This window comes from Methyloversatilis sp. (assembly GCF_051861465.1).
Classification (GTDB): domain Bacteria; phylum Pseudomonadota; class Gammaproteobacteria; order Burkholderiales; family Rhodocyclaceae; genus Methyloversatilis.
Map to the genome: position 1 here is coordinate 456,593 of NZ_JBHYCQ010000001.1, position 53,521 is coordinate 510,113.

Sequence of the window (53,521 nt, forward strand, 5' to 3'; positions counted from 1 at the left end):
CCCCCGACACGACCTTCGTCGAACGCCTGCTGCAGGACATCTGGGGTGAATTCCGTCAGCTGGTGCGGATCGAGCGGCTGGATCGCCCGGATCCGGTGCTGCTGGCGCCCTCGCACAGCTTTTTCCTGCGCGAGAACCTGAAACTTCGCCTGGTCAATGCGCGCATCGCGCTGCTGCAGCGCAATGGTGCGATCTGGCGGGAAGACATCCGGCTGGCCGGCGAGTGGGTGGAGCGCTACTTCGACACCCGCGCGCGCGCCACCGAAAACGCATTGACCACATTGCGCCAGCTCGGCATGGTGGATCCCGGCGAAGCGCTGCCCGACCTGAACGAATCGATGAGTGCGCTGGCGCAGCTGAAAGCCAGTCGCCAGCGCCTGCCGGTCGTGCGCGAGGGGGCGAACTGATGGTGCGCCTGCTGCTCTGGCTGCTCGGCCTGTGCGTGCTGGCGGTCGGCCTGGTGATCGCGGCGCGCGAGAACGACGGCTTCGTGCTGCTGCAGTGGTCGCCCTGGCGCATCGAACTGTCGCTGAATTTCTTCATCGTCGTGCTGTTGCTGGGCGTGGCCGCGCTGTACAGCCTGTTCCATTTCGTCGATGGCCTGCTGCGCATGCCGGCGCGCGCGCGCCGCTACCGCCTGCGTCAGCGCCGTCAGCGCGCGGTCACCGCGCTGCGCGATTCGGCGCGGCTGTACTTCGAAGGCCGGTACGGTCAGGCGCAGCGCAGTGCCCGGGTGGCGGTCGAAGGCGGCGAGTCACCCGGACTGGCGGCCTTGATCGGTGCTCGCGCGGCGCATGAAATGCGCGAGTCAGACCAGGTCGACGACTGGCTGGCCCAGGCGGCGCAGGATGACGATCTGCGCACCGCGCGCCTGATGACCGAAGCAGGCATCCTGACCGACCGACGCGATTTCGCCGATGCCCTCACCCGGATCGACGCGCTGCAGTCCGGCGGGCAGCGCCATGTGGCGGCGCTGCGACTGGCGATGCGCGCGCGCCGCGGGCTGGGCGACTGGGTCGGCCTGCTGCGGGTGGTACGCCTGCTGCAGAAGCATCGTGCGCTGACGCCGGAGCAGGCCGCACCGGTGCGCCGACAGGCGCACATGGGTGCGCTGCGTGACGCCGATCCGTCCGATCTTGACGCCTACTGGCGCGATTTGCCGGCGCTCGAGCGGGAAGATGCACAGGTGGTACGTGCCATGTGCGAAGCACTGATCGCCGATGGTCAGCAAACGCAGGCGCGCAAGCTGATCGAGGCGCAGCTCGACCGCGAATGGGATTCCGCGCTGGTCGTGCTGTACGCCGAAACGGATGGCAGCGATGTACAGGCCCGAATCGGTCGCGCCGAAGCCTGGTTGCGCGTGCATCCGGGGGACGCCGGCCTGTTGCTGGCGCTGGGCCGCCTTTGCCGCACGCAGCAGCTGTGGGGCAAGGCACAGAGCTATCTCGAAGCGGCCCTGGCCGTGCAGCCGACGCGTGGCGTGCATGTCGAACTGGCGCTGCTGCACGAACACCTCGACCGCGGCGAGGATGCACGCAGTCATTTCCGCTCGGCCGCGCTGATGGGTTGAACCGTCATGCCATCTGGCATGATTCGGTCATTCCGCTTCTTGCCCATCCATCATGAACAACCCGTTCGAACACGCCCCGGCCGATGCGGCCGGCGGCAATCCCTTCATCGCGGACGCGCCGGCGCTGCAGCGCGAGCCGATCACGTTTTCCGGACGCGGAAGCGAATACTTCGGCATCTGGATCGTCAATCTGGTGCTGACGCTGCTCACGCTCGGCATCTATTCGGCCTGGGCCAAGGTCAGGCGGCTGCAGTATTTCTACCGCCACACGACACTCGGCGGTGCGGCCTTCGATTACCACGGCGATCCGCGCGCCATCCTCAAGGGCCGCGTCATTGGCTTCATGCTGCTGCTGGCCTACAACGTGTCGTTCCAGTTTTCCCTCATCGCCGGCATCGCGGTGGCGGTTGCGCTGGCGGCGGTCATGCCGGTGCTGCTGATGCGTTCGCTGCGCTTCCGGGCGCACTACTCCAGCTGGCGCGGCCTCCGTTTCGGGTTCGACGGCAGCACCGGCGGCGCCTATTCGGTATTCCTGAAGTGGCCCATCTTCAGCGTGCTGACGCTGTATCTGCTGGGACCGATGTGGCACCAGCGCATGAAGGCCTACCAGTTCAATCACGCGCGCTTCGGCAGTGCACGCTTCGCCATCGATGCGCCGGTCGGCGCCTATTACCGCATCTATGGCGCGGCGATCGCGGTGGTGCTCCTCGGCATGGCGGCCATCGGTGCGCTGCTCGGATCGCTGGCGGATGGCAATCCGGCGGTGTTCGCGCTGGCGCCGCTGCTGTTCATCCTGCTTTTGCTGTTCGTCCAGCCTTATCTGTCGGCACGCCTGCAGAATCTGGTCTGGAACCACATGAAACTTGACGGTCACCGTTTCGAATCGACGGTCAGTGCGCGCCGGCTGTACGTGATCATGCTGACCAACCTGATCGGCGTGGTGTGCACGCTGGGCCTTTTCCTGCCGTTCGCGGCTATCCGCCTGGCGCGCTACCGGCTGCAGAGCGTCACGATGCTGTGCGCCGGCCCGCTCGATGACTTCATCGCCGGCCAGGCGCAGGACGCCGCCGCGACCGGCGAGGAGGCGGCAGACCTGTTCGATGTCGACATCGCCCTCTGATCCGGTGACCGGCGTCGCCGCGCGGTATTTCGACGGCCGCAGCGCGCGGGCGCATGCCGTCACGCTGAGCGTGAGTGATGGCGTACTGCATGTTGCAGGCGGCGAGGTCGCGCGCAGCGAGCCCCTGGCTGCGCTGCGCGTGTCCGAGCCGATGGGCGATGCCGCACGCCTGATCAGCTTTGCCGACGGTGCCCACCTGGAAGTGCGCGACCATGCCGCACTGGCGCGTGTGCTCGCGGCCTCCGGCCATCGTGATGCGGCGGTCGTGCGCTGGGCGTTCGAGCCGCGCATGGTGGTGATCATGCTGTCGGCCTTGCTGCTGTCGGTCTGGCTCATCATGCAGTACGGATTGCCCTGGGCGGCCCGTGCCACCGCGCCGCTGGTGCCCGACCGTGCGATGGCCGCGCTGTCGGAACGCACACTTGAATGGCTGGACCAGGCGCTGACTCGCCCGACGACCTTGCCATCGGCACGCCAGCAGGCGCTGCGCGAGGCGCTCTCGTCGGTGGCGTCGATCGATGGTCAGCCCATCCCGCACACGTTGCTGTTCCGCAGCGGGGGGCAACTGGGCGCGAACGCCTTTGCGTTGCCCGACGGTACGCTCATCGTTACCGACGAACTGGTTGCGCTGGCCGGGGCTGACGCACCGGTGCTGGCTGTGCTGACGCACGAGTTGGGGCATGTGCATCAGCGCCACGGCGTACGCATGTTATTGCAGGGCTCGGCGACCGCACTGTTCATGGCCTGGTATCTGGGCGACATCAGCAGTCTGCTGGCCACCGCTCCGACGGCGCTGGTACAGGCGGGCTATTCGCGCGACATGGAACGCGAGGCCGACGACTTTGCCGTGAAGCTGCTGCGTACCCGCGGACAGTCCCCCGAACTGCTGGCCGGCATGCTGGAGAAGCTGGCCGCCGCGCATGGCGAGGGCCCGGCGAGACGTTCCGGGCCGATGGGCTGGTTGTCCAGCCATCCGGATACCGCCGAACGCATCGCGCGGCTGCGCAGCGAGGACTTCATCATCCATTGACCCTGATCAAAGTAGGGTTTCCGGCTTCGCGGATACTGCATCCAACACATGCAGTTTCAATTCCCCGGAGCAGAAAATGAAGGCAATCAAGTGGATGGGCGTGGCAGCACTGGCAGCAGTGGCAGGTGTCGCACAGGCGGCTGAAGAGGGCGATTGGATGGTGCGCGTGCGTGCGCTGCACATGAACGTCGACAACGGCAATTCCGGCGGTCTCGGCCTGCCGATCGACGTCGAAGCGGAAAACAAGACCTTTCCGGAAGTCGACATCACCTATTTCTTCACGCCGAACATCGCGGCCGAACTGATTCTGACGTATCCGCAGAAGCACGACGTCGAACTCGGCGGCACCGGCATCGGTTCGGTCAAGCATCTGCCGCCGACGCTGACGCTGCAATATCACTTCAACCCGACTGGAACCCTCCGTCCTTACGTCGGCCTGGGCGCGAACTACACGCGCTTCTCCAGCGTTGATCTGGATGCAGGCACGGTACTCGGCGGCAGCGTGCCGCTGCGTATCGACCGCAGCAGCTTCGGCTTCGCGGCGCAGATCGGCGTGGATTACCAGATCGCGCCGAAGTGGTTCCTGAATCTCGACGTGAAGTACGTGACCATCGATACCGACATCTTCGTCAAGGCGAACGGTGCCAAGGTAACCAAGCTGGACATCGACCCCATCCTGGTCGGCGTCGGTGTCGGTTACCGGTTCTGAGCAGCAAGGCCTGACCGCCTGCCCGGGGCCACAAGCTCCGGGCCGGGCGGGCGGGTCCAGGGTCAACAGACCCTGAAGAGTTCTTCCTGTGGTCCCGGTTCGGGCGCCTTTGAGGTGCCCGTTTTTTTTGCGTGTTGGACGCGAAGGGCCGGGGAGGCAGACCTGTGGGGAGCGTTGAAAGCCGCGAACGGGCGCATGATCCGCTTTCACAGCGATCGCGTCGCGCATCCGCCGGAAGCGGCGCTTGCCGAATTTGCTTGTTAAACGGAGGCTGGCTTTGAACAGCCAGCCCGTTCGGCAGGCGCAGCGCATGCGCTGCGAAACCCCTGCCTCACCCCGGCTACACCCATTCCCTGGGGGGCAGGAAGTCGGTGTAGAGCTTTGCTTCCGGCGAGCCCGGTTCCGGGTGCCAGTCGTAGCGCCACTTCACGATCGGCGGCATCGACATCAGGATGGATTCGGTGCGGCCGCCCGACTGCAGTCCGAACAGCGTGCCGCGGTCGAATACGAGGTTGAATTCGACATAGCGGCCGCGCCGGTAGGCCTGGAAGTCGCGTTCGCGTTCGCCGTAGGGCACATCGCGGCGGCGCTCGACGATGGGCAGATAGGCGGCGAGGAAGGCGTCGCCGACCGCTTGCGTCACACCCCAGCCGTGGTCGAAGCTGACTTCGCCTTCGGCACCGAGGTCATCGAAGAATACGCCGCCGATGCCGCGCGCTTCCTTGCGGTGCTTCAGAAGGAAGTACTCATCGCACCATTTCTTGTAGCGCGCGTGGGTGTCGGCGCCGAACGGGGCCAGTGCGTCGCGGCAGGTGCGGTGGAAGTGCGTGGCGTCTTCTTCGAAACCATAGTAGGGCGTGAGGTCCATGCCGCCGCCGAACCACGACACCGCATCGCCGGATGGCGGCTGCGCAGTGAAGAAGCGCACGTTCAGGTGCACCGTCGGAATGTAGGGGTTGCGCGGGTGCAACACCAGCGACACGCCCATCGCCTCGAACGAGGCGCCGGCCAGTTCCGGCCGGTTGGCCGAGGCCGACGGCGGCAGGTTGGGCCCGCGCACATGCGAAAAATTGCAGCCGCCGCGCTCGAATACATTGCCTTCTTCGACCAGTCGCGTGCGACCGTCGCCCTGCAGACGCTCTTCCGGGCCACGGATCCAGCCGTCGGTGATGAAGGGCTTGCCGTCCGCCGCCTGCAGACCGTCGATGATGCGGTCCTGCAGACCGAGCAGCCAGCTGCGTACCATCTCTGCGCGCGCGCTCATCGCCGTGCCGCCCGGTAGCCGATGTCGCGGCGGAACTGCATGCCGGCGAACTGCACCTTGTCGCACAGCAGGTAGGCGGCACGCTGCGCCTGCTTTACCGTGTCGCCCAGCGCGGTCACGCACAGCACACGCCCGCCGGCGGTCACGACCTGACCGTCCTGCGCCGACGTGCCTGCGTGGAAGACATGGCTTTCCGTCGTGTCCGGCGGCAATCCGCTGATGGCGTCACCCTTGCGCGGCGCATCCGGGTAGCCGGCGGAGGCCATGACCACGCCGAGGGCGACCCGGCGGTCCCAGTCCGTATGCGCTTCGGACAGGCGGTTTTCCAGCGCCGCTTCCATCAGGTCGACCAGATCGGTCTTCAGTCGCATCATGATGGGCTGGGTTTCCGGGTCGCCCATGCGACAGTTGAATTCAAGCACCTTGACGTCTCCATCCGGTGAAATCATCAGGCCGGCATACAGGAAGCCGGTGAAAGGCAGTCCATCGAGCGCCATGCCGGTCAATACCGGCTGGATCACCTCGCGCATCACGCGGGCATGGATTTCCGGCGTGACCACCGGTGCCGGCGAATAGGCACCCATGCCGCCGGTGTTCGGGCCGGCATCGCCGTCGAGCAGACGCTTGTGGTCCTGGCTGGTGGCCAGCGGCAGCGCGGTCACGCCATCGCACATGGCGATGAAGCTCGCTTCTTCGCCCTGCAGGAATTCCTCGATCACGACGCGCGACCGGCCGCTCTCGTTGTCGGCGAGCATCATGCCGATGGCGCCGTGCGCCTCGGTCAGCGTCATGGCCACCACCACGCCCTTGCCGGCGGCAAGCCCGTCGGCCTTGATGACGATGGGTGCGCCCATTGCATCGACATAGGCGTGCGCAGCGGCTGCATCGGTGAAGGTTTCGTAGCGCGCCGTGGGAATGTCGGCGCGGACCATGAACTGCTTGGCGAAGTCTTTCGAGCTTTCAAGCTGTGCCGCCTTGCGGGTCGGACCGAAGATCTTCAGGCCGCGTACCCGGAAACAATCGACCACACCGGCGGCCAGCGCCGCTTCCGGGCCGACCACAGTGAAGGCGATGTTTTCACCTTCGACGAAGTTGATCAGTTCGGTGAAATCGGTGATCGGCAGATTTTCCAGACCGGGTTCGAGCGCCGTGCCGGCGTTGCCGGGCGCGACATAGACCTTCTGAACACGCGGACTTTGCGACAGCTTCCAGGCTATCGCGTGTTCGCGTCCGCCTGAACCGATGACCAGCAGCTTCATGATGAATCCTTGAAAAACCGTTCATGCCGGCTGTCAGCCGTGCGGGCTTGTGGCCCGGTCCGGCTGCCGTCCGGAAAATCAGTGCCTGAAGTGTCGCGTGCCGGTGAATACCATGGCCAGGCCGTGTTCGTTCGCCGCCGCGATCACCTCTTCGTCGCGCATGCTGCCGCCGGGCTGGATGATGGCCTTTGCACCGGCTTCGGCCAGTACGTCCACGCCGTCGCGGAACGGGAAGAAGGCGTCAGATGCCACCACCGAACCGGCGATCGTCAGGCCGGCATTCTCCGCCTTGATGCGGGCGATGCGTGTCGAATCAACGCGGCTCATCTGTCCGGCGCCGACACCGACGGTCGCCCCGTCGCGGCAATACACGATGGCATTGGACTTCACGTACATCGCCACGCGCCACGCGAAGGTGAGGTCGGCCATTTCGGTGCCGGTCGGCGCACGCTGCGTGACCACCTTCAGCCGGCCTTCGAGTGATTCCGGTTCGTCGGCGGTCTGGATCAACAGACCGGAGCCCACGCGCTTCGCGTCGTGAGAATTGCGGCCGCGCGCCCAGGCGCTTGCGCCCTTCGGATCAACGCCGTCGAGTGCAATCTCGAGCACGCGCACATTGGCCTTGGCCGCCAGCACCGCCAGCGCGGCCGGTTCGAATGCGGGGGCCATCAGCACTTCGACGAACTGGCCGCTGACCGCTTCGGCGGTCGCCGCATCGACCGGACGGTTGAACGCGATGATGCCGCCGAAAGCCGACGTCGGATCGGTGGCGAGCGCCTTGCGGTAGGCCTCCAGCGTGCGGGTGCCCAGTGCCACACCACAGGGGTTGGCATGCTTGACGATGACGCAGGCGCCGGTTTCGAAGCTCTTGACGCATTCCCATGCCGCATCGCTGTCGGCGATGTTGTTGTACGACAGTTCCTTGCCCTGCAGCTGCTTCGCACTGACCAGCGAGCCGGGCGCCGGGTACAGGTCGCGGTAGAAGGCCGCGCGCTGGTGCGGGTTTTCGCCGTAGCGCAGGTCCTGCACCTTGACGAAGCGGCCATTGGACTGCGCCGGAAACTCGGCGCGCGTGCCGTCGGCGTTCAGCGAAGACAGGTAGTCGCTGATCGCCGCGTCGTAATTCGAAATGCGGTTGAACGCCGCCACCGACAGGGCGAACAGCGTGGCTTCGGACAGCGTGCCCGAGGTGCGCAGCTCTTCGAGCACGCAGGGGTACTGTCCGGCATCGGTCAGCACGCCGACACCGCGCCAGTTCTTGGCAGCCGAACGCACCATGGCCGGGCCGCCGATGTCGATGTTCTCGATCGCGTCCTCGAGCGTGCAGCCGGGCTTGGCGACCGTCGCCTCGAACGGGTAGAGATTCACCACCAGCAGGTCGATGACCGGAATGTCGTGTTCGGCCAGCGCCTGCATGTGCGCGTCGACCTCGCGTCGCGCCAGCAGGCCGCCGTGGATGCGCGGATGCAGCGTCTTGACGCGACCGTCGAGCATTTCCGGAAAGCCGGTGTGCTCGGCCACTTCGGTCACCTTCAGACCGGCTTTCGCCAGCAGCGCGGCTGTGCCGCCGGTGGACAGCAACTCGACGCCGAGCCCGGTCAGGGCGGTGGCGAATTCAACGATGCCGGTCTTGTCGGACACGCTGATCAATGCACGCTGTATCTTCATGCGCTTTTCCAGGGGAGGGTTGGAGGGCGGTGCGGGATGGGACGGAGAGGAATGGACGGGCTAGATCATGCCGTGATCGTTCAGCTTGCGCCGCAGGGTGTTGCGGTTCATGCCCAGCATGTCGGCAGCGCGCGTCTGGTTGCCTTCGGCTTCGCGCATCACCACCTCGAGCATCGGTCGCTCCATCTGTCTGAGCACCATGTCATAGATACCGCTTGCGGCCTCGCCATCCAGATCCTGGAAGTAGCGTTCCAGCGAATGGCGGATGCACTCGGCAATATCACTCCGTCCGCTCATGGCGGCATCTCCCTGATGGTCCGGCCTGCTCCGTCGCCCTGCTAAGCGATCAGGCGGCCAGTTCCTGCGCGTGTTCGTCCAGTGCACCCGGCTCGTAGGCCAGACGATGGTTGTCGGCCGCCATGCGGCCGAAGAATTCGTCGATTGCCGCCAGTTGCCGGTCGGTGCCTTCGAGCTGGTTCATCGCGTGGCGGAAGGCGGCTGACCCGATGAGCCCCTTGGTGTACCAGGAGATGTGCTTGCGGGCGATGCGCACGCCCGACTCGATGCCATAGAAATCGTAGAGATCTTCGATGTGCTCGCGGCACACGCGATGGATTTCCGACACTTCGGGCGGCGCCAGCAGCTCGCCGGTGGCCAGGAAGTGTTCGATCTCGCGGAAGATCCATGGCCGACCCTGCGCGGCGCGGCCGACCATCACGCCGTCGGCGCCGCTGATGGAGAGCACGTCGCGCGCCTTCTGCGGCGTCGTGATGTCGCCATTGGCGATCACCGGAATCTTCACCGCGGCCTTGACCGCGCGGATGGTGTCGTACTCGGCCTGGCCGGTGTATTGGTCGGCACGCGTGCGGCCATGGATGGCCAGCGCGCGGATGCCGCACTGTTCGGCCACGCGCGCCAGCATCGGGGCGTTCCTGTTGTCGCGGTTCCAGCCGGTGCGCATTTTCAGCGTGACCGGGGTGTCCGGCACTGCCCGCACGACGGCTTCGAGAATGCGCTCGACCAGCGGCTCGTCCTGCATGAGCGCCGAGCCGGCCATCACGTTGCAGATCTTCTTGGCCGGGCAGCCCATGTTGATGTCGATGATCTGGGCACCGCGATCGACGTTGTGGCGCGCGGCGTCAGCCATCATTTTCGGGTCGGCGCCGGCGATCTGCACCGAAATCGGCGCCACTTCGCCGTCGTGGTTCGCGCGGCGCTGCGTCTTCGCGCTGCCGTACAGCAGCGAATTCGACGTGACCATTTCGGACACGGCCAGCCCTGCGCCCAGCTTTTTGCACAGCTGGCGGAAAGGGCGGTCGGTCACGCCGGCCATGGGCGCGACGAACAGGTTGTTTCGCAGGTTGAAGCCAACGAAGTGCATGGGGTGCGGGGGCATTGCAGACGAACAGGGGCGCGATTCTAACCCGATGCGCGGCCAGGGCGAAGCGTGTCCGTCACGCAAATGCGGTCGAAATTTCTGTCGGCCGTGGCTACCAGCCGCGTGCGCCGAACATCATGCGCCGGCCGATGAACTGACGGGCCGGCGGACAGGCATCCAGCAGTGCGAGCGCGGCGCCGCGCGCATGGCCGGCGAGCGCGCCCAGCCCGGGATGCGTGCTCCCGAAACCGAAGATGCGCACCAGTCCGTCGGTGAACCGTCCGGTGGCCATCCGGTCGGCGCGGCGCTGCCGGGCGTACGCCTGCAGCGCCACGGCTGGGTCGCCTGCATGGCGCGCCAGCGCAGGCAGCAGGCAGGCGGACAGCTGGGCGACATCGCGCAGCCCGAGGTTGAGGCCCTGGCCGGCCACCGGGTGCAGGGTCTGCGCCGCATTGCCCAGCCAGACCTGGCGTCCGCTGACGATGTCGCGGCGCATGCGCAGGGTCAGTGGCCACGCGCTGCGCGGGCCGACGGCCGAAACCTCGACGCGTCCGCCCAGTGCCTCGCTCACGCGCGCGGCGAAGGCGGCGTCGGATTCGGTGATCAGCGCCTGGGCGTCGCCACTGGCGCAGGTGTACACAAGGGCGTACTCACGCCCGCAGGGCAAAAGCGCCACCGGGCCCTGCGGCGTGAAGCGCTCATAGGCCACGTTGTCGTGCGGCCGGGCCGGCGTGACCAGCGCAATCACGGCGTGCTGGTCGTAGTCGCGCTGTTGCGACAGCGCTTCGTCGTCAGTGATGCGCCCTTCGCACCAGAGCAGTGCGCGCGCCATCAGGTCGCCGCCCGCCGTGCGGACGTGCACCGTTTCGTTGCCTTCGTGCGCACCGAGCACCGCGCAGTCGTGCTGCACGGTCAGGCCCAGCTGCCCGGCGCGTTCGCGCAGCGCGCGCACCAGCGTGCCTGCGCGTGCCACATGGCCGAGCGCCTCGAGGCGGAAGTCTTCGGCGCGCAGTTCGGTGCGGCCCAGGTGGCCGCGCTGCGAAATATGGATGCGCCGGATCGGCGTCGTGTCGGTAACCGGCCAGGCTTGCAGGCCGCGCAGGATGTCGCGCGAGCCGGCCGACAGCGCGATCACACGCGTGTCATCGAGCGCGCGTCCGGCGGGCCCGGCGTCGAGCACCTTCACGGCCAGCCCTGCCGCGCGCAGCGCGCAGCCGGCGGCCAGCCCGACCGGGCCGGCGCCGACGATGAGTGCATCGCACACCGTCGCGGTCGCGGCGTCAGTCATCCACGCGCCTCGCGCATGACGGCTTCGACCTCGGCGATCGTCTTCGGCGTGGCCGAGGTGTAGATATCGCAGCCGTCGGCGGTCACCACCACGTCGTCTTCGATGCGGATGCCGATGTTCCAGAACGCTTCCGGTACGTCGTCGGCCGGTCGCACGTAGCAGCCGGGTTCCACGGTGAGCACCATGCCGGCTTCGAGCGTGCGCCAGTCCTGCTCGCCGGCGCCGGCGCTGCCCGGTCGGGGTCGGTACTCGCCGGCGTCATGCACGTCCATGCCCAGCCAGTGGCCGGTGCGGTGCATGTAGAAGCGCTTGTAGGTGCCCTGTTCGATCACGCTGTCGGCGCTGCCTTCGAGCATGTTCAGGTCGACGAAGCCCTGGGCGAGCACGCGCACGGCAGCGTCGTGATAGTCGATGAATCGTGCGCCCGGTCGCACCGCGGCAAATGCGGCGTCCTGGGCGGCCAGCACGAGCTGGTAAAGGTCGCGTTGTGCCGGGCTGTAGCGCCCATTCACCGGCCAGGCGCGGGTGACGTCGGACGCATAGCCGCCGAGTTCGCAGCCGGCGTCGATCAGCAGCAGATCGCCGTCGCGCAGGGGGGCATTGTTCGATACGTAATGCAGCACGCAGGCGTTGGCGCCACCCGCCACGATCGAGCCATAGGCGGGGGCTTCCGAGCCGGAGCGACGGAATTCGTACAGCAATTCGGCTTCGATCTCGTACTCGAACGCGCCCGGTCGTGTGGCCTGCATGGCGCGCCGGTGTGCGCGGGCAGAAATCTCGGCCGCACGGCGCATGAGGGTCAGTTCGTGCGCGTCCTTGATCAGCCGCATGTCGTCGAGCGGCTGGCGGATGTCCAGCAGTTCCGACGGGGCGAACTTGCCGGCGCGGCTCTGCGCGCGCACCGCATTGAGCGCCGCCATCATGCGGTTGTCCCACGCGGCGTCTTCGCCGATGACGTAGTGCAGTCGAGGCTGGTTGGCGATCAGCTCGGCCAGCTTCGCGTCCAGTTCGGCATAGCAATGCGCCTCGTCGAAGCCGAACTGCTCGCGTGCCGCGTCGGGTCCGTGACGCCAGCCATCCCAGATTTCGCGTTCTTCGTTCTTTTCGCGGCAGAACAGGATGGAGCGGGGTGCATCGCCTGCGATCAGCACCAGAACCGCCTCCGGTTCGCTGAATCCGGTCAGGTAATAGAAGTAGCTGTCGTGGCGGTAGCCGTAGTGGGTGTCACGGTTGCGCAGGTGTTCGGGGGCCGTGGCGATCACGGCAACGCCGCTGCCCATGCGTTCGATCAGGCGGGCGCGGCGTTCGGAATAGGGGTGCATGACGGGTTCCGGCATTCGATCAGGACAGGAGTTTAATGCCAACAGACCCGGGACCCCGGAATGCGTTCCGGTTCTTCGTGCGCAGTCGGCCCTGAAATGTCCTGTTTCATGTCGCGCTGGATTTGCTTAAGTCTCCATTAATGTTCGCCCGCAAACATGCCTTCGATCCCAATGGAGGCATGCGATGAACCAGGCCGCAACACTGAGTACCCTTGCAGGAAAGTCCGCTGTGCATTCCGCCGGTGTCCGTTCGTGCGTGCTGGGTCGCGGCATGGCGCCCGCGCTGTCCGACCCGGCGCTCGAAGTCGTTGGCCGCCTGCACCCGGAACGCGCCGCGCTCGAACGTTTCATCGCCGGCTGCTTTTTCCGCGGCTACGGTGCGGTGATCACGCACTTTGCGGACACGCTGCTGGGTGTGCGCAACAGCGATGGCCAATGGGCGGCCGGACTGGGCTACAGCCTGCCGGGCGTGCGTCCGGTTTTCATCGAACAGTATCTCGATGTACCGCTCGAAAGCGCGCTGGGCGGCGTGCTGGGCGAGCGGGTCGCCCGCGCCGCAGTGGCCGAAGTGGGCAATATGGCATCGACGTCCGCCGGACTGGGGCGCCTGCTGATTGCACTCGCCACGCAGCATTTCTACGCGCAGGGCCTGGATTACGTGGTGTTCACGGCCACGCGCGCGCTGGCCAATTCGTTCGTGCGCCTGGGCATTCCGATCTTTCCGGTGGCGATCGCCGACCCGGCGCGGCTGCGCGACGGTGTCGGCAACTGGGGCAATTACTACCGCAACAGCCCGACCGTCATGGTCGGCCGCATTGCCAGCGGCCTGCACACCGTGGTCGAGGACGCGGCGTGAGCCGTCAGGCTGTCCTGATCGATGCCCACGGTGCCGCCGATGACGCGATCGTCATCGGCCGCGTCGACGCGCTGACCGAACGGCTGGCCGGGTGCCCGGGGCAAGTCGTCGCCCTGCTGGCCGACAACGGCATCGATTGGCTGGCGGCCGATCGGGCCATCCGCCAGGCCGACCGGGTCGCCCTGCCTTTGCCGACCTTCTTCACCGACGCGCAGTGCCGGCACGCGCTCGATGCCGCCGGTGCGCCGGTGCTGCTGACGGATGACCCGTCACGCGCCGCGCGACTCGGGTTGAGCGCCGGCACAAGTTCGTCGCAAGGTCTGTCGGTGTGGACACGGCGCAATGAATCGGCGGTGGTCGTCCCGCCGATGACCACCAAGATCACCTTCACGTCGGGTACGACCGGCCAGCCCAAGGGGGTCTGCCTGACGGCGGCGCAACTGTCGGCGGTCACCGGTTCGCTGGTGCAGGTTGCACGCGAACTGGGCATCCGGCGCCACCTGTGCATGCTGCCGCTGGCCGTGCTGCTCGAAAATGTGGCGGGCGCCGATGTGGCCCTCGCGCTCGATGGCGAATGCGTGGTGCCGCCGCTGGCCGACGTCGGGCTGCACGGTTCGAGCAGTTTCGACGTGCGGGCAGCACTGGCTGCGCTGCATCGCTGGCAGCCGGACAGCGTCATCCTGCTGCCGCAGATGCTGACTGCGCTGGTGGCCGCCGCCGAGGCTGGCGCACCGGTACCGCGTGGTCTGAAACTGGTCGCGGTCGGCGGCGCGCGGGTGTCGCCCGACCTGATCACGCGTGCGCGGGCGCTCGGTTTTCCGGCCTGCGAAGGGTATGGACTGTCCGAAGCGGGTTCGGTCGTGGCGCTGAACCGGCCGGACGATGCACCCGGGGCGGTCGGCCGCGTGCTGCCCCACCTGCGGGCAGAGATCGCCCCGGATGGCGAAATCCTGCTGCATGGCAGCCGGCTGGCCGGCTGTCTGGGCGCTGCCGCGCCGGCCGACGGACCGCTGCACACCGGCGACATCGGCCATGTCGATGCGCGCGGCTGTTTGCACGTCACCGGCCGCATCAAGCATCAGATCATCACCGGCTTCGGTCGCAACGTGGCGCCCGAATGGCCTGAAGCGGAACTGCTGGCCGCGCCGTCCGTGGCGCAGGCGGTCGTGTTCGGCGAAGGTCGGCCGGGGCTGTGCGCCGTCATCGTTCCGCGCGGCGAGGTGACCGACGAAGCGCTCGCCGCAGTGGTGCGCGCGGCCAACGACCGCCTGCCCGATTACGCCGGGATCACTCACTGGCTGCGTGCCGACGCGCCTTTTTCTGCGCTCAACGGACAGGCGACAGACAACGGCCGCGTGCGCAGGGATCCCATCTTCCGGGCCTATGGCGAACGGCTCGCCGTGCTGTACGAGGCTCCTACCGAAGCACACCTTCCCTTCACCGCGGAGACCTTTCACGATGTCGTTTCATGAACGCCTGCAGCGCGAAACCGCTGCCGAACGCGCCCACCTTCTGAGCGCCCCCATCCTGCAGGACGCTGCGTACGGTCGCGTGACGCTGACGCAGTACCGTGACTTCCTCGGCCAGGCCTTCCATCACGTCCGGCACACCGTGCCGCTGCTGATGGCCTGCGGCGCGCGCCTGCCGGCGCGGCACGAAGCGCTGCGGCACGCCATTGCCGAGTACATCGACGAGGAGATCGGCCACGAGGAATGGATACTCGACGACATCGCGGCCTGCGGCGGGCAGCGCGAAGCCGCCCGCAACGCCGAGCCCCGGCTCGAGGCCGAATTGATGGTGGCCTATGCGCACGACTGGATTGCGCGCAAGAATCCGGTCGGATTCTTCGGCATGGTGCATGTGCTCGAAGGCACCAGCGTGTCGATTGCGACCACTGCGGCCGAGCGCATCGCGCACAGCCTGCATCTGCCGCCAGCCGCCTTCACCTACCTCAATTCGCACGGCTCGCTGGACCAGGAACACGTGCGCTTCTTCGCCACCCTGATGGACGGCCTGGACGACGAGGATGACCGGCTGGCGGTCATCCATGTGGCACGTGTGATGTACCGGCTGTACGGCGACCTGTTCCGCTCGCTGACGCCCCGGCATGAGGCGGTCGCGGCATGAAGGCGGATCTTCGCGTGGTGCTGACCGGCGCGACGGGCGGCATCGGCGCGGCGATCGCGAAGGCGCTCGCCCCGCGCTGCGCGGCGCTGCTGCTGGTCGGTCGCGACGTGGTGAAGCTCGCGGCACTGCAGGCCGAGCTGACCTTCGCGTTTCCCGCACTGGACGTGCGCATCGTCCGCGCGGATCTGACCGCTGCATCCGGCCGGGGCGCCGTGCTGGCGGCCGCCGAAGCACTGCCGGGCGGCGCAGACCTGCTGATCAACAACGCCGGTGTCGGCCAGCTCGCATGGTTCGAGGACCAGTCACCGGAACAGATCGAACACATCCTGCACACCAACGCGCTGGCGCCGATGCTGCTGGTACACGCGCTGCTGCCGCTGCTGCACCGGCAGAAGAAGGCGCGCGTCGTGAACATCGGCTCCATCCTGGGCGACATCGGTCACCCGGGCAGCGTCGCCTACTGCGCGAGCAAGTTCGCGCTGCGCGGCTTCAGCGAAGCGTTGCGACGCGAATTGGCCGGCAGCCGCATCGAGCTGCAGTACCTCGCTCCGCGCGCCACACAGACCGCCCTGAACAGCCCGGCCCAGGTCGCGCTGAACCGCGAGCTGGGCGTCGCCAGCGATACGCCTGAAACCGTCGCGCAGGCGCTGCTTGCGCTGCTCGACAACCGGCGTCCGGAGGGCCATCTCGGCTGGCCGGAGCGCTTTTTCGTCCGGATCAACCGTATGCTGCCGTCGCTGGTCGATTCCAGCCTCGCAAAACAGCTGCCAGTCATTCGTCGTCACGCACAAACAGTCAGCAAATGAGAGGAATCAACAAATGAAGATGTCCATCAGATCCTTTCTGTCCATCACCGCCCTGTTCCTGATCACGCCGGCCTGGGCGGGTCTGGACGAGTCGGTCACCCGACTGCAGTCGGAGTGGGAACAGATCAAGTACAAGCAGCCGGCCGACAAGCAGGAAAAGGCCTACGAGGCGCTGACCAAGGACGCCGCCGCCGTGCGCGCAGAGCATCCGGACCGCTCCGAAGCCGATATCTGGTACGCCATCGCACTGGCCAGCCAGGCGGGTGCGAAGGGCGGGCTCGGTGCGCTGTCGCTGGCCAAGGAAGCGCGCACCGTGCTGGAACAGTCGCTGGCGCGCAATCCGGAGGCGCTGAACGGCTCGGCCTACGTGACGCTGTCGTCGCTGTACTGCCAGGTGCCCGGCTGGCCGATCGGCTTCGGTGACAAGGACAAGGCGCGCGAACTGCTGAACAAGGCGCTCGCGCTCAACCCGAACGGCATCGATCCGCACTACTTCATGGGCGATTGCCTGTATCGGGCCGGCGAGTACGAAAAGGCGCGTGCGTCGCTCGAGACGGCGCTCAAGGCGCCGGCACGGCCGAACCGCCCGCTGGCTGACGAAGGGCGCCGCAAGGAGATCGAAGCCCTGATGGTCAAGGTGAAGGAAAAGCTGAAATAGGCCACCTGTCATCGGCTGACCGGCCGCAACGCGTTTTGGAGCGACAATGACGCACTTCCGATATGGCGCGATCCGACCGATGAGGGTTCTGCTGGTTGAAGACGACGAGCTGCTGGGCAGCGGCATCTGCGACGCGCTCGAGCGCACGCGCTACACCGTCGAGTGGGTACGCGATGGTGCGCAGGCGCTCGAGGCGCTGCGCGGCTCGGGCGTCGATCTTGCCGTGCTCGATCTCGGCCTGCCCCGGATGGACGGCATGGAGGTGTTGCGCCGTGCGCGCGAAGCCGGCGTGACCACACCGGTGCTGGTGCTGAGCGCGCGCGACACCACGCTGCAGCGCATCGGCGGCCTGGACGCCGGCGCCGATGACTATCTGACCAAGCCGTTCGATCTTGACGAACTGATGGCGCGCATCCGCGTGCTGGAGCGACGCACCCGCGGTGCGGTCGTCAATGTGATCCGGCACGGCACCATCGAGGTCGACACCTCGGCGATGACGGTCAGCGTGGACGGCCGCAACGTCGATCTGCAGCGCCGCGAATACATGGTGCTGCGCAAACTGCTGGAGAACATCGGCCACGTGCTGAGCCGGCAGCAGCTGGTGGACAACATCTACGGCTGGGACAGTGAGCTGGAAAGCAATGCACTCGATGTGCACATCCACAATCTGCGGCGCAAGCTGCACCCCGGTCTGATCCGCACGGTGCGCGGGGTCGGCTATGTGATCGATCCGCTGCCGGCGGCTGCGCGGTCCGACCGCTGACGTGGCGCAGCCGGGACGCGTGTCGATACGCCTGCTGCTGCTGGCCGGCAGCGCGGTCATCCTGCTCGGTGTGCTGGGCAGCACCGTGTGGCTGGCCGTCGCCGCCGGCCGCGACGAGGCGGATGAACTGTTCGATGCCCGCCTGGCCACGTCGGCCCGCGTGCTCGACAGCCTGATGGTGCGCCAGATCGAGCACGCCACGCTCAATGCGCCGCTGGTCATGGATCTGCCGGCACCGATCCGTGCCGGGGCCCGGGCGCACGACCGGGCGCTCGATGCCGACGCGAAGATGCCTTTGTCGTGGCGCCTGCAGGACTGGCTGTTCGGGCATCACGATGTCGAGTCCTCGCTCGGTCACGAATACGAAACCCATATTGCGTACCAGATCTGGAGCGAAGCGGCGGATGAGGGCGCTGCCACGCTGCTGGCGCGGTCATCGTCCGCACCGGCCGCACCCTTCGCACCGCTGCGCAAGGGCTTCAGCGACCATACGCTGGAGGACGGCGTGTGGCGTGTGTTCGTGCTGCACTCCGGCGACGTGTGGATACAGGTTGCCGAACGCGCCGACGCACGCGAGGAACTGTCGGCCAAGCTGGGCTGGGCCACCGGTGCGCCGCTGCTGATCGGCCTGCTGATCGTGCTGCTGCTGACCGGTCTGTTGATCGGCTATGGTCTGGCGCCGCTGTCCGAGCTGGCCGAGCGCATTTCCGCCCGTCGGCCGCAGGACGACGAGCCGCTGTCGCTGACCCGGGTGCCGAGCGAGATCGAACCGGTGCTGAGCGCGCTGAACGGCCTGTTCGGGCGCGTGCGCAGCACGCTGGAACGGGAGCGTCGCTTCATCGATTCGGCTGCGCATGAGCTGCGGACACCGCTGGCCGCGTTGAAGATACATGCCCAGAACGCCCGCCGTGCGGAAGATGCCGCACAGCGTGACGCCTCGCTCGATCACCTGCTGGCCGGCGTGTCGCGATCGGTGCATCTGGCCGAACAGATGCTGGCGCACAGTCGCGCCGGGCGACAGACGGACTGTGTGCCGGTCTCGCTGCGCGACGTGACCCGCGATGTGGTGGCGCAGCGCCGGCCCGGCTGCGACGCCAGCGGCCACCCGCTGGAACTCGATCTGTGCGACGCCCCGTGCATGCTGCTGGCGGACGCCAACGGCCTGTCGAGCATGGTCGGCAACCTCATCGACAACGCACAGCGCTATGCCCCGTCAGGCAGCGCAATCCAGGTCGCGCTGCACGCCCGCGACGGACAGGCCGTGCTGTCGGTCAGCGACGCCGGTCCGGGCATTCCGGCCGAACTGCGCGAACGGGTGTTCGAGCCCTACTACCGCATACCCGGTTCGGCCGGCAGCGGCAGCGGCCTCGGGCTGGCCATCGTGCGCGAAGTGGTCGAACGTCTCGGCGGTCAGATTGCGCTGCTCGATGGCGACGGCGGCCACGGCATGCGCGTGGAACTGACGATTCCCCTGCTCAGCGAGCGCTGACCGCGCGCGCCAGCGCGTCGACCTCGGCCAGTCGCTGCCGTGTGCCGACGTCGAACCAGTGCCCGGTGTGCAGCGCGCCGGTCACCTGCCGCGCGCGCATCGCTGCGCGCAGCAGCGGCGCCAGTTTCGCCGGCGCATCCGGGTCGAGTGCGCCGAACAGTGACGGGTGATAGGCGGCGACGCCGGAAAACGTCAGCTTCGGTCCGCCGGTCTCGCCCACGTGTCCGTCGACCAGCGTGAAGTCCCCGTCGGGGTGATGCGGCGGATTCGGCACCAGCAGCAGATGGGCCAGCGTGGCGCCCGCCTGCAGCGTGCCGGCGGCGCGTTGCAGCGCGGCGACCGCGACGTCGCACCAGATGTCGCCATTGAGCACGATGAACGGCTGTACCCCGAGCAAAGGCAGCGCATGCGCGATGCCGCCAGCGGTTTCCAGCGCGCCCGGCGGCTCGGCCGACCAGCGGATCGACGCGCCGAAGGCCGCGCCGTCGCCCAGCGCCTCGACCAGCCTGTCGCCGAGGTGGGCATGATTGATCACCAGCTCCGTCACGCCGGCCGCCACCAGCCGCTCGATGTGCCAGACGATCAGCGGCTTGCCGCCGACTTCCAGCAGTGGCTTGGGCAGGTGGTCGGTCAGTGGCCGCATGCGTTCGCCGCGTCCGGCGGCCAGGATCATGGCCTTCATCGCACGCGCCTCAGAAGGTGTAGCCGGTCTGTGGCGTGATGCCTTCCAGGCGCTGCAGCAGCCGGGCGAGCGGTGCCAGGTCGCGGTAGCGCTGGCTGGTCTGCAGCAGGTACTTCATGACCCGCGGCAGGTCCTTCAGGTAGCCGTCCTTGCCGTCGCGGTGATACAGGCGGGCAAAGATGCCCAGCACTTTCAGGTGGCGCTGCACGCCCATGAATTCGTAATCGCGGTGGAAGTCGGCGAAATCCGCACGCACCGGCAGGCCGGCGCTGCGCGCGCCCTGCCAGTAGCGGATCAGCCAGTCGAGCACCTGATCTTCTTCCCAGTCGATGTAGGCATCCTTGAACAGGCTGACCAGGTCGTAGCTGATCGGTCCGAAGACCGCGTCCTGGAAGTCGATCACGCCCGGGTTGGGCCGCGTGACCATCAGGTTGCGGCTGTGAAAGTCGCGGTGTACGAAGACCTGCGGCTCGGCCAGATTGACCGCGAGCACGCGATCGAACACCTCGTACAGGGCGTTCGCTTCCTTTTCATCGAGCTCCGCCTTCAAATGGCGGCCGACATACCAGACCGGAAACAGCTCCATCTCGGCCAGCAGCCGGTCGTGGTCGTAGGCCGGCAGCACGTCCGGGCGGCTGGCTTTCTGGATGTCGATCAGAGCACTGGTCGCATCGTGGTATAGCGCGGCGGCGTTGTCGGCATCGAGCACGTCGAGATAGGTGGTGTTGCCGAGGTCGGACAGCAGCAGGAAGCCGCGCTCGACATCCTGCGCGCGCACCGCCGGCACGTGGGCGCCGGCCGCTTCGAACAGCGCCTGCACCGCGAGAAAGGGACGGCAGTCTTCCTGCGGCGGCGGGGCGTCCATCGCGACATGGCGGGTGCCGTCGTCCAGCGTCACGCGGAAGTAACGGCGGAAGCTGGCGTCGGCCGAAGCCGGGCGGATGTCGAGCGGACGACCGGGAAACTGCTGTTGCAGCCATCCGGTCAGTGCGTCAAGGCGAAGGTCTTGTGTCATGGGGCGGGTGTCGTGGGCGAACTGAGGACGAGCCGTCGGCGTCCGGACGGGCGGATGGCGGCAAATTGTTGCCAATGCGGACCGGGAAGCGGGTGGCGTTTGATAAGATGCGCGATTCTATAACGCGGCTGCAGACAGTCCGGCAGATGCACGCCGTGACGCTGTCGCCGTCATCCAACCGCGATCTGCCCGCTTCCAGTTTCCTCATTCGTGCTCAGGCGTTCCGTCACTTTCTATCTGGTCTGGATGTCCTGCGCCGCGCAGGCGGCCGACGCGCTGCCGCAGTTGAAGGTCGATCCTTCGCTGGTACCGCAGTCGCGTCGACCGGCGGCGACGGTGAAAGGCACGACGCCGCCGAAGCCGGGCAGCACGACCGCCACCACGCCAAGTGCGCCCGTCCAGCCTGCCACGGTCGAAACCGTGCCGGTGCCGGCGCAGGGTGAGGTTGTCGCGACGCCGGTGGCGCCCGCGCAGGCGGCCCCGGTTGCCGCAAGTCCGGGTCGTCCCGTTGTCCCGCCTGCCCCTGCGGCTGCACCGGTCGCCGGGGCGGCCGTCAAAGCTCCGACGCCTGCCGCCACGGCGGCAGAACGCGCCGTGCCGGCTGCACCGGCTGACGGCGCAGCCGCGCCGGGCCTGCGCAACCTGCCGGCGCTCAAGGTCGACCGCGCACTGTTGCGGCAGCCGTCCTCGATCGCACGCCGCGCGGCACCCGGCGTGCAGTCGCCCGGCGTGCAGTCGCCAGACGACATTCCGGTGCGCGGCAACGTGAGCACCGCGCGCAACATGCCGCCGCTGAAGGTCGATCGCGCACTGATGGGCGCGCCGCCCGTTGCGCGCCGCGTCAAACCTGCGCCGGCGGAGGGCATCGCCGCCGCAGGCGCGGTGCCCGGCACGGCGGCCGTCGCCGAAGCAGGCATGCCAGGCGCCGCCACACTGCCGTCCATCGTGCCCGAGGACGATGCGTCACAGATGATGTACGGCACGATGACGCTGTCGGAATTCGTCGCGCGCAACCCGGATTCCCGCGTCACGCTGCTGTCGGCCGAATCGGTCAGCGGCACCACCGACGAAGTCATGCGCGCCGAGGGCAATGCCGAGTTGCGTCGCCCCGGCACCACGCTGACCGCCGACCGCATCAATTACGAACCGCCGACCGAAGAGCTGCAGGCCGACGGCAACGTGCGGCTGGTGCGCGGCGAAGACCGGATCGAGGGGCCGTCGCTGCGCTACCGGCTCGACCGCAGCGAAGGGGTGTTCGAAAAGCCGCAGTACTCGCTGCGCCGCAATCTGCAGACCGGCGAAAACCTCAGGACGACGACCGGTACCGGCCAGGCCGACCGGATGGAGTTTCTGGGCGAGAACCGGGTGCGCATGACGAACGCCACCTACTCGACCTGCGGGCCTGACAATCCCGACTGGTATGCCAAGGCGGAAACGCTGGATCTGAATTTCGAATCCGATGATGGCGAAGGCCGCAACGGCACGATCTACTTCAAGGATGTGCCGGTGCTGTACTCGCCCTGGCTCGATTTTTCGCTCAACAACCGTCGCAAGTCCGGTTTCCTGTCGCCGACCTTCGGCACGACCAACCGGACCGGTATCGACTTCCTGCTGCCGTACTACTGGAACATCGCGCCCAACATGGACGCGACGATTGCACCGCGTTTGCTGGGTACGCGCGGCCTGATGATGAGCAACGAGTTCCGCTACCTGAACCACAATTACAGCGGCATCGCGCGGCTCGACTACCTGTTCAGCGACCGCATCTTGGATCGCGACCGCCATGCGCTGAGCCTGCAGCACACGCACCAGATCACCGACCGGCTGAGCGGCCGCATCAACTACAGTGAAGTGTCGGACCGCAATTACTACACCGATCTCGGCACGCGCCTCGCCATCACGTCGATCAGCTACCTGCCGCAAGATGCTTCGCTGACCTACGCCGGTGACTGGTGGAACGCCACTGCGCGCGTCACCGAGTACCAGTCGCTGGCCAATCTGGCACCGCTGTATTCGCAGATGCCTGCCGTGACCCTGAACGCGTTCCGCGCGGATATGCCTTTCGGATCCGTGTTCCAGCTGAGGAGCAGCTACACCGACTTCCGCATCAGCGACACGGCACGCGACGAAGGGCGCCGCATCGTCGTCTATCCGCAATTGTCGCTGCCGATGCAGACCTCCTATCTGTCGGTCACGCCGAAGATCGGCGTGCACTACAGCAGTTACGATGTCACGCGAGGCACCAACAATGCCGGGCTGGACACCTCGCTTTCGCGCGCCATTCCGATCTTCAGTCTCGACGCCGGCACTGTGTTTGAGCGCGATTCCGACCTGTTCGGGCAGGGGTATGTGCAGACGCTGGAGCCCCGTCTGTACTACGTGCTGTCGTCGTACAAGGACCAGTCGGACTTTCCGGTGTTCGACACCGCACAGGCCGACTTCAACTTTGCGCAGATCTTCTCCGAAAACGTGTTCGTCGGTCAGGACCGTATCGCCGACAGCAACCAGGTCACCGCGGCGACCACCTCGCGTTTCATCGATCCGGAGAATGGACGCGAGCGCGCCCGGGTTGCCCTGGGCCAGCGCTTCTACCTGAGCGACCAGCTGGTCACCCTGCCGGGCGGCACGCCGCGCACCGAGCGCATTGCGAGCACGCTGGCCGCGGTGTCGGGCGAATTGCTGAAAGATACATATCTGGACGCTGCGATCCAGTACAACACCGACCTGTCGCAGACCGAACGCTACAGCGTGTCGGCCCGCTACAACCCGCGTCCGGCGCATGTGTTCAACGCGGCGTACCGCTTCCGCCGCTCCAACAACCCGGCCGTCAACGACGTGCGCGACGTCGACTTTTCGGTTCAATGGCCGCTGACCAACCGCTGGTATGCGGTGGCGCGACACAACTACTCGATCGCCGACCGCCGGCTGGTCGAAGGTCTGGGCGGCCTCGAATACAACGGCGGCTGCTGGGTCGGTCGCATCGTGTTCCAGCGGATTGCCATCGGTGCCCGACTGGCCGGACAGACGACGACCGAACTGCGCACCCGCACTGCACTTTTCTTCCAGCTCGAACTCAATGATTTTTCACAGATCGGCTCCAACCCGCTGGATGCGCTCAAGCGCAGCATTCCGGGCTATGGCCAGATCAACCAGAGCACCGCCGATCCGATCTTCGGCGGGGATTACTGATGGACCATCGAACATGCTGAATAAAATCCTCTCCTTCCTGCTGCTGGCAGCGCTGGGTGTCGCCCTGTCGGGCACCGCGCTGGCGCAGCCCGCCGAGCGGCCGGACATCGTCGAAATCGATCGCATCGTCGCCGTGGTGAACGACGAAGTGATCACGCTGCACGAACTGCGGGCGCGCATTTCCGAAACCTTTGCCCAGATGCGCAGCCGCAATGTCACGCCGCCACCGGCCGAAGAATTCGAGCGGCAGCAGCTCGAACGCATGATTCTCGAGAAGGTGCAGCTGCAGCACGCCGCCGAGACGCAGTTGCGTGTCGATGACCGGCTGCTCGATGCCAGTCTTTCGCGCATCGCCGAAAGCAACCGCATGGACGTGACGCAGTTGCGTACTGCCATCGAGCAGGACGGCATGGTGTGGTCGCGCTTCCGGGAAGACATCCGCAAGCAGATCGTCATGAGCCGCCTGCGCGACCGCGAAGTCGAAAGCCGCGTCGTCGTGACCGAAGGCGAAATCGCCAACTTCATCGCCAATCCGGAGCGCAAGCCCGACCAGAGCGAGGAGTACAACGTGTCGCACATCCTGCTGCGGGTGCCGGAAGGCGCGAGCCCCGAGCAGCTGATCCGGCTCAAGGCGCGCGCCGATGCCGCGCTCGAACAGATCCGCAAGGGCGAGGACTTTTCGCGCATTGCCGCCTCGTATTCCGACGCGCAGGACGCGGTCAATGGCGGCAGCCTTGGATGGCGGTCGCCCGATCGCCTGCCGGCGCTGTTCGCCGATGCCGTGCCCAAGCTCAAGCCGGGTGAGGTGAGCGACGTGATGCGCAGTCCAGCTGGTTTCCATATTCTGAAGCTGGTCGAAAAGCGCGGCGGCAGCGGCAGCGGAGACGAGTCGCGCGTCACGCAGACCCATGCGCGCCACATCCTGATCAAGACGTCCGAGGTGCTCAACGATGCCGAGGCGCGTCGCCGGCTGACCGGGCTGAAGGAGCGGCTGGACAACGGCGGCGATTTCGCCGAGCTGGCGCGTACCAATTCGCAGGATCTGTCGTCGTCCAAGGGCGGCGATCTGGGCTGGCTGTATCCGGGTGACACAGTGCCGGAATTTCAGCGCGTGATGGACAACCTCAAGGTGGGCGAAGTCAGCGAGCCGGTGCAGTCGCCGTTCGGCTGGCACCTGATCCAGGTGGTCGAACGTCGTGTCGACGAAGTGTCGCTCGAGCGCCAGCGTGCAGCGGCCCGCATGACGCTGCGCGATCGCAAGGCCGAAGAGGTGTATCAGGACTGGGTGCGCCAGCTGCGCGACAACGCCTACGTCGAAATCCGGCTGGCCGAGGAACGGTGACCCCGGCGCGCCCCTGCATCGCCCTCACCAGCGGCGAGCCGGCGGGCATCGGGCCGGAACTGTGCGCGGCACTGCACGCGCGCGCAGCACACGCCCGCCTCGTGGTACTCGGTGACGCGACGCTGCTCGCCGCACGCGCGCCGCAGGGTGCCGCCGCGATGCGGCCCTACGCGGCGTCCGGCGAAGCACCGGCCGGCGCGATCGAAGTGCTGCACATTCCGTTGCGCGCACCGGCGGTCGCGGGTCGGCTCGACACCGCCAACGCTCCCTATGTGCTCGAACTGCTCGACCGCGCCCGCGATGGCTGCCTGCGCGGCGAATTCGACGCCATGGTCACGGCGCCGGTGCACAAGGGCGTCATCAACGATGCCGGCATCCCGTTTTCCGGCCACACCGAATATCTGGCCGACACCACCGCGACGCCGCGCGTCGTGATGATGCTGGCCGGGCGCACCGCAGAAGACGACGCAGCGCCCTGGTTGCGCGTCGCGCTGGCCACCACCCATCTGGCGCTGGCCGATGTGCCGGCCGCCATCACCCGGGAATCGCTCACCACCACGCTGCGCATCCTGCACGACGCGCTGCGCCGGCAGTTCGGCATCGCGCATCCGCGCATCCTGGTGGCGGGGCTGAACCCGCACGCGGGCGAGGGCGGTCATCTGGGTCGGGAAGAGATCGATGTCATCACGCCGGTGCTGAACGCCCTGCGCGCGGAAGGCCTGCAGCTCGACGGCCCGCTGCCGGCCGACACGCTGTTCGTGCCGCGCCTGCTGGCGGGCGCCGACGCTGTGCTCGCGATGTATCACGACCAGGGCCTGCCGGTGCTCAAGTACGCCACCTTCGGCCGCGGCATCAACATCACGCTCGGCCTGCCCATCGTGCGCACGTCGGTCGATCACGGCACCGCGCTCGACCTCGCCGGCACCGGCCGTGCCGACGCCGGCAGCCTGATCGAGGCGGTCGATGCCGCCATCGCGATGGCGGCGGCCGGCGCTGCCGCCAGGGCGGGCCGCTGATCATGGAAGAACACCGCGCCCGCAAGCGCTTCGGCCAGAATTTCCTGGTCGACGGCAACATCATCCGCAACATCGTCGCCGCCATCGATCCGAAGCCGGCCCAGGCCATGGTTGAGATCGGCCCCGGCCTGGGCGCGATGACGCGCCCGCTGGCCGCACGGCTCGACCGCCTGCACGTGATCGAAATCGACCGCGATCTGGCGGCGCGGCTGCGCGAGGGAGACCTGGCGGAGAGGCTGGTGATCCATGAGCAGGACGCGCTCAAGTTCGACTTCGGCGCCCTGAGCACCGAGCTCGGGTCGGCGCTGCGCGTGGTAGGCAACCTGCCGTACAACATTTCGAGCCCGCTGCTGTTCCACCTCGCCGATCACGCCACCTGCGTGACTGACCTCACCTTCATGCTGCAGAAGGAGGTGGTGGACCGCATCGTGGCCGCGCCCGACACGGAAGCGTTCGGCCGCCTGTCGGTCATGCTGCAGTACCGCTTCGAATGCGCGCACGTGTTCGACGTGCCGCCCGGCGCGTTCCGGCCCATGCCCAAGGTGATGTCGGCCATCGTGCAGCTGCGGCCGCGCCCGGTCGAGCAACTCACCGCACGCGATCCGCAGCTGATGTCGGACATCGTCAAGGCCGCCTTCGGCCAGCGCCGCAAGACGCTGCGCAACACGCTGCGCGAGTGGCTGACCCAGGCCGACTGGGACGCCCTGGGCATCGACGCCTCACGGCGCGGCGAAACCCTCGGTGTCGCCGACTACGTGCGCATCGCGAATCACATCAACGATCACGTCGCTGCTGACGGCGCAGGCGCACCCGCCCGCGCCTGAACCTCTCAGGCCGACTTCTTCATGCTGCAGGTGTTGATGCCGAGCAGCGGGTAGAGCGGGCAGAAATTGAACAGCCCCGTGAGCACCGGCACGATGCCGATATAGCCCCACACCCCGACGGTGCCGGTTGCTGCCAGCGCGATCAGTGCCAGGCCGATGACGATGCGTGCGATCTTGTCGATGCCGCCGACGTTGGATTTCATGATGAAGCTCCCTGTGGGTTGAAAAGGTGACTTCATGTTGCGCCGCGGGCAGGGTGCGGTCTGTGACTGCGGTTACACGACGGCTGGGCGGCATCGGCCCAGATCGCGCGCCCGCCGGACCAAGCGGCAGAGGTTTTTTGACTCCGGAAAATTATTATGTAATATGACATAAGGATTTTCCGGAGTACTTTCGATGCACGTCTTTTGTCGACTCTGTCCGGTCGTGTTGCTGGTCGGACTGCCGCTCGGGCTCGCCGCATCGCCGGAACCGACTGACCGGTTGATCGACGAAAGGCGCGCATCGGAGCGCGATGCACGCTGGCAGCGCGCTCCGATGCGGGTGCCGGAGCAGGCGCAGCCCGCGTTGCACAGCCATCCGGCCGACGTCGACGAAGCCGGCGCAACAACCCGCTTCCGCACTGTCCGCGTAGACGCAGCCGGGCTGCTGCCCGATGCGGCGGTCAACACCGTTCTGGCGCCGTTTGTCGACCTGCCGCTCGGCCGCCTGCGACTCGAACTGCTGCTGCGCCAACTCGATGCGGAACTGGTCGAGGCCGGCTGGATCACCAGTCGTGCGCGGCTGCTGTCGCTGGACGCGCAGGCAGGCGAACTGGTCATCGAGCTGCTGCCCGGGCGTATCGAATCGCTGCGCGCACCGGGCTTCGATGCCGCCGCTCTGGCGCGGGCCTTCCCGTTCGCCGTCGGCGAGGCGTTGTCTCTGCCAGCGCTGGAACAGGGTGTGCAGCAGATCAACCGGCTGCGCATGTATCAGGCCCAGGTCCGCGTTTTACCGGGCAACACGGCCGGCACGAGCCTGCTCGATGTCGTGCTCAATGAAGGTCGCGCGTGGTCAATGACCGTGGGCTTCGACAATCAGGGTGCTTCGGGCACCGGCGATGAGCGTCTGCGGGTCACGGCGCGTGTCGGCAATGCATTGGGCTGGCTGGACGACCTGCAGTTCGCACTGCTGCACAGCACCGGCAGTGATGCACTGCTGGCGTCGCTGTCCGTCCCCGATGGCTACAACCTTTGGTCGGTGACCGTTTCCGGGTCTCGCGCGTCGTTCGACATCGCGGGGCTGGAGGTCACCAGCCGGTCGGCCAACGCGGTACTGGGCTGGAGTCGTGTCCTGTCGTCGTCAGCCGGCGGGCGCCATGTCATCGATGTGTCGCTGATCCGCTCACGGCTGGCGCGCGAGGTTGAATCGATCGCGCTGCAGACCGACCACAGCACCGTCGGCCGTGCCGCCTGGATGCACATCCGGCGCGGCGAGCGCTGGCAACTGTTCATCGAGCCATCGCTGTCGGCCGGGCTGTCACTGTTGGGTGCAACGCGTGACCGGCCAGATCTGTCGCGCGGCGACACGCATCGCCAGTTCCTCAAGTGGGCGTTCGCCGCGGGCGCCGTCGTCCGCAGTGCGTCGGATGAGGTCGAATACGCGGTGCAGCTGACGGCGCAGCGCGCCGGCGAAAGCCTGATCGGCGCCGAACAGATTCATCTCGGGGGCTTTGCCAGTGTCCGGGGTTTCCGCGAGGTGTCGGTGTCGGGCGATACCGGCCACGTGCTGCGCTCCGAACTTCGGCTGCCGCATGCATTCAGGCCCGCGGGCCATCCGGTCGTGCCCTTCCTGCATGTCGATCATGGCGCGGCGCGCCTGTCCGAGGGGCGACGCAAGACGCTGGCCAGTGCGGGTCTTGGTGCCCGCGGCGCAGGCAGAGGTGTGCTGTGGGAAGGCGTCGTCAGTGTGCCCATCGCGCACGAAGCCGATCGGCCGTCGCACGGCTGGCGTGCGCATCTGTCGGTGTCGTTCGAGATATGAAGGCCCTGCTGCGGCTCTGCCTGGCGGCATTGCTGGTCAGCCCGGTTACGCAGGCTGCCTCGGCCGACGGAGCGGTTGCGCAGGTCAATGGTGTGGATATCCCGCGCGCGGCATTCGATGGCGAAGTCGCCCGCTTGCAGTCGACCGGCACCGCGGTCGATGCGACAACTGCGAATGCCGTCCGCCATCGCCTCATCGCACGCGAACTGCTGTGGCAGAAGGTGCGCGCCAGTGGGGCGTGTGGTGCGCCCGCAGTGTGCGATGACGCCTCGCGCGACGCGCTGATCGAGGCCTACGTGAATCGCCGTGTGCCGGTGGTCGAGGTCACGGAACAGGCGGTTCGGGCGCGTTACGACGACATCGTGTCCCGCCTCGGACAGCGCGAGTTCCGCTTCAGCCTGATCGGGATGGATGACGCCGCCGCGCTGCGTGCGTTGGCGGACCGTGTCGCCGCGGGCGCCGATTTCGCGCACGAGGCGCGCACGCATTCGCACTTTGCATCGGCGGCGAACGGTGGCGAACTGGGCTGGCACAGCTTTCCCGAACCGGTGACCGATGGCCGCACGAACGGCGTGCCCGCCGGCATCGCGCAGGCATTGGCCGGCATGCAGCCCGGGCAGGTCAGCCCACCGCTGAGGGCGGACGAAGGCTGGGCTCTCGTCCGGCTCGAAGCGGTGCGCCCGACGCTGACGCCGGACTACGCGGACATGCGCGAAACCTTGCGCAGTCTGCTGGCCGCTCAGGCGCGCGAGGCGCAGTTGCGCGAACTGATCGTCGACCTGTTGCGGCACGCCCGCATCACGGTCAGCGACTGAGGGCGGAGTCGGATGCGCGCCGCGCTCAGGGCGCTGCTGCAGCCGTCAGCCAGGCCGCTGAGGGGGTGCGTTGCGGCCGCCGTGCTCACGGTGATGCTCGCCCATGCATCGCCCGTCCGTGCCGATGCCGTCGTCGACCTGGCGGCCCCGGCGAGTCAGCAGGCTGTCTTGAGCCGGGTGGGCGATGTACCGGTGGTCGGCATCACCGCGCCCGACGCGGCGGGCATTTCGCACAATCGCTGGACGACCTTCGATGTGTCGCGACACGGCCTCGTGTTCAACAATTCGACCAGCCCGGCGAGCAGTTTGCTGGCCGGGCCGCTGCCGGCGAACGCCGCGCTGAACGGATCGGCGGCACGCGTCATCCTGAACGAAGTCAGCGGCAGCCAGCCCAGCCTGCTGCTGGGCAGCATGGAAATCGCCGGGCAGGCGGCACGGCTGGTCATCGCCAACCCGAACGGCATCACGTGTGATGGATGCGACTTCATCAACACGCCGCACGTCCAGCTCAGCACCGGCCGCATCGAGCGACTGAACGACGCCCTGAGCTTCGACGTGACAGGCGGGCGGATCGACATCGGTGCCGGCGGACTTTCAGCTCTGGCGACCCGCCTCGATCTGATCGCACACGCCCTGCGCAGCACCGGCCCAATCGCGACCGGCTCGACGTTCAACGTGATTGCCGGGCGCATCCGGGTGGACGCCAGAACGATGGCCCTCGGCAATGCTGATGCACAGCTTCCGGAGGATTTCGAGACGTTTTCGATCGACATCGGCCAGAGCGTCAGCGCCGCAAGCATCCAGCTGGTCGCGGTCGGTGGCGAACTGGGGGTGCGCAGCACCGCGCCGCTGACCGCACTGGACGATGTGGTGATCGCCACGCGCGGGCACGTCGAGTTGAGCGGCAACGTCACCGCCGGGCGCGACATCGCGCTGTACAACATCGGTGCATTCGAATCGATGCTGCAGGGCGCGCTCGTGGCCGGGCGCGACGTCACGCTGCTCGCGACCGGCCTCACGCTCGCGCACTCCGGGCGCATTGCCGCGGGCCGCGACATCGGCCTCGGATTTGTCGGCGACAACGCCGACCACTGGAGCGCCTTCAACAATGACGGCCTGATCGACGCAGGCGTGTCACTGACCTTTGCAGGGCCGGGCTCGGGGCTCAATACCGGCGTCATCCGTGCCGGTGCATCCATCGATGCAGCGTCCGGAGGTGTGTCTGTGCGAACAGGTGATGAAGGTCTGCCTGGCAGCCATGCCGAACGCGCCACGCAGGTCGGTGAAGTCACGCTGGCGAATTCGGGCGTTGTCCGTGCCGGCAGCGACCTCTATCTGAATCTGACCGACAACAGCGGGCATCTGTCGGCCGGACGCGATGTCTTCCTGTCGCAGGCACGGCGCGGCGACCCCGACGTCCTCGCGCCCGAAGACAGCGACGTCGCAGGCGATGTGACTGCAGGGCGCGACCTGTTCATATACACCCCCGCCGCCGGCGCGCAGTGGCTGGACGGCGCGCGCCGTCAGCGCTTCACCGCAACGCGCGACCTGCACCTGATCGATCGTCCCTGGCTGTCCGACGCCGGCACCCCGGCAGATGGCGCGGCGCAGCAGCCCTACGTGAACCGCGACTGGCTGACCGCCGGAAACGACCTTGTGATCGCGTTGAACGCCCACTTCGTCAACCCGTCGGTCATCGATGCGGGCCGAGACCTGCTCATCGGCGCGCGTGGCGTCAGCAATGAAACCCCGGTCGTCAGCCGGCAGGCGTCCTTCGACTATCCCTACTATCCAGGCTGTCGCACGGAATACGACGGCCTGTGCACGACGACCACCGAAGTGCCGTCGTCACACGCGCTGATGCTCGTCGGGCGGGACCTGGTCGCCGCGACGACCTTCCTCCACAACCGCGGTGCGTCCATCCTGGCTGGTCGCGATATCCGTATCGACGCCCCGGATGTCGTGAATGAAGATCGCCGCTACGGTGCCATATGGACGTCGTCCTACCATTTGATCGACGTCGACGCGCAGTCGGTCGGCACGCCGTGCACCAGTGGCTGCGTCGCCGATATCGACTGGCGGCGCACCGACAGCGGCGCGCTCGAACTGGGCGTGCTGCCCGGAGTGATCCAGGCGGGTGGCAACTTCGTTTCGGATGGCGGTCCGCTCAGCCCGCCTTCAACGACCCCCACGTCGCCGGCTCCCGATGGCCCGGCGCCTGCGATGCCGTCGGGCGCGTCGGGCACGCTGACCGATGCGCTCGCCCGGATGCTGTCGACCGGTGTGCTCAGTCTGACCGACACGCCCCCCGCGCTCTCGTCTTTCGTCAATACCGGCAACATCCACGCTGCGAGCATCGTTGTCCGGGCCGCAGACATCCGCAACGGCTTCGACGTCGTCGACGACTTCTACCATCGCACTGCCGAGCCGACCGTCCCGCCTGCGCAGATCGACGTCGCCGGCTTCGGTGCTCACGGCGGCTCGCTGCTGCCGGTCCTGTCCGCGGCGCGCTACAGCGGTGCGGCGCTGATGCGCCTGCTTCCGCCCGGGCTGGCGAGCACGCTGCCCTTCGCACTCACGCCGGCAGAAGAGGCGGCGGCCTTGCGCAACGCCTTCCTCGCGACCATCCGCCGTGGCTGGATACTGCCCGGCCTGACATGGGACGCATTCACCGGGCAGTCGCCACAACAGCAGGAGCACGCCATCCTGGCGGCCAACGGCGCCGCGTTTGCCATCGAACACGGCATTGCGATGGGTGCCGAGCTGACGGCGCCTCAGCAATCGCTGCTGGGTGCACCCGTGCTCTGGTACACCTCTCGCGGCGGCCAACTGCACCCCATCGTGTATCTGCCTTCCGACTGGCAGGCGCAACTGACCGTCGTGCCCGGCGGCGCGCTCGATGCCGGCGTCGCGATCGAGCTCACGGGCGAGCGCGTCGACAACACGGGCTTCGTCCTGTCCGATGGTGCGCTGACCCTCACGGCCGACACACTGCTCAACCGCAAACGTTCCGCCTACTTCTACGAAAAGCGCAAGGTCAGTGGCGGTACGCTCACCATCGAAGGCGATGCCGTGCAGCCCGGCGGCTTCATGCAGGCTGCGGTATGGAATCTGAATGTCGCGTCGGTGCGTTCGGTATCCGGCGAATTCCGCGTGCTGGGCGAAGACGCTGCGCACACCGACGCCTTGAGTCACGCCTTCAAGGCGCAGATTGCCGCGGAACTGGGTGACGCCTACCGCTACGAAGAAGCCCGCGACAACCTGCGTTACCGCTTCCGGAAAAGCGGCAGCTTCGGCGATCTGGTCGGCGTGATTGCCGGCTTCACCGCCAGCATGCTGATCGGCCCGCAGATGTCGAATCTCATCGGCAGCCTGGCCACGAACCTGGGTCCGGCGTGGTCGGCGGCCACCGCCTATGCGGCGCCCGGTCTTGCCAACGTTGCCGGTACCGCGGCCATTACGCAGACGCTGTCGAGCGCGATCGGTCAGTTCGTTGCGACCGGCCGCATTGATGTCGACGCGGCCCTGACCAGCGGACTGGCGGGCGCCCTCACAGCCGGTGCCGGCGCCTGGGCGGACACCCGCATCGAGTCAGCTGTCGGCCGGTGGTCCGTCCGTGCGCTGACCACTGGCGCCGTTGGCGAACTGACCGGCGCTGGCTTCGAAAACGCGTTGTTCAATGCCGTCATCAACGAAGCGTCCGCGCTGGGTGCCAACCAGATCGGTGATGGCAACTTCGGCCTGCAAGGCAGTCTCGGCCACACGCTGGCGCATGGTGTGCTCGGCGCACTGACCGCCGCCGCCCGCGGCGACGACCCTTACTCCGGCGCCCTCGGCGCAATCACCGCCACCCTCGTGGAAGCGCCGCTCGACGATGCTCTCGATCTGAGCGGTCCTGACCGGGAGATTGCGCTGACCGCGTTTTCGATGCTGGTCGGTGGCACGGCATCCGGACTGGCCGGCGGTGATCCGGTGACGGCTGCATGGACGGCGCAGAACGTCACGCTGTTCAACTACCTGAAGCATCAGGAACAGGATCGCTACGCCGATGCGAAGAACGCATGTGGCGGAGACGCGGCGTGCCTGAACGCAGTCGATGCCGACTTCAGTCAAACGTCGCAGGCGAACAAGCGCGCGCTGGCGGACGCGCGTGAAGCCTGCGATACGACCGGTTTATGTACCGATTACTACCGCCTGATGACCGAGGCCCTGCCACTTGGCATGGGTGCGCAGCGTCCGGGTGGCATCGACCCCGAGAACCCGTGGCTCGGCGCGCAGCAGGACGCAGACGTGATTGCCCACAACCTGACACTGTTCGACCGCCTGATGGCGCGCCCGCTGTCGGACGAAATCGTGCGCCAGGACTTCGCACCCGACCCCGAGGCCTACGCGTTCGCCCCGCAGGGCAGCAGCCAGTACGTCGGCGCCATCACCGCCCGGAACATCGACAACGTCGTTGTGCTGTCGTCAGCCGGTGCATCGCTGCTGCTGCCCGGGCCGGAGGATCTGGTCGTCGGCGCGGCGCTGATGACGAAGGCCGGGCAGTTCGTCGCGCGGGTGATCGAGGTTGGGGGGCAGAAGCTGCTGCGGTGGGCGGATGGGAGTGTAGATAATGCAATCGACGCGGCAACTGGTGAAGCTGCGTTCAGCCGGATTGTCCCCGGTGGCGGACTGCAAGCGCATGAAGATGCCGGCGGCCACCTGCTGCTCAAACATGTGGGGAAGTCCGAAGAAGCACTGATGAAGCGCTTGGCTAAAGAACCAAACATCTCCGGGTCGTCATCCTTTTTTGATCGAGCTGCGGCAGAGTGGGGTGTCTCTGGAGCCCTCGAAGCGCGGCAGACCGAAATTCAGACATGGTTAGCTAGCAAGAAACCCGATATGAAGATTGAATTCTCGATGCCGAAACCGGTAGGCATCACCATCAGCAGAGCTCTTATGCAAGCAACGGAAACAACTAGACTCAGATTGATTTTGCGTCGCAATTCATCCACTCCCGAGGGCTATAGCATTCTTACTGGGTTCCCAATCAATGATTGATAAGTTTCCGAATTTGGGGGAGTTTCTTGGGTGCTACTTTCACCAAGACTGGACATGTGAAGATGAATCGGCGATTGCCGTCGTTGATCGCTATCTTCGCGAATGGCCGAATGAAGACGTACAGGCGGCTGTGAAAGAAATCAGACAACTGCTCGATGATGCCAAGAGCGAAGCGGATCTGCGCGCAGCAGTCTTGAAACTCGGCTCATACTACGAGGTAGGCGCAGACGGGTTGACGTATCGTGAATGGCTGGAATCGGTCGGCAAGCGCCTTGCGCTTGGCTGAATTTCGGGATGGCAATGCGTGATCGGAATTGACAGCGTCGTGCATATGCTGAAGACCGTCTTCAACGTCGACAGCGGCCTCTCTGAAGAGGCCGCGATCAACATTTATCGACGCGCCGCGCAGTCGAGCGGAAAACTGGAAGCGCTTCGAGAAGAGCTGGACTATGCGTTAAGCGACCCGAGTGTGTCCTGGAAAGCGTTGCTCGCGAACAGTGATTACGAAGTGTTCGATGCAGAATCGGAGCAGCAAGCGAAATCTCATGCGATAAGAATTCTCATGGAGCCCCTGCATGGACTTAAGTGAATCACGTGGCGCGCATTTGGCGCGCACGAGATGGCGTTTGACGCATTAGAGCTCCGCATGAAAACTTCGCAGTCCGTGGATGCGCTGCGCCCTGTGCTCACTTCTTCTCCGCCGCAATCCCCCGCAGCCCTGCAGCGTCAAGGATGTCGATCTGATTCCGCCCCAGCGACACCAGCCCCTGATCAGCAAAACTCTTCAGCAGGCGGGTGACGATTTCGCGCACGCTGCCGAGTTCGTCGGCCAGTTGCTGGTGGGTGGTGTGCAGCGTCTTGCCGTGGCCGAGCAGCAGGCTGGCGAGGCGCTGGTCGAGGCGGTGGAAGGCGATGGCTTCGACCAGTTGCATCAGGTCGGCGACGCGTTCGGAAAACAGGCCGAACACGAAGCGGCGGAAGTCGGGTTCGGCCAGCAGCTGTTCGAACAGGGCGGCCGGCAGCACCAGCAGCTTGAGCGGGGTTTCGGCGACGCCGTAGGCGTTGTAGTCGTTGTGGCCAAGCAGGCAGGCGCTGGAAATGACGCAGGTTTCGCCGGCATGCACGCGGTACAGCGGCAGTTCGCGGCCGCTGGCCGAGGCCTTGGCCACCTTGACCTGACCCGACAGCACGAACGGAAAGCCGGTGCAGGGTTGATGCTCGTCGAACAGACGGGTGCCGGCCGGCACGTCGAGCAGCCGGCCTTCGGTTTCGATGCGCTGGCGCGCCGCGGCCGACAGGCCGGACAGCAGCGGGTAGAGCGCGGTCAGCGCGCCGACGCGGGTGCCGGACTCGGAGGTGCTGGAGGCGGGCGTGCTCACGACAGCGTGGCGATGACCGGGGCGTGGTCGGACGGGCGCTCCAGCTTGCGCGGGGCCTTGTCGACGACGCAGGCGGTGCAGCGGGCGGCCAGCGGCGCCGACAGCAGGATATGGTCGATGCGCAGGCCGAAGTTGCGGCGGAAGGCGCCGGCGCGGTAGTCCCACCAGGACCAGCTCTTTTCCGGCTGATCGAACAGGCGGAAGGCGTCGGTGAGGCCGAGTGCCTGCAGGCCGGCGAAGGCGGCGCGCTCCTGCGGCGACACGTGTATTTCGTCCTTCCAGTCCGGGTGGGCGTCGCGCGGCTCGGGGGCGATGTTGTAGTCGCCGAGCAGGGCGAGTTGCGGGTGGCGGGTCAGTTCGTCGCGCAGCCAGGCGGTGAGTGCGTCGAGCCAGCGCATCTTGTATTCGAACTTCTCGGAACCCACGGCCTGGCCGTTCGGGAAGTAGGCGCACACGATGCGCACGCCGCCGACGGTGGCCGCGATGACGCGCCGCTGTTCGTCGTCGAAGCCGGGGATGCCCGCCTGCACGTCTTCTGCCGGCTGCTTCGTGAGGATGGCCACACCGTTGTAGGTCTTCTGGCCGCTGATCGCGCTGTGGTAGCCGACCGCCTCCAGCTCGGCGCGCGGGTAGGTGGCGTCTTCGGTCTTGGTTTCCTGCAGACACACCACGTCGGGCTGCTCGGCGGCGAGCCAGTCGGTGAGGTGGGGAAGGCGGACTTTCAGGGAATTGACGTTCCAGCAGGCGAGTCGCATGGCCGCATCACGGTGTTGATTTCGAAGAGAGTTTTCAGGACCAGACGCTTTACCCGCCAGGACACCCGCTGACGTGGTGGTCCGTACTGTATCAACGATCAATGTGATTGTGCTGCCGGCCGCTGATGAAGCGCTGAGCGCGGTCACGGGTCCGTGCACCCAACGGCGTGACCTTGAGTCCGGCTGGCGCGCAGCCGGAACGCAGGGCCCGCGCACGGCGTGGTGTGGGCCGCTTCAAGCGATTTGCATGCCGCTGTTGAAGTGCAGCCCGGTGCGCACGTCGAACGCGCAGGCTCTGGCCGGCATCGATGGCTTGCCAGCGCGTCACGCAAGGGCGACCTGGTTTTCGCGGCCCCGGTAACCCTGCGCGTGAAAGGCCCCCGGCATCGTCCGTACTGCCTGCCGATCCGCCCCGGGATGGAGGTCGCGATTGGCTGCGTGCACGGAGCGCTGATTCGGGCCCCGGCATCGCCATGACAAAGCGCTGAAACCCAGGCCCCATGCCGAGGAGCCGCTGACGTCAGGGCCATCGGACGCTCAAGAAGAGGCTCGAAGCGCCGATACATCAACCAGCACTTCCGCGAGCGCTCGATCTACACGTCAGCCGCCGTTCAAGAGCATCACGCATTACCGAATGGCAACGCTACCCAGGGCAAAAACGTGAAAGTGAATTTCAGTGCCGCAGTGCTGGCTTTCGGCTGGGTCATTTGCGGGGCCGCACTGGCGCAAACGCCGCCCAGCGGCGGCTTGATCCAGCAGGAAATCGAACGCCAGCAGGCACCCCGTGCGACCCAGTCCGCGCCCGTCATCCGCATCGAGCAGGACGCACGCCCGGAGACCGAGGTCGTCGACGCGCAGAAGATCCTGGTCACGACCCTCAATATCAGCGGCGCGAAAGTCTATCCCGACGCGCTGCTGATCGCGCTTACCGGCTTTGGCGCCCCGCGCGAGCTGTCGCTGGGTGAGCTGCGTGCCATGGCCGCGAAGATCACCCGCCACTACCGCGAGCATGGCTACTTCGTGGCGCTAGCCTATCTGCCGGCCCAGGACATCAAGGACGGCGCGCTCACCATCGCGGTGCTCGAAGGGCGTTTCGGCGACGTCAACCTGCAGAATAGCAGCGGTCTGTCCGATGACCTGGCCAATGGGCTGCTCGACCGGGTGCGCGGCGGCGACACGGTCGCCATCGCGCCGCTGGAGCGCAGCATCCTGCTGTTGTCCGATCTGCCTGGCGTTAATGTGACCTCGACGCTGGTGCCGGGCGCCTCGGTGGGCGCCTCCGATCTGATCGTCGAACTTGCGCCGGGACCGCGCGTTGCCGGGAGCATCGATGCCGACAACCATGGCAGCCGCTACTCCGGCGAGAACCGTCTGGGCGGCGCGCTGTACATCAACAATCCCACCGGTCACGGCGACCTGGTCAGTGTGCGGGCGCTGACCTCGGACGCCGGCTTGCACTATGGACGCATCGCCTATCAGGCGCAGATCGGCAGCGCCAGGGCGGGGCTGGCCTATTCCCACATGCAGTACCGCCTGGGCAAGGAATTCGACAGCCTTGAAGCCAGCGGCACGGTCGGCATCGCCAGCGTGTTCGGCAGCTACCCGCTGATCCGTTCGCGCCGGCACAACCTGACGGCCCTCGTCAGCGTCGACGCCAAGACTTTCCGGGACCGTGTCGATGCCACGGATACGGTGGCCGACAAGAAGGCGCAGGTTGCCATGCTGAGCCTCAACAGCGATATGCGAGACAGCATCGGCGGTGGGGGGCTGACCGACTTCGGGGCGACCTGGAGTGCCGGACGCCTCGATCTGCAAGACCCTGGCGTCGTGGCCGCCGACGCTGCCACGGCGCGCAGCAATGGCCACTATCACAAGCTGTCCGTGCATGCCATGCGCCTGCAAAGCGTGACCGATACGGTCTCGCTGTACGCCGCCTTCAACGGCCAGGTCGCCTCGAAGAACCTCGACAACTCGGAAAAGATGGGGCTGGGCGGCCCAGCCGGCGTGCGCGCCTATCCGACGGGCGAAGCGTATGGCGATCAAGGCTACATCCTCAACCTGGAAGCGCGCGCGCAGCTGCCGAAGTTCTCCGACGCGGTTCCCGGGCAGATGCAGATGATCGGCTTTGTCGATACCGGCAGCGTCATGCAGAACAAGAATGTCTGGGCCGCGGGACAGAACCGTCGCACCTTGTCCGGCTTCGGCATCGGTTTCAACTGGATCGCCAGCAGCAGCTTTGTGATCAAGGCAACCCTGGCGCGCAAGCTGGGCAGCGCGGCGGCGACGTCGGCCCCCGATGCCGGCAGCCGCTTCTGGCTGCAGGCGGTCAGATATTTCTGATGGCCACACGCGCCGGTGTGCCCGCTCAATGTGATGCACCCATGAACGCACCTCGATGCGCATCAAGTGCCGCGAAAACCCGTACCTGAAAAGGGCAAGACTCATCATGAACCGCACCTGTCGCTCGATCTGGAACGCACACACCCGCACCTTCGTTGCGGCTTCCGAAGTCACCCACAGCAGTGGTCAAGGCACCTCGTGCGTGGCTGGCGTGGCGGTGGAAGCGGGCTTTGCGCTGAAAGCGCTGACGTTGTCGCTCCTGATGGCGTTCGCGGCGAATGTGCATGCACTGCCCGTCGACGGAACAGTGGTCGCCGGCAGCGCCACCATCACCCGCGAGGCCGGCAGCATGACCATCCACCAGAGCAGCCCGAACGTCGCGCTGAACTGGCAGAGCTTCAATATCGGCTCGGCTCAGCGCGTTGATTTCGTGCAACCCGACAGCAGTTCGGTGGCCCTGAACCGGGTACTGGGTGCAGACCCGTCCAGCATCCTCGGCAGCCTGAGCGCCAACGGCAAGGTGTTCCTGGTCAATCCCAACGGGATTGTTTTCGGTCAGGGCGCGTCGGTCAATGTGGGTGGACTGGTCGCCTCGACACTCGACATCAACGACGGCGACTTCATGGCCGGCAAGTACCGGTTCACCGGCAACGGCGGTACGGTACGCAATGAAGGCCGCATCAGCGCCGACGGTGGTCATGTCGCGCTGCTGGGTGCGACCGTATCCAACCAGGGCGTGATCGTCGCGCGCTTGGGCACCGTGGCCCTGGCCGCCGGCACGACCGTCACGCTCGACGTGGCCGGTGACAATCTGATCAAGGTTTCCGTCGATCGGGGTGCGGTCCGTGCGCTGGTGGAAAACGGCGGCCTGATCCAGGCGGACGGCGGGCAGGTACTGCTGAGCGCGCAGGCCGCGGGCGACTTGCTGCAGACCGTGGTCAACAATACCGGGGTCATCCGTGCGCAGACCATCGACAGCCGCGATGGCACCATCCGCCTGCTGGGTGACATGCAGACCGGAACGGTCAATGTCGGGGGCACCCTCGATGCCAGTGCGCCCGATGGCGGCAAGGGTGGTTTCATCGACACCTCTGCGGCGCGGGTCACGGTGGCCGCCGACACGCGCGTCACCACGACGGCTGCGCGCGGCCAGACCGGCAGCTGGCTGATCGATCCGACCGATTACACCATCGCCGCAACGGGGGGTGACATCACCGGCGCGGTGCTGTCGGCCAATCTGGCCGGCACCGACATCATCATCCAGAGCATTTCGGGCGGCGCGGGCACCGCGGGCGATGTCAACGTGAACGACACCATCACGTGGAGCGCCAACACGCTCACGTTGAATGCGCAGAACAGCATCAACATCAACACGGCGATGAATGGCTCGGGCACGGCCCGTCTGGCACTGGAATACGGGCAGGGTGCGGTGGCGGCCGGCAATGCGAGCGCGGTGAATGTCCGGGCGCCGGTGAACCTGGCAGCCGGGAACAACTTCAGTACGAAACACGGCAGCGACGGGGCGACAAAGAGCTTCGCGGTCATCACCAGCCTCGGTGTCGAGACCAGCAGCAACGACGGCAGCCTGCAAGGGATCGTGGGGAATCTGGCCGGCAACTACGTGCTGGGAAGCGACATTGCCGCAGCCGACACGTCGACATGGAATGCCGGTGCCGGATTCACGCCGCTGGTATCCGCCAACCTTGCCACCGGATTCAGCGGCACCTTCGACGGGCTGGGCCACACCATTGCCGACCTGACCATCAATCTGCCGACGAATCGCGCCAAGGTGGGATTGTTCGGCTACGTCGTCGGGGGGACGATACAGAACGTCGGCCTCGTCGACGCGAACGTCCGGGGTGGTACTTCGATCGGCGCATTGGCGGGCATCGTCGAAAGCGCCGCGATCGTCAGCAACAGCTACGCGACAGGCGCCGTCACGGGCGCGTCGCTGCATGTCGGTGGTCTGATCGGAAACAACGGGGTCAGCAGCTACAACACCGCCATCAGGAACAGCCATGCGGCCGTCACGGTCATCGGCGGCGAAGGCAGCGGCGGACTGGTGGGCACCAGCAACGGCAGCATCCAGAACAGCTATGCGTCCGGAACCGTGAATGGCAGCTTGAGAACCGGCGGCCTTGTGGGCAGAAACCGCGGCCCGATCACCGACAGTTATGCCACGGGCAGGGTGATTGGCACCACCGAGATAGGGGGCCTCGTCGGACGCAACGACAATGCGGTCAATAGAAGTTATGCGACCGGCGCCGTGAGCGGAACAGACGCCGTCGGCGGGCTGGTCGGATGGAACGAGAACTACCAGACGGTCGGCAACAGCTACGCGACAGGGGCGGTGACCGGTGGTCGCCGGGTCGGCGGCCTGGTCGGCATGAACCGGCTCAACGCACGGGTCAGCAGCAGTTACGCGACAGGCGCCATCGTGGGCAACGACACCGGTGGCCTGGTGGGGTGGAACGACGGCATCGTGTCGAATAGCTTCTGGAACACCGATGTCTTTGCCGTGGGCACCAACGGCGCGAGCAGATTCTTCACCGGCATGACCGGCCTCTCGACGGCGCAGCTGACGCTCCTGGCCAACTTCACCAGCGCAACAACGGCCAATGGCAACGTCAATCCCGCCTGGGACATGAGCAGCATCTGGGTGCAGTACGACACGCATACCGCCCCGTTGCTGCGATCGTTCATGACGTCGATCACCGTGAGCGCCAACGACGCCACCAAGACCTATGATGGACTGGCGACCACCGGAGGCAACGGCGTGACGTATTCCGCCGCGCCGGACATGGACAAGCTGCTGGGCACCTTGAGCTACAGCAGTGGCGTCAACGTCGGCAGTTCCGCCCTGACCGCGGGCGGGCTCTACTCCAGTCAGCAGGGTTACCTCATCCGCTATGCCGACGGCACGATGACGGTGAACAAGGCCGATCTGACCGTGAGCGGCACGCGCGCGTATGACGGGAGTACGGTCATGGCGGGCAGTGCGCTGATCGCGACCGGCATGGCCGGCGAAACCTTCGGCTTGAGCGGCGTCGGCGACACCAGCAATCTGGTCAGCAAGGACGTTCAAGCGGGCAGCACCCTGAACAGTCTCACCGGCTTGACCCTGGGCACCAGCGACAACGGCGGACTGGCCAGCAACTACAACGATCTGACCACCGCCGGCAGTGCGGTCAGCCTCACGCCGGCGATCCTGACGGCCACCGTCAGCGTGACTGACAAGATCTATGACGGCGACGTGACTGCAGCAGCCACCCTTGCCATCACGGGCGGCCTGGTCGGCTTGGAAACGGTCACGGCCACGGGCGTGGCCAGCTTCAACAGCAAGGATGTATCGAGCGCCAATCTGGTGACGGTCGGCAGCACCGCTCTGGCGGACGGCACGAACGGCGGCCTGGCCACCAACTACAGCCTTGCGAGCGACCTGACGGCAGCCGCGTCAATCGCCGCGAAGCCCCTGACGCTCAGCGGCATGACCGCCGCCAGCAAGATTTATGACGGCAACACGGTCGCTACCGTGAGCGGCGGCGCGTTGAGCGGCCTGGTCGGAACCGAAACCCTCGTCTTTGCCGGACAGACAGGTACTTTCGTCGACAAGAACGTCGGCACCGGCAAAGCGGTGACGGTCACGGGCATCACCCTGGCGGACGGCACGAACGGCGGACTGGCCAGCAACTACAGCGTCAGCGGCCCGGCAGGCCTCGAAGGCAACATCACCCGTCTCGCGTCCGTCACCTGGGTCGGTGGCGCAAGCGGCAACTGGTTCGACGCTGCCAACTGGGCCGGCGGCGCGGTTCCCGACCTGGCCAACGTTGCCGACGTCGTCATGCCTGCTGACGTGACTGCGCGCTTCGAGCATGGCACCGCGCAGATCGACAGCCTCGCCAGCGATGGTGGCCTGCAGCTGGTCGGCGGCAGCCTGACCATCGCCACCGGCCTGCAACTGGCCAGCCTCGAACAGTCCGGCGGTACGCTCGTCAACAGCGGCTCGGTCGCGCTTGCCAACTTCAGTCAGAGCGGTGGCTCGATGACCGGAAATGGCGACTTCACTGTCACCCATCACTATCAGCAGACAAGTGGAGCCGGCAGCGTCGACTTCGCCGGCAACGTCGTCATCACCCAGGACAGCGGCTCGACGAGCCTCGGCAATCTGGCCACCGCTGGCGCGCTCGATGTCACCGCCACAGATGGCGACATCACCCAGATCGAGGGCACCCGCATTGCTGCGCTGACGGCCACCCTTTCGGCACTTGCCGGTCAGGTCAGACTCGCGACCCGCGGCAATGTTGTCGGCACCGCCGTCATCAGGCAAAGCACGCGTTTTGACAGCTCGATGATACGGTTGCTGCCGATTACCGAGACCCACTTCCCCGCGGCCAGTGGCAGCGGAATAACTGCCGCATCAAGCAGCACCTTCACGCCGTCGTCGCCCGGTGGCTTTGTTGCCGAGGCGCTGCTCGGCATCAGTCTGAATCTGGTCGATCAGGGAATCCGGTTGCCGACGGGCCTGCAACAAGCCCGTACCGAAGCAACCAAGGATGAAAGCTTGTAACGGGCGATCACGCCCGGTTTTGTGACCGGGCCATGATCTGGCGCCGCGAATTGCCTTGCCGGATCATCTCCGCGCTCAACGGCAGGTCAATCCATCGGTCCCGGATCTCCGATGCGGCGAAATCGGCGTGAACGCAGACCGTCACTGCTCTGCGGGTTGCCAGTTGCCATCATCGGCCGGTTCGCCGTTCGCAGCGGCCGAGCCCGGCGTGGCCGCCGGTGTCTTGGGCGCCACCCTGGCCGTGCCCTTGGCCGGGTAGCCGGCGCGGTTCAGCAGCGTCGTCCAGGCGCTTGCGCTGAAGCCGATCAGGTGGTCCTTGCCGGCGTTGATGGCCGGCACGCGGGCTTCCTGCAGCTTGAAGCGCTTCACGAACGCGTCCTTCTGCTCGTCGGTGATGATGCGCTGCTCGGTGTAGGCGATGCCGCGGTTCTTCAGGAAGGCGAGCGCAGATTCGCACAGGGCGTCGCACTCGTTGCCGAGCCACAGCGTCACCGGCGCCGTGCGCATGGCTTCGCGCTCGGCATAGCTCGCGCCCTGTTCGACCACGCTGGGCTGCAGCTTCTTCTCGGTGACCGAACGCGCATCGGGCGGCGGCGGGGTGCCGCTGTAGTGCGTATTGCCCTGGGCGTCCTTCCACTTGTAGGTCTGAGCCCAGACCGGGCTGGCGAGCACGGTGCCGGCGATCGACACGCAAAGCAGCAGGCGCAGATTCGTCATCGATAAGCTCCCTGTTGGATCGGCTGTCGCGGCGATAATCAGGCCGCCACCATGCCGCTGTGGCGCAGCAGTGCGTCGGGGCGCGGTTCGCGCCCGCGGAAGGCCTTGAACGATTCGAGCGCCGGGCGCGAGCCGCCCACGGCGAGGATTTCGTCCCAGAAGCGACGACCGGTCTCGGTGTCGAGCACGCTGCCGGTGTGCTCGCGCGCTTCTTCGAAGGCTTCGAAAGCGTCGGCTGACAGCACCTCGGCCCACTTGTAGCTGTAGTAACCCGCGGCGTAACCGCCGGCAAAGATGTGGCTGAAGCTGTGCGGAAAGCGGTTCCAGGCCGGCGGGCGCACGACGGCGATTTCGTCGCGCACCTCGTCGAGCAGCTGCAGCATGGTCTGTTCGCCGCCGGGCACGAATTCATGGTGCAGGCGCAGATCGAACAGCGAAAACTCGACCTGGCGCAGCGTCTGCAGGCCGCTCTGGAAGTTCTTGGCGGCGATCATCTTGTCGAACAGCGCGCGCGGCAGCGGCTCGCCGGTGTCGACGTGCGCGGTCATGCCGCTGAGCACGTCCCACTCCCAGCAGAAGTTCTCCATGAACTGGCTCGGCAGTTCGACCGCGTCCCATTCGACGCCGTGAATGCCCGACACCGCGAGATCATCGACCCGCGTCAGCACGTGGTGCAGGCCGTGGCCCGATTCGTGGAACAGCGTGATCACGTCGTCGTGCGTGAAGGTGGCGGGTTTGCCGCCCACGGGTGACGGGAAATTGCAGTTCAGGTAGGCCACCGGCGTCTGCACGCCCGACGCGACGCGCCGCCGCGTGATGGCTTCGTCCATCCAGGCGCCGCCGCGCTTGGTGTCGCGTGCATACAGGTCGAGGTAGAACTGGCCCACCAGCTCGCTGCCGGTGGCAGCCGCACGCTCGATGCGGAAGAAGCGCACGTCCGGGTGCCAGACCGGTGCCGTATCGGGCTTGATGGTGACGCCGTACAGCCCTTCGATGACGCGGAACAGGCCTGCGAGCACCTTGTGCTCCGGGAAGTACAGCTTCACCTCGTGTTCGGAGAAGTTGTAGCGATGGCTGCGCAGCTTTTCCGACACCCAGGTCATGTCCCAGGGCTGCAGCTCGTCGAGGCCGAATTCGTTGCACGCAAAGGCGCGCAGTTCGTCGAGGTCGCGCTTGCCGTGCGGCTTGGCGCGCGCGCCGAGGTCACGCAGGAAGGCCGTGACCTGGGCCGGTGTGTCGGCCATCTTGGGCACCATGGACAGTTCGGCGAAACTGTCGAAGCCGAGCATTTTCGACTCTTCGGCGCGCAGCGACAGAATGCGGTCGATCAGTGCCGTGTTGTCGCGCGCCGCATCGCCGAACTCGGATGCGCGGGTCGCGTTGGCGCGGTACATGCGCGCACGCAGGTCGCGGTTGTCCGCGTACTGCATCACCGGCAGATAGGACGGCATGTGCAGCGTGAATTTCCAGCCCTCGCGGTCGTCGCGCTGCGCTGCCTCGCGCGCCGCTTCCACGCTGTCGTCGGGCAGGCCGGCCAGCAGTGCTTCGTCGGTCACGTATTCGGCAAAGGCATTGGTCGCGTCGAGCAGGTTCTCGGAAAACTTCGCCGACAGCGATGCCAGCTCTTCCTGGATTTCCTTGAAGCGCGGCTTGAGTTCCTCGGGCAATTCGGCGCCCGACAGGCGGAAGTCGCGCACCTCGTTGTCGAGGATGCGGCGGCGCGCGGGCGACAGCGTGGCGTATTCCGGTGAATCGTGCAGCGCGCGGTACTTGGCGAACAGCGCGAGATTCTGGCCGAGCGAGCTGTAGAAGCGGGTGATCTCGGGCAGCGAAGCGTTGTACGCCTCGCGCCAGGCCGGCACGTCATTCACGCCGTGCAGGTGGCCGACCACGCCCCAGGCGCGGTTCACCTGTTCGCCCATGTCGGTGATCGGCGCCGCGAAACCGTCCCAGGTCGGGGCTTCGGGGCGCGCGATCAAGTCGTCGATCAACGCCTGATAGCGGGTCAGCAGGTCGGTGATGGCCGGTGCGACGTGCTCCGGCTGGATGAGGTCGAAACGGGGCAAGGCGGAAAAATCGAGCAGCGGGTTCGTGTTCATGGGGTTCCGGAAGCGTTGCGGTCAGCCAGTTGAATGACGGTTCGAGATCGATTCTAGCCCGGCGCCCGGCGACACAGGCTCAAGTTGCATCCCGGGCCGCCGAAAACCAAAGGTGGAAAGCGAAGTCTCCTTCCTGCAGTTGCAGGTCACACCACGCAGAATCAAGCTGCGTTCCAGGTTGAGTGCTTTCGAAAGATTGTCAGATGACTGTGCGGATTCCCCCTCAGCAGGACCCTCACGCGGATGTGCCCGGCGTCGCGGCCATGCTCGATCTGCGCATCCTGTTCAGCGTACCCGGCATGCGCGAGAACCGCGCCGGTCTGCGCACGCGCGTGCTCGCGACCTGGCGCAACGAAGCGGCGGCGATCATCGACGCCCTGCGCGACGCCGCCGCCGCGGGTGACGCCCATGCGCTGCGTCTGGCGGCGCACCGGCTGAAAAGTTCGAGCGGCGCGCTCGGTGCCATATATATAAGCAGTCTCGCCAGCGGTATCGAAAATGCGGCGCGTGACGGGCGCCTCGCCTTCGACGGACAACTGCGGTTGCGGCTCGAGCAGGCGGTGCAGCAAACGCTGGCCGCCTTCGGCGCGCTGGACGACCCCTCCGGTGGCGACCCGGGCCTTCGCACATGATTCTTCTGGTCGACGATGACGTGATGGTCCGCCTGATGGCGACCGAAGCGCTGATCAGCGCCGGCTTCGAAGTGATGGAAGCAGCCAGTGGCGAACAGGCGCTCGAGCTGTTCGACAGCCACGGGTTTTCGCTGGTGCTGCTCGACGTCAACATGAGCGGCATGGATGGCTTCGAGGTGTGCCGGCGCATCCGCGAGCGGGCGCACGGCCGGCGCCTGCCCGTCATCATGCTGACCGGCATGGACGACACGGTATCGATCGACAGTGCCTATTCCCTCGGCGCGACCGATTTCGTCACCAAACCGCTGAACTGGACGCTGCTGGTCTATCGCGTGCGCTACGCACTGCGTGCGGCCAGCACCGTGATGGAACTTGAAGTGTCGGAGCGCCGGCTCGCGGTGGCGCAGCGGGTGGCGCGGCTGGGCGGCTGGATCTGGCATGTCGAGGAAGACCGCTGCGAGCGCAGTGCAATCTGTCTCGACCTGTGGGGCGATACGCGCGCGGCGGCCCAGCAGGTTCCGTTCGGTCTGTTGTCGCGCGTGCTCAGCCCGGATCGACAGCATCTGCATGCCGCCATGGAGCGCGCCCGCGAGGGCGTGCCCTACCAGATGAGTTTTCGCGTGCAGCGCGCCGACGGCTCGCTGGTGACGCTGTTCGAACAGGCGTTGCCGGTACGCGACGAATTCGGCCGCGTGGTGCGCATCGAAGGCGTGACCCAGGATGTGACCGAACGCGAACTGGCCGAGCAGCGCATCCGTTTTCTCGCCTACCACGACAGCCTGACCGGTCTTGCCAACCGCCAGATGTTCCGCGACATGCTCGACCACACGCTGGCCCGCTCGCGCCGGCTGGGCAAGCGCTGCGCCTTGCTCTACCTCGATCTCGACCGCCTCAAGCGCATCAACGACAGCTTTGGCCACACGCTCGGGGATCAGATCCTGCGCGAGGTGGCGAGCCGCCTGCTCGGATCGGTGCGTTCGGCCGACTTCGTCGGGCGCGAAGGACTGCAGCCGGATGAGGTCGTCGCGCGACTGGGTGGTGACGAATTCACCGTGCTGCTGACCGATCTGGCACACACCGAAGATGCTGCCCGCGTGGCGGCCCGCATCTGCCAGGAACTGGGGCAGCCGATCCAGATGGATCACGTCGAACTCGTGGTGACCGCGTCGGTCGGCATCGCGCTGTTCCCGGAGAACGGCGACGACGCCGAAACCCTGCTCCGCCACGCGGACATGGCGATGTATGCCGCCAAGCAGCGTGGCCGCAACACCTTCGAATTCTTCACCGAAACGATGCAGCAGCGGGCGATCGAACGGCTGTCGCTGGAGCAGGACATGGCGCACGCCCTCGAAGGCGGCCAGTTCGTGCTGCACTACCAGCCGCAGGTCGATGCCGTGACCGGGCGCATCGTGTCGGCCGAGGCGCTGCTGCGCTGGAACCACCCGCAGCGCGGCGCGGTGTCACCGGTCGAGTTCATTCCGGTGGCCGAAGAAACCGGTCTTATCGTGCCGCTGGGTGAATGGGTGGTGCAGGAAGCCTGTCGGCAGATTGCGGCGTGGCGTGATCAGGGCCGGCCGGTGGTGCCGGTTGCGGTCAACCTGTCGGCGATCAATTTCCGTTCCGACTCGCTGCTGCCGCAGATCGTCGAGGCGCTGGAATCGAACCGGCTGTCGAGCCATTTCCTGCATGTGGAGCTCACCGAAAGTGCGGTGATGCACGAGCCGCAGAGCGCTCTGGCCAAGCTGGCCGCGCTGAAGGCGCTCGGCTTGACGCTGTCGATCGACGATTTCGGCACCGGCTACTCGTCGCTGTCCACGCTGAAGCAGTTCCCGATCGATCTGCTGAAGATCGATCGCAGCTTCGTGCGTGACCTGCCTGACGACGAGAGCGATGCGTCCATCGTCGATGCCATCCTCGCCATGGCGCATGCGCTCGGTCTGCGCGTCGTCGCCGAAGGTGTCGAGACGGAGGCGCAGCGGCAGTTCCTGGCGCAGCGCAAATGCGGCCTAATGCAGGGCTACCTGTTTTCCCGACCGTTGCCGGCCGAAGACTTCATGCGACAGATCGAGGCGGCCCGCTGAACCGGTTGCCCGGTCCGCGGAGCGGCGTCGGTCAGCCCTTGATGCCGCTGCCGGCCAGCATCATGTCGTCCTCGATCAGCACCGCCTTGCCGTCCGGCTTGCTCAGATCGGGAATCTGGCTGTCAACACGGTAGATGCCGCCCGGCACGGCGTCGGACAGCACGAAGATGTAGGTCTTGCCGACATACTTCGGAAACTTCTGCTTGTTGGGATCGTTGCTGTACGGCGTGATGCGGTACTCCCGGGCATCGACCGTCTTGCCGCCGAAGTTCACCTTGACCGGCTTGGCCGCCGGGCCTTCGGACAGTGCGAGCCGGATGCGCTTGCGGAAGTAGGCGGCCTTGCCGCCGGTCAGGCGTTCCATTTCCGCGATGTCGCGTTCCAGGAAACACATGAGTGCAGGATTGCTCAGCCCGCCATCGACCTCGGGCATGTCCTTCTTGTTGGTGCCGCTCAGGCAGGCCGTATTGACCTTGCGCGCGCCGGCTTCCTCGCTGATGCGCACCTCGACCTTGTCCTCGAACGGCTTTTCCAGACTGCCGCTGCGCTTGAAGGTGTAGCTCAGCGTGGTGGGCGCCTTCAGTGACGACAACTGGTCGTTCAGGAACAGCTGCTTTTCGGCTTCGGTGATTTCGTCGCTCGGTTCGGCATGTGCATTGCCGGCGGCAATCGCCAGCGCCAGCAACAGCGCAGACAGCTTGATGTGCTTGATCATGGTGGAAACTCCTCGTGATGGATATGCGGACCTCTTCGAGTCCGGCGGGTAAGTGTTCAGCACGGCGTATCGGCCGTACCGGCGCAGCTTTGCAGCCGCTGGTCGAGCAGGCTCAGCGCGCCCGGTGACAGTCCGGCCAGCCGCGCCCGCGTCCGGGCATAGCCCGCTTCGTCGCGCTGACCGAGCTGGGCGGTGGCGAGATCGGTCAGGAACACCGGGTTGTCGGCGTCCAGCGCATTGGCGCGTTCCAGTGCGGCGATGCCATCCACCGGGCGTCCCTGTTTGACCTGTGCACGACCGAGTGCATGCCAGGCGGACGCGTCGCCCGAATTGCCGGCGATCCAGTCGCGCGCGCGCGACTCCAGTTCGCCCCAGCGTGCTTCGGTCTGCAGGCGCAGCGTCTGCAGGAAGGCCGGCAGGGCGGCTTCGCTTTCGCTCCAGAAGGCCTGACCGCTCAGCGGCGCGACATCGGCGCCGGCAGGCTGCGCCATCCCTTCGCGGATCCAGGCGACCGGCAACGAAAACTGGTTATCGGTGCCGCTGCGGAACTTGAACGTCATCACGCCGACCAGCCGGTGCTCGCGATCGAACAGTCCGCCGCCGCTGGCCCCCGACGTGAAGGGCGTGGTGCTCTGGATGACGTTCGCGCCGTCGTGCGGATGCAATTGCAGCACCATGCCGTTGCTCACCCGGGGCGCCACGCCGAGGATGTAGCCCAGCGCGACCAGCTCCTCGCCCGGCTTGAGCGGTGTGCTGCGCAGTTCGACCACCGGCACCTGGGAGGCACCGGGTACGTCGAGCAGACACAGGTCGCGCCCGACCTGCGCACGCTGCGACCTCACCTGCATGCGTTCGCCGTTGCTGACCACGCGTATGGTCGTGGCGCGGGCGGTCACATGACAGGCGGTGGCGATGATGCCGGGGCCGACCGCCACACCGGTGCCGACCGACACATTACCGCCGGCGTCCGACGCTTCAACCTTCAATACGCTCGGTCGCAGCTTGATCAGCGCGGCGATGTCCTGCTGATCCAGCGCTGCGGCTGGAAACGGCCACAGCGCCAGCGTCAGCAGGCAGGCGGCAGGCGGGAGACGGCCGGTCATGGCAATCGCGGTGGTCAGCGGTCTGCAGCCGTCTGGCTGGCCTGCGACTCGTCGATCAGCGGAACGCCGTACGAGGTCAGGATGGCCTGGATGCCGGGCAGATTGCGCTGAACCGTTTCTTCGATCTTGTTCTTCCAGTCCTTCTCGCCGTAGCGCACGGCCATCGTGATCGCGTAATCGAACTTGATCGTGTTTTCAGGCGGGAAACCAATGGTCACCAGATCAGCGGCCTTCGCATTGCGGCCGAAGTAGCCTGCGATCGGACCCCACGCCATCGCGACATCGACCTTGCCGGCGACCAGATCCTTTTCGACGATTTCACCCGGATAGGCACCGGGGTCGCCGGACTGGCGCTGATAGGAAATCGCCTGGTCGAACAGCTTGTTGCGCAGCAGCCAGTCGACCGGCGGCGTCTGGGAAAACACGCCGAACTTCAGCGACTTGAGCTTCTCCGGCGACAGCTTGAGCAGGTCGTCCGGCACCTTCACGTCGTCCAGACCCGTGCCCTTCTTGAACACCATGGCGTAGGTCGAACGGAAATAGGGCTTGATCGTCGCGCCCATGTCGAAGCCGACCGGCACGCCGATGATGAGGTCGCACTTGTAGCGGCCGGGCAGCTTTTCGTGCTTGGCCTTCAGGGTCATCCGGATGAAACCCATGCGGTGCGGGAAGTAGGTGTATTCGAGCGCGTAGCCCATGTCCTTGGCCAGCAACTCGGCGATCTTGTTCTCGAAACCTTCGCCCTTGTCGTTCGACAGCGGCAGGTTGTTCGGGTCTGCGCAGACACGCAGCACCTTGTCGTCGCCGGTTTCCTGCGCCTGCAGCGCCGGTGCGGCAAGTCCGGTGCCCAGCAGGAAGGCAGCAGCGATCAGGGAATGTTTCATTGTTTCAGGTCTCCTCCGGATGAATGAACCCTTGCTGGGCAATGAAGCCCGGGTTCTGCTTGAATTCTTGTTCCGTGCGTCTCACGCGGAAGCTGGTGAGACAGTACGCGCGCGGTTTTGTTTTCGCTCAGTCCATCTTTTCGATGCGACCGGGCCGGATCGCTCCATCGGAACGGCCTTTCAGGTAAGCGTACAGACCGTCGAGATTGTCCATGACCTGCCTCGATCCGTCGAAGTTGGGCATGCCGCGGTCGATGCGACCCTTGGTCACGACCGCCTTGAAGTCGTCGCGCCCGAGTGTCCTGAGGCTGACGATCAGCGAAGGCCCCACCATGCCTTCCTGGTTCGGGCCATGGCAGCGTTCGCACGCGGCGTTGCGCCACGCGCGCCAGCCGGCCAGCGTCGCGTCATCCACCTTGTTGCCGCCCTGCACCTGATAGGGCGTTGTCTGTGCCGTCGCCATCTGGGCCGAGGTCATCAGTATCAGCATGACTGCCTGCCTGAACTGCTTTCTCATCATTCTCCCCTGGTTTGCCGGGTGCCCCCGACACCTGTCACGGGCAATCTGCGGACAAAAAAAGACTGGCACCGGCGTTTCCGCACGGTGCCAGTCCGGGGACCTTGCGGAAAGCGCGGTCTGCGCTTTCCGCTCAACGCACGATTACGGCAGTGCGAAGACAGTCATCGTGCCGCCCAGCTCGGTGTAGCTCGAGAGTTCGGCGTAACCACCCACGGCGCCCAGACCATCGGTCGGCTTTTCGAGACCGGCTGCGAGGCCGATGCCGGCCCAACCGCCGATACCCGACAGGATACCGATGTACTGCTTGCCCTTGAATTCCCAGGTCGTCACGTTGCCGATGATGCCCGACGGGGTCTTGAACTTGTACAGTTCCTTGTTGATATCGTCGGCATCGACGCACTTGAGGTAACCCTCGAGCGTGCCGTAGCAGGCGATGCCACCGGCGGTGACCAGCGAACCCGACCACACCGAGAACTT

The 53,521-nt window shown here is 66.3% G+C and carries 43 protein-coding genes and 1 pseudogene (1 of these 44 only partly in view); 25 read left to right on the forward strand and 19 right to left on the reverse strand.

All coding sequences use genetic code 11. The features are described from left to right. From ACTIFF_RS02100 to ACTIFF_RS02120, 5 genes are all read left to right on the forward strand, one after another. Positions 1–407, forward strand: partial view of a uroporphyrinogen-III C-methyltransferase gene (locus tag ACTIFF_RS02100; protein ID WP_439535320.1) — the 3' portion only. It extends 658 nt beyond the left edge of the window; the window shows 407 of its 1,065 coding nt (coding positions 659–1,065); its start codon lies beyond the left edge, outside the window; its stop codon occupies positions 405–407. Further along, on the forward strand, positions 407–1,570 hold the full coding sequence (locus tag ACTIFF_RS02105; RefSeq protein WP_439535321.1) for a heme biosynthesis HemY N-terminal domain-containing protein: 1,164 nt from the start codon (positions 407–409) through the stop codon (positions 1,568–1,570). Before ACTIFF_RS02100 ends, ACTIFF_RS02105 begins: the two co-directional genes overlap by 1 nt. Positions 1,571–1,622: 52 nt before the next feature. Next, positions 1,623–2,690, forward strand: coding sequence for a YjgN family protein (locus tag ACTIFF_RS02110; RefSeq protein WP_439535322.1), 1,068 nt, complete (start codon positions 1,623–1,625; stop codon positions 2,688–2,690). Then, the gene (locus tag ACTIFF_RS02115) at positions 2,671–3,720 is read left to right on the forward strand and encodes a M48 family metallopeptidase (protein ID WP_439535323.1); all 1,050 of its coding nucleotides are present in this window, start codon (positions 2,671–2,673) and stop codon (positions 3,718–3,720) included. Before ACTIFF_RS02110 ends, ACTIFF_RS02115 begins: the two co-directional genes overlap by 20 nt. Positions 3,721–3,796: 76 nt before the next feature. Further along, positions 3,797–4,429, forward strand: coding sequence for an OmpW/AlkL family protein (locus ACTIFF_RS02120; RefSeq protein WP_439535324.1), 633 nt, complete (start codon positions 3,797–3,799; stop codon positions 4,427–4,429). 340 nt (positions 4,430–4,769) lie between these two features. On the opposite strand, the gene hemF is transcribed toward ACTIFF_RS02120, so the two are convergent. The 7 genes from hemF to ACTIFF_RS02155 all read right to left on the reverse strand — a co-directional run bounded on the left by hemF (position 4,770) and on the right by ACTIFF_RS02155 (position 12,608). Beyond that, positions 4,770–5,693, reverse strand: coding sequence for an oxygen-dependent coproporphyrinogen oxidase (gene hemF, locus ACTIFF_RS02125; protein ID WP_439535325.1), 924 nt, complete (start codon positions 5,691–5,693; stop codon positions 4,770–4,772). Continuing rightward, complete coding sequence (purD, locus tag ACTIFF_RS02130; RefSeq protein ID WP_439535326.1) at positions 5,690–6,952, reverse strand: phosphoribosylamine--glycine ligase; 1,263 nt, start codon at positions 6,950–6,952, stop codon at positions 5,690–5,692. Before purD ends, hemF begins: the two co-directional genes overlap by 4 nt. A 78-nt stretch (positions 6,953–7,030) precedes the next feature. Further along, positions 7,031–8,620 carry a bifunctional phosphoribosylaminoimidazolecarboxamide formyltransferase/IMP cyclohydrolase gene (purH, locus tag ACTIFF_RS02135; RefSeq protein ID WP_439535327.1) on the reverse strand — a complete coding sequence of 530 codons (1,590 nt, stop codon included), beginning with the start codon at positions 8,618–8,620 and terminating at the stop codon, positions 7,031–7,033. Positions 8,621–8,680: 60 nt separating this feature from the next. Beyond that, positions 8,681–8,917, reverse strand: coding sequence for a helix-turn-helix domain-containing protein (locus tag ACTIFF_RS02140; protein ID WP_257082114.1), 237 nt, complete (start codon positions 8,915–8,917; stop codon positions 8,681–8,683). A gap of 49 nt (positions 8,918–8,966) precedes the next feature. Next, positions 8,967–10,001 (reverse strand): tRNA dihydrouridine synthase DusB, encoded by a 1,035-nt coding sequence (gene dusB, locus ACTIFF_RS02145; protein WP_439535371.1) that lies wholly within the window; start codon positions 9,999–10,001, stop codon positions 8,967–8,969. A 109-nt stretch (positions 10,002–10,110) separates the two neighbouring features. Next, positions 10,111–11,286, reverse strand: a complete 1,176-nt coding sequence (locus ACTIFF_RS02150; protein ID WP_439535328.1) for an FAD-dependent monooxygenase — start codon at positions 11,284–11,286, stop codon at positions 10,111–10,113. Beyond that, positions 11,283–12,608, reverse strand: coding sequence for an aminopeptidase P N-terminal domain-containing protein (locus tag ACTIFF_RS02155; protein WP_439535329.1), 1,326 nt, complete (start codon positions 12,606–12,608; stop codon positions 11,283–11,285). Before ACTIFF_RS02155 ends, ACTIFF_RS02150 begins: the two co-directional genes overlap by 4 nt. Positions 12,609–12,792: 184 nt before the next feature. On the opposite strand from ACTIFF_RS02155, the gene ACTIFF_RS02160 reads away from it, so the two are divergent. From ACTIFF_RS02160 to ACTIFF_RS02190, 7 genes are all read left to right on the forward strand, one after another. Next, positions 12,793–13,464: a thermostable hemolysin gene (locus ACTIFF_RS02160; RefSeq protein ID WP_439535330.1), complete on the forward strand. Its 672-nt coding sequence runs from the start codon at positions 12,793–12,795 to the stop codon at positions 13,462–13,464. Then, a complete protein-coding gene (locus ACTIFF_RS02165) occupies positions 13,461–14,936 on the forward strand; it encodes an AMP-binding protein (protein ID WP_439535331.1) in 1,476 nt (491 codons plus the stop codon). The genes ACTIFF_RS02160 and ACTIFF_RS02165 overlap by 4 nt, the downstream gene beginning before the upstream one ends. Beyond that, positions 14,923–15,591: a TenA family transcriptional regulator gene (locus tag ACTIFF_RS02170; protein WP_439535332.1), complete on the forward strand. Its 669-nt coding sequence runs from the start codon at positions 14,923–14,925 to the stop codon at positions 15,589–15,591. The genes ACTIFF_RS02165 and ACTIFF_RS02170 overlap by 14 nt, the downstream gene beginning before the upstream one ends. Next, positions 15,588–16,397: an SDR family oxidoreductase gene (locus ACTIFF_RS02175; protein WP_439535333.1), complete on the forward strand. Its 810-nt coding sequence runs from the start codon at positions 15,588–15,590 to the stop codon at positions 16,395–16,397. Before ACTIFF_RS02170 ends, ACTIFF_RS02175 begins: the two co-directional genes overlap by 4 nt. A 13-nt stretch (positions 16,398–16,410) precedes the next feature. Beyond that, the gene (locus ACTIFF_RS02180) at positions 16,411–17,055 is read left to right on the forward strand and encodes a tetratricopeptide repeat protein (RefSeq protein WP_439535334.1); all 645 of its coding nucleotides are present in this window, start codon (positions 16,411–16,413) and stop codon (positions 17,053–17,055) included. A gap of 79 nt (positions 17,056–17,134) precedes the next feature. Continuing rightward, the gene (locus ACTIFF_RS02185) at positions 17,135–17,818 is read left to right on the forward strand and encodes a response regulator (RefSeq protein ID WP_439535372.1); all 684 of its coding nucleotides are present in this window, start codon (positions 17,135–17,137) and stop codon (positions 17,816–17,818) included. Positions 17,819–17,837: 19 nt separating this feature from the next. Then, the gene (locus ACTIFF_RS02190; RefSeq protein ID WP_439535335.1) at positions 17,838–19,307 is read left to right on the forward strand and encodes an ATP-binding protein; all 1,470 of its coding nucleotides are present in this window, start codon (positions 17,838–17,840) and stop codon (positions 19,305–19,307) included. On the opposite strand, the gene murU is transcribed toward ACTIFF_RS02190, so the two are convergent. Further along, a complete protein-coding gene (gene murU, locus ACTIFF_RS02195; protein ID WP_439535336.1) occupies positions 19,294–19,989 on the reverse strand; it encodes an N-acetylmuramate alpha-1-phosphate uridylyltransferase MurU in 696 nt (231 codons plus the stop codon). The genes ACTIFF_RS02190 and murU overlap by 14 nt on opposite strands. A gap of 10 nt (positions 19,990–19,999) precedes the next feature. After that, positions 20,000–21,004 (reverse strand): aminoglycoside phosphotransferase family protein, encoded by a 1,005-nt coding sequence (locus tag ACTIFF_RS02200; RefSeq protein ID WP_439535337.1) that lies wholly within the window; start codon positions 21,002–21,004, stop codon positions 20,000–20,002. A 210-nt stretch (positions 21,005–21,214) separates the two neighbouring features. Between ACTIFF_RS02200 and ACTIFF_RS02205 the strand changes: the two genes are divergently transcribed. The 4 genes from ACTIFF_RS02205 to rsmA are packed head-to-tail and all read left to right on the forward strand — an operon-like array spanning position 21,215 to position 27,375. Further along, on the forward strand, positions 21,215–24,193 hold the full coding sequence (locus ACTIFF_RS02205) for an LPS-assembly protein LptD (RefSeq protein ID WP_439535338.1): 2,979 nt from the start codon (positions 21,215–21,217) through the stop codon (positions 24,191–24,193). Positions 24,194–24,206: 13 nt separating this feature from the next. Continuing rightward, positions 24,207–25,535, forward strand: a complete 1,329-nt coding sequence (locus ACTIFF_RS02210; RefSeq protein ID WP_439535339.1) for a peptidylprolyl isomerase — start codon at positions 24,207–24,209, stop codon at positions 25,533–25,535. Then, positions 25,532–26,551: a 4-hydroxythreonine-4-phosphate dehydrogenase PdxA gene (pdxA, locus tag ACTIFF_RS02215; RefSeq protein WP_439535340.1), complete on the forward strand. Its 1,020-nt coding sequence runs from the start codon at positions 25,532–25,534 to the stop codon at positions 26,549–26,551. The genes ACTIFF_RS02210 and pdxA overlap by 4 nt, the downstream gene beginning before the upstream one ends. 2 nt (positions 26,552–26,553) lie before the next feature. Then, the gene (gene rsmA / locus ACTIFF_RS02220; RefSeq protein ID WP_439535341.1) at positions 26,554–27,375 is read left to right on the forward strand and encodes a 16S rRNA (adenine(1518)-N(6)/adenine(1519)-N(6))-dimethyltransferase RsmA; all 822 of its coding nucleotides are present in this window, start codon (positions 26,554–26,556) and stop codon (positions 27,373–27,375) included. A gap of 5 nt (positions 27,376–27,380) precedes the next feature. Here rsmA and ACTIFF_RS02225 read toward each other — a convergent pair whose 3' ends face one another. Then, the gene (locus ACTIFF_RS02225; RefSeq protein ID WP_439535342.1) at positions 27,381–27,578 is read right to left on the reverse strand and encodes a YgaP family membrane protein; all 198 of its coding nucleotides are present in this window, start codon (positions 27,576–27,578) and stop codon (positions 27,381–27,383) included. Between the two features lie 193 nt (positions 27,579–27,771). On the opposite strand from ACTIFF_RS02225, the gene ACTIFF_RS02230 reads away from it, so the two are divergent. The 5 genes from ACTIFF_RS02230 to ACTIFF_RS02250 are packed head-to-tail and all read left to right on the forward strand — an operon-like array spanning position 27,772 to position 35,841. After that, on the forward strand, positions 27,772–29,397 hold the full coding sequence (locus ACTIFF_RS02230; protein ID WP_439535343.1) for a ShlB/FhaC/HecB family hemolysin secretion/activation protein: 1,626 nt from the start codon (positions 27,772–27,774) through the stop codon (positions 29,395–29,397). Further along, positions 29,394–30,212, forward strand: a complete 819-nt coding sequence (locus ACTIFF_RS02235; RefSeq protein ID WP_439535344.1) for a peptidylprolyl isomerase — start codon at positions 29,394–29,396, stop codon at positions 30,210–30,212. Before ACTIFF_RS02230 ends, ACTIFF_RS02235 begins: the two co-directional genes overlap by 4 nt. A 12-nt stretch (positions 30,213–30,224) precedes the next feature. Continuing rightward, on the forward strand, positions 30,225–35,252 hold the full coding sequence (locus tag ACTIFF_RS02240) for a two-partner secretion domain-containing protein (protein ID WP_439535345.1): 5,028 nt from the start codon (positions 30,225–30,227) through the stop codon (positions 35,250–35,252). Continuing rightward, positions 35,245–35,538 (forward strand): contact-dependent growth inhibition system immunity protein, encoded by a 294-nt coding sequence (locus ACTIFF_RS02245; protein WP_439535346.1) that lies wholly within the window; start codon positions 35,245–35,247, stop codon positions 35,536–35,538. Before ACTIFF_RS02240 ends, ACTIFF_RS02245 begins: the two co-directional genes overlap by 8 nt. An 18-nt stretch (positions 35,539–35,556) precedes the next feature. Next, a complete protein-coding gene (locus tag ACTIFF_RS02250; protein ID WP_439535347.1) occupies positions 35,557–35,841 on the forward strand; it encodes a hypothetical protein in 285 nt (94 codons plus the stop codon). A gap of 97 nt (positions 35,842–35,938) precedes the next feature. Here the strand turns inward: ACTIFF_RS02250 and ACTIFF_RS02255 are convergent, their stop codons facing one another. Then, complete coding sequence (locus ACTIFF_RS02255; RefSeq protein WP_439535348.1) at positions 35,939–36,631, reverse strand: Crp/Fnr family transcriptional regulator; 693 nt, start codon at positions 36,629–36,631, stop codon at positions 35,939–35,941. Beyond that, complete coding sequence (xth, locus tag ACTIFF_RS02260) at positions 36,628–37,386, reverse strand: exodeoxyribonuclease III (protein ID WP_439535349.1); 759 nt, start codon at positions 37,384–37,386, stop codon at positions 36,628–36,630. Before xth ends, ACTIFF_RS02255 begins: the two co-directional genes overlap by 4 nt. Positions 37,387–38,046: 660 nt before the next feature. Here xth and ACTIFF_RS02265 point away from each other — a divergent pair. Continuing rightward, positions 38,047–39,726 carry a ShlB/FhaC/HecB family hemolysin secretion/activation protein gene (locus ACTIFF_RS02265; protein ID WP_439535350.1) on the forward strand — a complete coding sequence of 560 codons (1,680 nt, stop codon included), beginning with the start codon at positions 38,047–38,049 and terminating at the stop codon, positions 39,724–39,726. Between the two features lie 106 nt (positions 39,727–39,832). Further along, complete coding sequence (locus ACTIFF_RS02270; protein WP_439535351.1) at positions 39,833–44,293, forward strand: two-partner secretion domain-containing protein; 4,461 nt, start codon at positions 39,833–39,835, stop codon at positions 44,291–44,293. A 141-nt stretch (positions 44,294–44,434) separates the two neighbouring features. Here ACTIFF_RS02270 and ACTIFF_RS02275 read toward each other — a convergent pair whose 3' ends face one another. After that, positions 44,435–45,010, reverse strand: a complete 576-nt coding sequence (locus ACTIFF_RS02275; protein WP_439535352.1) for a glutaredoxin family protein — start codon at positions 45,008–45,010, stop codon at positions 44,435–44,437. Positions 45,011–45,048: 38 nt separating this feature from the next. Further along, positions 45,049–47,109, reverse strand: coding sequence for a M3 family metallopeptidase (locus ACTIFF_RS02280; protein WP_439535353.1), 2,061 nt, complete (start codon positions 47,107–47,109; stop codon positions 45,049–45,051). Positions 47,110–47,312: 203 nt separating this feature from the next. Between ACTIFF_RS02280 and ACTIFF_RS02285 the strand changes: the two genes are divergently transcribed. Together ACTIFF_RS02285 and ACTIFF_RS02290 are read left to right on the forward strand one after the other, a co-directional pair. Continuing rightward, positions 47,313–47,741 carry an Hpt domain-containing protein gene (locus ACTIFF_RS02285; protein WP_439535354.1) on the forward strand — a complete coding sequence of 143 codons (429 nt, stop codon included), beginning with the start codon at positions 47,313–47,315 and terminating at the stop codon, positions 47,739–47,741. Next, on the forward strand, positions 47,738–49,822 hold the full coding sequence (locus ACTIFF_RS02290; RefSeq protein WP_439535355.1) for a putative bifunctional diguanylate cyclase/phosphodiesterase: 2,085 nt from the start codon (positions 47,738–47,740) through the stop codon (positions 49,820–49,822). The genes ACTIFF_RS02285 and ACTIFF_RS02290 overlap by 4 nt, the downstream gene beginning before the upstream one ends. A gap of 31 nt (positions 49,823–49,853) precedes the next feature. Here ACTIFF_RS02290 and ACTIFF_RS02295 read toward each other — a convergent pair whose 3' ends face one another. From ACTIFF_RS02295 to ACTIFF_RS02315, 5 genes and pseudogenes are all read right to left on the reverse strand, one after another. Continuing rightward, positions 49,854–50,537 carry a hypothetical protein gene (locus ACTIFF_RS02295; protein WP_439535356.1) on the reverse strand — a complete coding sequence of 228 codons (684 nt, stop codon included), beginning with the start codon at positions 50,535–50,537 and terminating at the stop codon, positions 49,854–49,856. A gap of 56 nt (positions 50,538–50,593) precedes the next feature. Further along, positions 50,594–51,640, reverse strand: coding sequence for a trypsin-like peptidase domain-containing protein (locus ACTIFF_RS02300; protein ID WP_439535357.1), 1,047 nt, complete (start codon positions 51,638–51,640; stop codon positions 50,594–50,596). 14 nt (positions 51,641–51,654) lie between these two features. Beyond that, a complete protein-coding gene (locus ACTIFF_RS02305; protein WP_439535358.1) occupies positions 51,655–52,524 on the reverse strand; it encodes a quinoprotein dehydrogenase-associated putative ABC transporter substrate-binding protein in 870 nt (289 codons plus the stop codon). A 127-nt stretch (positions 52,525–52,651) separates the two neighbouring features. Beyond that, positions 52,652–53,014 (reverse strand): c-type cytochrome, encoded by a 363-nt coding sequence (locus tag ACTIFF_RS02310; RefSeq protein ID WP_439535359.1) that lies wholly within the window; start codon positions 53,012–53,014, stop codon positions 52,652–52,654. A 171-nt stretch (positions 53,015–53,185) separates the two neighbouring features. Then, positions 53,186–53,521: pseudogene (locus ACTIFF_RS02315) on the reverse strand (PQQ-dependent dehydrogenase, methanol/ethanol family); the annotation flags it as partial.

Excerpts from the sequence above, each read along its gene's own strand:
- purD (WP_439535326.1), bottom strand. The coding sequence starts at position 6,952 with ATGAAGCTGCTGGTCATCGGTTCAGGCGGACGCGAACACGCGATAGCC.
- ACTIFF_RS02240 (WP_439535345.1), top strand. The coding sequence starts at position 30,225 with ATGCGCGCCGCGCTCAGGGCGCTGCTGCAGCCGTCAGCCAGGCCGCTG.
- ACTIFF_RS02310 (WP_439535359.1), bottom strand. The coding sequence starts at position 53,014 with ATGCTGATACTGATGACCTCGGCCCAGATGGCGACGGCACAGACAACG.
- ACTIFF_RS02285 (WP_439535354.1), top strand. The coding sequence starts at position 47,313 with ATGACTGTGCGGATTCCCCCTCAGCAGGACCCTCACGCGGATGTGCCC.
- ACTIFF_RS02280 (WP_439535353.1), bottom strand. The coding sequence starts at position 47,109 with ATGAACACGAACCCGCTGCTCGATTTTTCCGCCTTGCCCCGTTTCGAC.
- ACTIFF_RS02150 (WP_439535328.1), bottom strand. The coding sequence starts at position 11,286 with ATGACTGACGCCGCGACCGCGACGGTGTGCGATGCACTCATCGTCGGC.
- ACTIFF_RS02235 (WP_439535344.1), top strand. The coding sequence starts at position 29,394 with ATGAAGGCCCTGCTGCGGCTCTGCCTGGCGGCATTGCTGGTCAGCCCG.
- murU (WP_439535336.1), bottom strand. The coding sequence starts at position 19,989 with ATGAAGGCCATGATCCTGGCCGCCGGACGCGGCGAACGCATGCGGCCA.
- ACTIFF_RS02115 (WP_439535323.1), top strand. The coding sequence starts at position 2,671 with ATGTCGACATCGCCCTCTGATCCGGTGACCGGCGTCGCCGCGCGGTAT.
- ACTIFF_RS02305 (WP_439535358.1), bottom strand. The coding sequence starts at position 52,524 with ATGAAACATTCCCTGATCGCTGCTGCCTTCCTGCTGGGCACCGGACTT.
- ACTIFF_RS02160 (WP_439535330.1), top strand. The coding sequence starts at position 12,793 with ATGAACCAGGCCGCAACACTGAGTACCCTTGCAGGAAAGTCCGCTGTG.
- ACTIFF_RS02275 (WP_439535352.1), bottom strand. The coding sequence starts at position 45,010 with ATGACGAATCTGCGCCTGCTGCTTTGCGTGTCGATCGCCGGCACCGTG.
- ACTIFF_RS02180 (WP_439535334.1), top strand. The coding sequence starts at position 16,411 with ATGAAGATGTCCATCAGATCCTTTCTGTCCATCACCGCCCTGTTCCTG.
- ACTIFF_RS02270 (WP_439535351.1), top strand. The coding sequence starts at position 39,833 with ATGAACCGCACCTGTCGCTCGATCTGGAACGCACACACCCGCACCTTC.
- dusB (WP_439535371.1), bottom strand. The coding sequence starts at position 10,001 with ATGCACTTCGTTGGCTTCAACCTGCGAAACAACCTGTTCGTCGCGCCC.
- ACTIFF_RS02200 (WP_439535337.1), bottom strand. The coding sequence starts at position 21,004 with ATGACACAAGACCTTCGCCTTGACGCACTGACCGGATGGCTGCAACAG.
- ACTIFF_RS02300 (WP_439535357.1), bottom strand. The coding sequence starts at position 51,640 with ATGACCGGCCGTCTCCCGCCTGCCGCCTGCCTGCTGACGCTGGCGCTG.
- hemF (WP_439535325.1), bottom strand. The coding sequence starts at position 5,693 with ATGAGCGCGCGCGCAGAGATGGTACGCAGCTGGCTGCTCGGTCTGCAG.
- ACTIFF_RS02290 (WP_439535355.1), top strand. The coding sequence starts at position 47,738 with ATGATTCTTCTGGTCGACGATGACGTGATGGTCCGCCTGATGGCGACC.
- ACTIFF_RS02140 (WP_257082114.1), bottom strand. The coding sequence starts at position 8,917 with ATGAGCGGACGGAGTGATATTGCCGAGTGCATCCGCCATTCGCTGGAA.
- ACTIFF_RS02295 (WP_439535356.1), bottom strand. The coding sequence starts at position 50,537 with ATGATCAAGCACATCAAGCTGTCTGCGCTGTTGCTGGCGCTGGCGATT.
- ACTIFF_RS02170 (WP_439535332.1), top strand. The coding sequence starts at position 14,923 with ATGTCGTTTCATGAACGCCTGCAGCGCGAAACCGCTGCCGAACGCGCC.
- ACTIFF_RS02230 (WP_439535343.1), top strand. The coding sequence starts at position 27,772 with ATGCACGTCTTTTGTCGACTCTGTCCGGTCGTGTTGCTGGTCGGACTG.
- ACTIFF_RS02245 (WP_439535346.1), top strand. The coding sequence starts at position 35,245 with ATGATTGATAAGTTTCCGAATTTGGGGGAGTTTCTTGGGTGCTACTTT.
- ACTIFF_RS02155 (WP_439535329.1), bottom strand. The coding sequence starts at position 12,608 with ATGCACCCCTATTCCGAACGCCGCGCCCGCCTGATCGAACGCATGGGC.
- ACTIFF_RS02120 (WP_439535324.1), top strand. The coding sequence starts at position 3,797 with ATGAAGGCAATCAAGTGGATGGGCGTGGCAGCACTGGCAGCAGTGGCA.
- ACTIFF_RS02175 (WP_439535333.1), top strand. The coding sequence starts at position 15,588 with ATGAAGGCGGATCTTCGCGTGGTGCTGACCGGCGCGACGGGCGGCATC.
- rsmA (WP_439535341.1), top strand. The coding sequence starts at position 26,554 with ATGGAAGAACACCGCGCCCGCAAGCGCTTCGGCCAGAATTTCCTGGTC.
- ACTIFF_RS02225 (WP_439535342.1), bottom strand. The coding sequence starts at position 27,578 with ATGAAATCCAACGTCGGCGGCATCGACAAGATCGCACGCATCGTCATC.
- ACTIFF_RS02110 (WP_439535322.1), top strand. The coding sequence starts at position 1,623 with ATGAACAACCCGTTCGAACACGCCCCGGCCGATGCGGCCGGCGGCAAT.
- ACTIFF_RS02210 (WP_439535339.1), top strand. The coding sequence starts at position 24,207 with ATGCTGAATAAAATCCTCTCCTTCCTGCTGCTGGCAGCGCTGGGTGTC.
- xth (WP_439535349.1), bottom strand. The coding sequence starts at position 37,386 with ATGCGACTCGCCTGCTGGAACGTCAATTCCCTGAAAGTCCGCCTTCCC.
- ACTIFF_RS02185 (WP_439535372.1), top strand. The coding sequence starts at position 17,135 with ATGAGGGTTCTGCTGGTTGAAGACGACGAGCTGCTGGGCAGCGGCATC.
- purH (WP_439535327.1), bottom strand. The coding sequence starts at position 8,620 with ATGAAGATACAGCGTGCATTGATCAGCGTGTCCGACAAGACCGGCATC.
- ACTIFF_RS02105 (WP_439535321.1), top strand. The coding sequence starts at position 407 with ATGGTGCGCCTGCTGCTCTGGCTGCTCGGCCTGTGCGTGCTGGCGGTC.